Here is a 57,671-nt window from a genome sequence, read left to right on the forward strand (position 1 = left end):
ACCGAGCTGCGCTTCAATGAGGTGTGGCGCCTGCGTCTGGAAACTCACGCCCAAGCCGCGAACATGGCAAAATCCACGCCCCGCACTGAGAGCACCCCATGAAACGCATCCTGATCATCGGCATTGGCGCCGGCAACCCTGACTACATCACGATGCAGGCCGTGAAGGCGCTGAATCGCACCGACGTGTTTTTCCTGATGGACAAAGGCCAGAGCAAAGACAAGTTGATCGACCTGCGCCGCGAGATCTGCGAGACCTACATCACCGAACCCGGCTACCGCTTCGTCGAGGCCGACTGCCCCGAGCGCGTGCGCGGCGATATCGACTACACCACCGCCGTGCAAGACCTCAACCGCGACAAGCAAGCCACCTTCGAGCGCATGATCAACGAGGAAATGGCTGATGGTGAAGTCGGTGCGTTCCTGGCCTGGGGCGACCCGGCGCTGTATGACAGCACCATTCGCATCCTGCAGGCGATCTTGGCCAGTGGCCGATGCGTGTTCGAGTTCGAAGTAATCCCCGGTATCACCAGCGTGCAGGCCCTGGCGGCCCAGCATAAAGTGGCGTTGAACCGCATCGGCAAGTCCGTGGAGATCACCACCGGGCGACGCCTGGCGGCGGGGCAGGCCAGCGACGCCGATACCCTGGTGGTGATGCTCGACGCCGAAGACTCCTACCGCACCGTCGCCGATCAAGACCTGGACATCTACTGGGGTGCCTACCTGGGCACGCCGGATGAAATCCTCATCAGCGGCAAAGTGGCTGACGTGGCCGAAGATATCCAACGGGTGCGCAAGGCCGCGCGCCAAGCCAATGGCTGGATCATGGACACCTATTTGCTGCGCAAACCCTGAGGTAACGCCCGATGTTCAAACTCTTCGCCCTGGCGCTGGCCATGATGGCCGGCGCCGCCCATGCCGACACCGAGCTGCACACTGACTTGCCCCTGGCCTACCTGGAACAGACCCAGAGCGAGGCGCGCAACCAGCCGCTGGTGATTTTCCTGCACGGTTTCGGTAGCGACGAGCGAGATCTGTTCGGCATCAAGGACGCGCTGCCGTCGACCTGGACTTACCTGTCGGCACGCGCCCCAATGCCGGTGGCGCCCAGCGGTTATCGCTGGTTCACCAAGACCCCGGGTGAGGGCGAATACGACGGCGAGACCGCCGACCTGCAGCGCAGTGCCGCGCTGATCCAGGACTTCGTGGGCCAGGCCACCGCCAAATACCATACCCGCAGCGATCGGGTGTTCCTGATTGGGTTCAGCCAGGGCGCGATCATGGCGTATGAAGTGGCGTTGCGTGATCCGCAGCGGGTGCGTGGCATCGCAGCGTTGAGCGGCAGCGTTCTGCCCGTGCTCAAGGCTGAGCTCAAGCCCGATCCGCGCTTGAATGAACTGGCGATCTTTATCGGCCACGGCACCTTGGATCAGGCGCTGCCCTACGCATCGGCGACGCGGGCGGACGAGGTGTTGAGGGGGCTGGGCCTTAAACCGACGTTTCATGGGTATCCGGGGATGCCGCATACCATCAGCGAAGCGGAAGTGCAGGACGTGAAGCTGTGGTTGGAAGACAGCCTGAAGTAATGCCTGAGCTAACTTTTGGGGTGCACTTCACACCGCCATCGGGGGCAAGCCCCCTCCCACAGTAGATCGAGAATGTGGGAGGGGGCTTGCCCCCGATGGGTCGATACTCATCTTCTGCACAACTAGCAAGTCGGGTTATTTGCCGCCGGTAATCTGCTTGACCAGTGCCGCATGACCCTTCGCGTCGTCGGCCCGAGAAATCGCTTGGATCACCAGCAGATGGTTGCCCGAACCGCCAAGGAACGTGGAGTTGAGCGTCTTGCCGCCGCCCTGGGTGGCAGTGCTGTCCACCTGGCGCAGGCCGAGGCCCTTGAAGGTGAGTTTTTTCTCGCTCAGTTTCTTGAAGTCGGGCAGGGCGGCGCTCTGGTCCTTGACGAAGCCGGCCACGGCGCCATCGAGGAACTGCGGGTCGTTGTCCTGGATGTCGATAGCGTCGTTGCGTACGGTTTCGGCGACGATCACCACACTTTTCGTGGTCTGGTTGGCGTACATCGTGCCTTGGGTGACACCGCTGCCGTCCTGGGCCTTGTCCGGCGGCAGGGTGTCGGCGGCATAGGCCTTGGGCAGCGTGAAGCTGAACTTACCGCCCAGGGTGGTGATGGTTTGCGTGGTCGGTTTGGCGGCGGCGAATACGCTGCCGGCGGTAAGCGCAAGGGCCAGCAGGACGGCGGTCTTGGTGAAAGTGGCCATGAAGCGCTCCAGGGATAAACGAAATTGCGGCGTATTCTGTCAGAAAATTCGCAAGATCGTTTATCCCTCACCTCACACCTTGTCGGACTCTTCTTCAAGTCGGTCCATTTCAAACAGCCGCGCCAGCTCTGCCCGGGCTTCCTGGGCGGTCTGCATGACTTTGGCGGCGTCGTCGTACACCGCGTGTTGGGCGGCGAGCACTTGCTGGTCGTGGTTCTTGAAGCGCGCGATGCGCGCATCGGCCTGGGCCTGGCTGAGCCCCAGGCCGACCAGGGCGCGGCGGCTCATTTCCAGGCTGGAGTAGAAGGTCTCGCGCACCGGTGAGGCATCCAGGTCCACCAACCGATGGACGTGCTGGCGGTTACGGGCACGGGCGATGATTTTCATGTGCGGGTAGAGGTTGCGTACCAGCTCGGCGGTCTTGATGTTGATCTCCGGGTCGTCCATGGCGATCACGAAGAACTCCGCCTGGTCGACCTTGGCCGCGTGCAGGATCTCGGGGCGCTGCGGATCGCCGTAGAACACCGGCATGCCGCCAAAGCTGCGGGTCAATTCGATGGTTTCCACCGAGGTGTCGAGAGCTATAAAGGAGATGTTCTGCGCGCGCAGGATCCGCGCCACGATCTGGCCCATACGGCCCATGCCGGCAATGACCACGCGCGGTGCGTCGCTTTCGATGGCGCGGTATTCCTCGGGCACTTCCACCGGTTTGACCTTGGGCCTGAACAGCTTTGGGCACACCAGCAACAGCAGCGGCGTGACGGCCATGGACAGGGTGATGGTCAGCACCAGCACGTCGTAGAGGTGCGGCTCGAACAGGCCCTGGTCGCGGCCGATCTTGAACACCACGAAGGCGAACTCACCGCCGGCCGCCAGCACTACGCCCAGGCGCAGGGCGCTTTCGCGATTGAGGTCGCCCACCAGACGGCCGACCGCGTACAGCAACGGCAACTTCAGGCCGATCAGCAGCAGGGTCAGCCCGATCACAATCAACGGTGAGCTGAGCAGCAGACTGAGGTTGGCGCCCATGCCCACGCTGATAAAGAACAGCCCCAGCAGCAGGCCCTTGAACGGTTCGATCTGCGCTTCCAGCTCGTGGCGGTACTCCGAATCCGCCAGCAGCAGGCCAGCGAGGAAGGCGCCGAGGGCCATGGACACGCCCGCCAGTTCCATCAGCCACGCCGTGCCGATCACCACCAGCAGTGCGGTGGCGGTGGACACTTCGCGCAAGCCGGTCTTGGCGACGATACGAAACACAGGGCGCAACAGGTAGCGTCCGCCGACGATCACCACGGCGATGCTGCCGAGGATCTGCAACACATGCTGCAGGCCCTGGGCTTCAGTGGTGGGGTGATCGCTGCCGGCCAGCAGCGGCACCATGGCAATCAGCGGGATCGCGGCGATGTCCTGGAACAGCAGGATCGCGAAGGCCAGACGACCGTGGGGCTGGTTCAGCTCTTTGCGTTCGGCCAGGCTTTGCAGGCCAAACGCCGTGGACGATAGCGCCAGGCCAAGGCCCAGCACGATGGCGCTGTTCCATGTCTGGCCAAATAGCCACAGCGCCACCACGCCCATCACCAGACCGGTCAACAGCACTTGGGCCAGGCCGACGCCGAACACCGCCTTGCGCATCACCCATAAGCGCTTGGGCGACAGTTCCAGGCCAATGATAAACAGCAGCAGCACCACCCCCAGTTCCGAAAACTGCGCCACGCTTTGCGGGTTGCCGATCAGACCCAGCACCGACGGGCCGATGATCACCCCGGCGAACAGATAGCCCAGCACCGCGCCCAATTGCAGGCGTTTGGCCAGGGGCACAGTGAGCACAGCCGCGAGCAGAAACACCACGGCTGCTTGTAACAGGTTGCCTTCATGGGGCATTGCGAACTCCAAAATCTTCAAAACCAATCAACAGGCGGGTATTAGAGCGCTTTTTACAGGATGAGAATTGTGTTTTTGCTGCGTAGCAGGTCGCTACCTTCCCCGATGGGCAGGGGAAAATCGATAACTTCATCGGTTGAGTGTTTTGCAGTCGCCCGAGCCTGTCTCGGGCTTATGCATGGAGGCCGAGCATTAGAAACGGCCACGCCGGTCAGGATTCACCTTGCCGCCGCTCACAGTTTGTTACTATCGCCGTCCCTCGTTACCCGGAGTCTTTACCCCATGCAGCACCAGTGGGATGACATGCACCGCACCCGCAAGCCCACGTTTCTGCTGTGCGGCGAACCCCAGGGCGAGGTGCTCAATCTCTACGTGCACGGGTATTCGGCATTCTTCAACCGGCAGCAGTTGGGCAATTTCACGCAACAACTGGCCGGCATCGAAGGCTCGACCAACCTGATGCTGTTCTGGCCAGCGGGACATTTTCTGGAGAACCTGTTCGCGCCGTTCAAGGACGTGATCGCGGCCATGCTCGGCGGCGGCAGCCTGGGCGCGGCGACAGTGGGGGTAGGCAAGGCCATTGCCTATTTCCTCGATCACTACAAAAGCGTTGAGGCGCGGGTCGATGAAGTGGCCAAAAGTTTGCTGCCCGAATTGGCCAGCTACCTGCAGCAAGCGTCGTTGCCGGTGCAGCGTATCAACCTGATCGGGCATTCCCTGGGCGCGCGGATTCTGGTCAAGAGCCTGCTGGCCAACCCGGACACCGCTCGCGAGTTGCCGCTGGACAACCTGCTGCTGATGGGCGGGGCGATCTGCACGTCGAGCCCGTGGGATGAGGTGTCGGCGCTACTGAAAGGGCGGGTGATCAACTGCCATTCCAGCAAGGACTGGGCCCTGGCCATCAAGCCGGACACCGAGCGTTGTATCGGACGCTATCCGATCCCGGTCCCCCCTGCGCTTAAGGCCAAGGTCTGCAATGTGCATCTGGCCACCTTCGATCACGCGGCCTATTGGCCGCAATTACGAACAGTGGTGCAGTACACCGATCTGCTGCACGAGCGGCGCGGCGTGATCCGTTCAGACCAGCGCAGCAGCGAAGTGCGCTTTGCCGAGGAGGACGCGGATCTGTATACGGCCCTGGTGCAAGGGCGGCCGGAGGAGTTGAAGTTTCTGGCCGAGCTGCTGGCGCCAAAACGCAGTGCCTCGATCGACGCCACGGTGCGTGACCCGCTCAAGTTGACCATCGCCTTGCAACGCATGGGCGGTGACAGCTTTATGAACCTTGCCCGTGGCCATGGCGTGAGCTACCGGCAAATTGCCGACGATGTGGCGCGGCGCCTGGGCATCACATTCGACGTGCCACTCGACACCCTGGCGTTGGCTGACCTTGAGGCCCGGATCGCGGAAAAACTGATTGCGCAGTACAAAGACAAACTCAGCAACGCCGACCGGCTGGTGTTCGATGCGGAACTCAAGGTGGCCGCGCAGAAAGAGCAGGGCGTCTTCAGTCGTTTCGACAAGGGGCGTTCGGCCACCGCAGCGTTGAGCGGCACCGCCCTGGCCGGGTTGACCGGTTTTATCCTGCGGCGTGGGGCGGCCTCGGCTATTCCGGTGGTGGGCCAGGCGTTGGCCGCCGCGATGCTGCTGGTGACCGGTGTGCGGGCGTTTTCCGGCCCGGCGTATTCGGTCACCACCCTGGCGGTGCTGGTGATCGGCGCGATTCGCCAACGCATGGAGCGCGAAGCGCTGAATCAGGAGCTGGACCTGGTGGTGCAAGTGGTGGAAGCGTATGACCTGCCTCGGGAGACGGTGATGCGCACGGTCGCGTCCGACTGATAAGCTGCACGCTTGTCGAGTGTGTTTGCCTGGGATACCGCGTGAAATTCAGCCTGCCAAAAATCGCTACCGCCCCTTTCTGCCCGCCGGAAGTGGCCGGCTCCGTCATCGTTGATCCCAAGGCGTCGTTTTTCAAGCGCGCCCTGATGTTCGCCGGTCCTGGGCTATTGATCTCCATCGGGTATATGGACCCAGGCAACTGGGCCACGGCCATCGAGGCGGGTTCGCGTTACGGCTACAGCCTGTTGTTCGTGGTGTTGCTGGCCAGCCTGGCGGGCATGGCGGTGCAGTGCCTGTGCTCGCGGTTGGGCATCGCCACCGGCAAAGACCTTGCGCAACTGTGCCGCGAACGCTACAGCCGACGCTCGGCGCGCACCCAGTGGGTGCTGGCGGAAATCTCCATCATCGCCACCGACCTGGCCGAAGTGCTTGGCTGCGCCCTGGCGTTTCATTTGCTGCTGGGGGTGTCGCTGACCACCGGCATTGTCATTACCGCGTTCGACACCTTGTTGGTCCTGGCCCTGCAAAACCGTGGTTTCCGTCGCCTGGAAGCGATCATGCTGGCGTTGGTGGCGACCATTGGCGTGTGTTTCTTCGTCGAGCTGGTGCTGATCAAACCCCATTGGCCCGAGGTGTTCAGCGGCTTCGTGCCGTCATTGTCGGCGATCAGCGATGCGGCGCCGCTGTACTTGGCCATCGGCATCCTGGGCGCCACGGTGATGCCCCATAACCTTTATCTGCACAGTTCCGTGGTGCAAACCCGCTTGATCGGCAAGGACCTCGCCAGCAAACAGGACGCGGTGAAGCTGGCGCGCATCGACACCATCGGCTCCCTGGCCCTGGCCCTGCTGGTGAACGGCGCGATCCTGGTGTTGGCCGCCGCCGCGTTTCACCAGACCGGCCACACCGATGTGGTGGAAATCCAGGACGCCTATCACCTGCTCGACCCTCTGGTCGGCGGCGCCTTCGCCAGTATCCTGTTCGGCATCGCCTTGCTGGCGTCCGGACAAAGTTCGACCTTTACCGGCACCATCGCCGGGCAGGTGATCATGGAGGGCTACCTCAACCTGCGCATTCCCTGCTGGCAACGCCGCCTGATCACCCGTGGGCTGGCGCTGATCCCGGCGTTTGTCGGGGTGTGGCTGATGGGCGATGAGGCGATCGGCAAACTGCTGGTCCTCAGCCAGGTGGTGCTTAGCCTGCAATTGCCGTTTGCGCTGTACCCGTTGATTCGCATGACCGGTGACAAACAACTGATGGGGCCCTTTGTGAATCGGCTACCGACGCGTTTGCTGGCGTGGCTGCTGTTCGCACTGATCAGTGGCGCTAATGCGTGGTTGATTGGGCAGTGGTTGTTCTGAATCCAGGCATCGTCACACCAGGATCACCCATGCTGTGTATTGAGTCAGGCGCAGGTCGGCAGTCAACAGTTTGATAGGCTCATTCATAGCGGTTGCGACGATCAGGCGATCGAACGGGTCCTTGTGGTGATGGTCGAGATTTTTTACCGCGATGGCGTGCTCTGAGGTGATGGGCAGTTCCAGGAAGCCACTTTCCAGGCAGTATTCACGCATTTCTTCCAGGTCCACATCGAGTTTTCCCAGGCCGACCTTGATCGCCATTTCCCAGAATGTCGCAGCGCTGATGTAAATCTCTGTGGCACTTTCGATCAGTTTTCGGGCCTTGTGGGATAACTTCGGGTGGTCGCACAAGGCCCAGAGCAGGATATGAGTGTCCAACAACACTCTCATGGAAGGCTGCCCTCAATCGTAGATAGCAACTCATCTGGCAGTGGATCATCGAAGTCATCGGGGATCTCCAGCTTTCCCTTCATGGCGCCAATCCGCCGACGTTGCGCGTCCTTTGGCCAGCTATAGCCAAAACCCTGTGAACTATCGGAAACGGACCCAGCATTTACCGCAGCGGCCCGCTCAGTGCGTGAGTGTTTTTTATAGGTCAAGCCCATGGCGCCTCTCCTGAAAAGATGTCGTCAAAGTCTGCCGTAACCTGCACTTGCCCTTAAATAGTGGCCCGTTAAATCAGAACGAACCTACTTTTTTCCATCAGAAAAATCCTCAACAGTCGCACGCCTCGTCATAGGCCCCTGTCACCTGTCCCAATACGGTACGGTGCCAAAACACTCCACGAAGTAATCGATCACCGTACGCACCTTCAGTGACAGGCGCCGGCTGCCCGGCCACAACGCGGCGATCTGTTGCGGTTCGAGGGTGGTCGCCACGTCGTAGTCGGTCAGTACCGCCTGCAAGGTCCCGGCACGCAGGCTGTCGCCAATCAACCAGGAGGGGAACACCACGAGCCCCAGGCTTTGTTCGGCGGCGTGGGTGAGGGTGTCGGCGTGGTTGCCGGTGATGGGGCCTTTGACGCTGTACGGCGTCCAGTCGCCCTGGGCACGGCGGAAAAACCAGCGTTGCTGGCCGGTGACGCCTTTGTAGGCCAGGCACTGGTGCCGGGCCAGTTCGTCGGGATGGCTTGGCGTGCCGTGCCGGGCCAGATACGCGGGGCTGGCGGCGATGCGAAAGCGCTGCGGCGCGAAAATGCGCGCCTGCATGCTGGAGTCGTTGAGCACACCGATGCGAAACAACAGGTCGGTGCCGTCCTGCAAGGGGTCGACGTAGGTGTCGGTTTGCTGGATATCCAGTTGCAGCTTCGGATAGCGCCGGCATAACTCGCCCAGCCATGGCGAGAGGTGGCGCTGGCCGAACACCATCGGCGCGTTGATGCGCACCAGGCCGCTGGGTTCGCTGTCCTGCTCCTGCAGGGCTTGCCCGGCGGCTTCCAATTGCTCCAGCATCAGGCGCGCATGCCGCCCGAGCAGGCGCCCGGCCTCGGTGGGGCTGACCGCGCGGGTGTGGCGATACAGCAACTGTTGCCCGAGGGCCTGCTCCATCAATTGGATCTGACGCGATATCGAAGAGGGCGCCAGGCCCTCGCGACGCGCCACTTCGGAAAAACTGCCGTGGTCCAGTACCGCGACAAACAGGCGCAACGCCTTGAAACTCAGCTCATTCAAACCCTGCATGGTGGCTCCGTGCTGTGCGTGTTGCGCAAAGGTGTTGTCGGCATACTCCCATTTATCGCACAGCGCGGCCACCGGATAATCCCCGCCATCTTTTCAATCTTGAAACGCGGGTGATGTATGCAGGCAAGTTCCATCGAAGGCGCGGCCCAGGCCAGGCCGAAAAGAAATCTATTGCGCTTGCTGCTGTTGCCGCTGGTGATCCTGGCCGGCATGGGCTTATCGGTGGAAGCCGGTTTGCTGGGGCCGTTGGGCGAGCAGGTGGGGCATTTGTGGGCGACCTTGAGTATTTTCGGCGTGGGTGCGGCGATTCTGTTTCTGCTGCTGTTGTTCAGTGGCCCGCAAAAAGGCCCGGCGCTCACCGAACTGCCACGCTGGCAGTTGATCGGCGGCTTCCTCGGGCCGATGTACGTGGTGGTGTTGACCCTGGCCACGCCGCACATCGGCATTGCAATGACGATGATCGCGATCCTCTCGGGGCAAGTGGGCAAGAGCGTGCTGATTGACCATTTCGGCTGGTTCGGCACGGCGCGCAAGCGGGTTAATGGCGAGCGCTGGATCGCGCTGGCGTTGATCGTGGCGGCACTTGTTTTGATTGCACGAGGGTAAGGCGATGAATCTGATTTTTTTACTGATATTGGTGATTGCCGCCGGCGCGGTCCTCAGCGTGCAGGCGGCGATTAATGGCCGCCTGGGGCAGACAGTCGGCGTGCTGCGCAGCAGCCTGTTGACCTTCGCGGTCGGTGCATTGACCACTGCGCTGTTGATTTTCTTCTTTGAGCCGGCCCAGGCCGTCAGCCTGCTGGACGTGCCCAAGTGGCAATTGACCGGGGCGTTGTTCGGCGTGGTGTACATGATGGTCATGGTGGGCGCGGTGCCGGTGGTCGGCACGGCGGTGGCCACCGTGGCGGTGATCGTCGGGCAATTGGGCATGGGCATGCTGATCGACAATTTCGGCTGGCTGGGCAACCCGGCCATCGAACTGTCCGGCAGCCGTCTCGTCGCCATGGCCTGCCTGGCCTTGGCGCTGGTGTTCATGTACCGCAGCAATACGCGCACCGACTGATGGTTGGAACGATCCGCGCAGGCTGGCAGTCAGTGCTTATGGTGCCGGCGCTCGCCGCACCGTGACGACCATGAACGAGGAGTCTGACCATGCCAGATCAAACCTGTGCCTGCCCACACTGCAAATGTGTGCTGGGCGTCGATGCGGTAATGAAGGACGGTAAGGGTTATTGCTGCCAGGGCTGTGCCGAGCACCATGCCCACGGTGAACCTTGTGCTTCGCCCACGGGGTGTGAGTGCGCCAAATCGGCGAAAACCTGAAGGTGCCGTAAGTTCGGTGATGGTGGCGAGCAGCCTTGCTCGCCACGCAGGCCTGCAGGCGTTACTGGGTCTCCAGCTCCAACCGCAGGCTATGGTCGGCCAGGCGCTGACGGTCTTTGACCACGGCGCTGGTGCGTCGACCCTCCAGTGCGAACACCACGGTTTGCGCGTCTTGAAGATCTTCAGGTAAAGGCTGGAACACATCGAGCACCAGCCAATCGGGTGTGTGCTGAAGGCTGACCTGACATTCGGCATGTTTGGCCAGCGGACCGAACAGGGTGTTTTGGGTGTAATCGATCCGCGCCTTGCCGTTGACTCTTTGCGGTAAAACCATGGGGTTATCTCCTTGTTCACGCCTGGGCGCGCGCGTCCGAGCGGCGCCATTGCACATTCTGGATGCCGTATTTCTCAGCCTGGGCCGGGCTGGTTTTTTTCACCTGTTCCCGCGCGAAGCGGCCAATACGGCCGACGCCCGCGTCACAACTGGCCCAATGCCAGGCTTCCAGAGTGTCGAGTTTTTCCAGGCGGATAATGAATGACTTGGCTTCGCCATGAAGGGTGTAGTCGATCACAAACAGTTTTGCGTTATTCATGGGGCCATCGTCCCTGGTGGTGTAAGCAAGTGATCCTGGGGCGCGCTAAAAATTCACTCGGACTGTCGAGCGGTGCTGTTTACCATGGCGGCTCATTCACCACCGACTGACCGACCATGGCCCTGGCCTCGCCCCCCGACCTCACCGATCACGCCGTTCCCGTGCAGCCGTTGGCGCGCACTTACCCGCGCGGCCTGTACATCGAACCGCACCGCCATGATTGGGGCCAGTTGCTCTACGCCATGAGCGGCGTGATGTGGGTGGAAACCCCGCGCGAAGCCCTGGTGGTGCCGCCCCAGCGTGCGGTCTGGCTGCCACCGGGGGTGGAACACGGGATTCGCGTGGTGTCGGATTTGCAGATGCGCAACATCTACCTGCGCCCGGCGTTGGCGGCGACGCTGGATGCCGAGGTACAGGTGATTGAGGTCGCACGGCTGCTGCGCGAGCTGATCGTCACGCTGGTGGAGCAGGGGGACAGCAGCGATGGCGCCTACTACGACGCGGTGGTGGGCTTGGCCCTGCTGGAACTGCACCGCGCGCGGCGTTCGTCGATCCGCATCGCCATGCCGGTAGACGCCGACCGCCGCCTGATCAACGCGTGCCAGGCGGTTATGGCGGCGCCGTCCCTGGCGATCGCGTTCGAGCAGCATGCCGAAGCGGCGGGTGCCAGTGTGCGTACCCTGGCGCGGTTGTTCCAGACTTACTTGGGTATGGGCTTCGCCGAGTGGCGACGTCAGGTGCAATTGGCCACGGCGGTGGCAGCGCTGATCCAGGGGCAGTCGGTGAGTGGCATCGCCCGCGCGCTGGGCTATTCGCCGAGCAGTTTCAGCGACATGTTCCGCCGCGAGCTGGGAGTGGCGCCGTCGCAGTACTGCAGTTGAAGAGTTGGCCGAAATCCTGAAGCAGTTGGCCGATGCCGGCGCGGCGCGCTGCTTAGACTGGCGCCTTCAACTGACACGGCGTAATCCCCATGGACTATCTGATTTCCCTTGCCATCGGCCTGCTGGTGGGCGTGCTCTACGGCGCCCTGGATTTCCGTTCGCCCGCACCGCCGGCCATCGCCCTGGTGGGCCTGCTGGGCATGCTGCTGGGCGAAAAGCTCTGGCCCATGGGCCGGCATCTGGTCAGCGGCTGGTTGTCCTGAAGCCTTTTCTTCTGCTGGAGAGTGAACATGAACGCATTGCAATTTTCCGCCACCGGCGACCTCGCCGCGCTGCGCCTGGTTGACATCCCCACGCCGGTTCCGGCCGCGGGTGACGTGCTGGTGCAGATCAAAGCCGCCGGCCTCAACCCCAGCGACGTCAAAAACGTGCTCGGGCGTTTCCCCTACACCACACTGCCACGCATCCCTGGCCGCGACTTTGCCGGCGTGGTGGTGCAGGGCCCCCAGGCGCTGCTCGGCCAGGAAGTGTGGGGCACCGGCCGGGACCTGGGGTTCTTTGCCGACGGCTCCCACGCCCAATATCTGACCGTGTCGGCCCAAGGTGTGGCGCGTAAACCGGCGCAGTTGAGCTTTGCCCAGGCCGCCAGCCTCGGCGTGCCGTACACCACCGCGTGGGATGCGTTGGAGCGCAGCGGTGTCGGCAGCGGCACGCGGTTGCTGGTGATCGGTGCCAATGGCGCCGTGGGCCGCGCGGCCCTGGCCTTGGGGAAGATTCGTGGGGCCCAGGTACTCGCGGCAGTGCGCCGTGCGGATCAAGTCGAGGCGTTGCAGGCCGAGGGGTACACCGCGATTGCCCTGGCCGAGCCTGATGCGCTGGGCGCCCAGGTGCATGGGGTGTTCGAGGGCGGCGCTGAGGTGATCTTCGACACTACCGGTTTCTGGCTGCCGGCGGCGGTAGCGGGTCTGGCCCCGTTCGGGCGCATCGCGATCATCGCCGCGCCGGCGGACGGTCATGTGCAACTGCCGGCCCTGGCCCTGTATCGCAAGGGCGGCTCGGTGGTGGGCATCAATTCATTGCTCTACAACTGCGAACAATGCGCGGTGATGCTCGCGCAATTCGGGCGCTTCTTCGATGAAGGTACGTTGCCGCTGCCGACCGGCCTGCGCGAGGTGGCGCTGGCCGATGGGGTGGCCTGTTATGACGCGGTGAACCGGGGCAGCGCGGATAAATTCATTCTGCTGCCGTGAGGGGGCGAGGGCGCTTGCCTGCTAGAGCAAGCGCCCCTCGCGCGGGGCCATCGGCTCAGGCGTCTGGCACCCCTTTTTCCCACGCCGACCAGTTGTTCAAAATCGCCTGCACCAGCGGGTTACCGGCGCGGTACAGGTTCTCCAGCGCCGGCACGAAGCCGCCCTGGTCGGCGTACTTGAGCAGGTTATCCACCTCGCTGTAGCCGGGGTAGGGGCGGTCGAAGTCCGAGCCGGCACGCACTACCGCCAGGCGCTGGATGTCTACCCGGCCCTCGCGACTGGCGCGCAGCAGGGCTTCGTAGGTGGAGTTGTCTTCCTGCTGGGTGGTGCAGTACTCGCCTTTGTTGTCGGTCAGCAGCTTGGTCCAGACCTCGGCGCGTTCGCTCAGCCGCGTGCCGGAGAACCAGGTATTGCCGGCCAGGGTGTCACAGCGAGTGACCTGCGGCGGCTGGTTGGCGGGGGCGGCGGGGTAGTGTTTGCGCCAGGCGGCCGACTCTTTGCTTTCAATCAGTTCGACCTTATGGGACAAGGCAAACGCCTTGGCCTGCAACGCCGGGTTTAGCTCGAATACTTCGGTCTTGTAGTCCAGCGGCGGCTTTTCGTTGGGGCCTTTGGTGTTGATACCCAGGTAACCGGTCGGCCAATCCTTGGGTGCATCCCGTGAATCCAACTCCCACTGGGTGCCGAATTCCACTAGGTAATGGGCCCACGCGGCGGTGCCGAGAGTGCCGTGCTTGGGGCTGATACCGGCGATGCCGGCGACCAGGAAGTAGCTCTGGCGCAGGTCGAACTGCGGCGACAACGCCAGGGCCAGGGTTGACGCGGCGGCGTTGGTCTGGCCCATGCCGGTGACCAGCAGGCACACGTCCTGGGTGTTGCAGCGGATCACTGGATATTCGGCCGACAGACCCGGCACGCGCACTTCCTGCTTGAGTGCCAGACGGTCGATCCAGGTTTGCGCCTCGGGCGCGAACATGGTGATCAGCATCACTTTGGGCTTGATCGGCGCCTGTGCCAGCGCCACAGGGGCCAGCAAGGCGAGGCCGATGGCGATTGAGAGGCGGTTGAATACATTCATCGAGTGCTCCTTAAATCAGAATTGGTAGCCTACGCCGGCGTAATAACCCCAGCCGTCGGAACGCGCGCGGAAGTTGCCTTCGCCGAAATTCAACTCGCTGCCGTCCTCCCAGTTGCCGCCGTTGTGAAAGTAGCGGCCGACCAGGGTGAAGCGCAGGTGCGTGAACGAATACAGCAGCACGTTGGTCGCCACCAAGGCGTTGGCGGTGCGCGCCGGGTTGTCCTTGTGCAGGTCCGAGCCGAAATCGTAGTTGGTGAAGCCGATGTAGGTCAGCGAGGCGCCGTTGTCGAACTTGCCGATGGGCACGATGTACTTCATCTGCGCGCGGTAGCCGTCCCACGAATACTCGTTGCTGGCCCCGTAGTTTTCCCACTGGTAGCGCCCGTAGAAGTTGGCCGACAGGTTGACCCGCGAGTGGGTCTCGATGTCGGTGCCCAGCCCGCTGTACAGCGTATTGGCGCGGTTTTCCTTGTTGCTGCCGTGGTCGTAGATCCAGTCGAACGCTACGTACCACTCTTTGAACGGGCCGACGGCCAGGCTGCGGCCGGCCAGGTAGTCGATGGAGATTCGCGGTTCGTGCTCCATGAACACCGGCGAGCCATGGTCCCACACGCCTTTGTCATTGCTGTTACCGATGGTGAGGATCTTGGGCACATCGATATAGCCATACAGCTCGAACGGGCCTTTGCGGCCGAAATACTCGTATTCCAGGTAGATGTCATCGGTGGGCTTGGGGCCGAAGCTGATGTCTTTACTGCCGATCAGCGTGAGGTCTTGGTTGAACCAGTCCGACAGGTACACGCCTTTTTTCGCCGGGCTGGCTTCGGGGGCCAGGGTTTCGCCCTGTGCTGAGTCATCGGTGGGCTTGGACTGCGCCAAAATGGGTGCGCTGAGTAGTCCCGTAACGGCGGCCAGTAGCACAGAAACAGCCAATGGAGCGGGGAGCCGAGAGGTGCGATGCATTGAAAATCCCTGTTCTTGCGCGGTTTGAACCCGATTCTTCGGGCAGCTCGGAACTTGTCTGGCAAGTTCTTAGCGCAAACGTTTGCACAGGCTGTACCAACTTTGTTTAGCGCACTGAAATAACGGGGAAATTCGGTTAATAGTCGACCTGTTGATCAACATTGGCTGGGTGTCATTTTTTGCTGCTGTCGAACAGGTGCACGGCGGTGTCGCGCCGATAGTCGCTCGGGGTTTGCTGCATCTCGATGCGAAAGTGCCGGTTGAAATTGGACAGGTTGGCGTAGCCCACTTCAAAGCAGATATCCGCCACCGACATCTCGCTTTGCAGCAGCAAGCGGCAGGCGCGCTGCACGCGAAATTTGCGCATCAGGTCGATAAAACCATGGCCGGTGTTGCGCTTGAAAAAACGCGAGAACCCCGGCTCGCTCATGTCCAGCTGACGGGCGATCTCCGACAGGCGCACGTCGCCGGTCAGTTCGCGCATCAGGTAGTCGAACGCCTTGTGGATGCGTTCGGCGCTGCGTGCGTCCAGGGTGGGGGCGTAGCAGGGGCTGGCCAGGGTTTGCATCTGGTGCGTCGGGGCGTTTTTCAGGGTGTCGAGCAATTGCAGGAACAAGATCAAGCGTTGCAGGCCCTGGGCGCGACCGATGTCTTCCATCAGGCACGCGGCCCGCACGGCGGTGTCGCCACTGAAGGCCAGGCCGCGCCTCGCCTGTTCGAACAAGCGTTGTAAGTCGCCGAGTTCCGGCAGGGTGTTGCGCAAGGCGAGCAGGGCAGCCCCGTCGAATTGCAACACCACGTCGCGGCCGGCCAGGTATTCGCCGGGGGCGAGGTCGCCGATCCAGTCGTGGGGCAGGTCGGGGCCGATCAGCGCAACGTGCCCGGCGCTGAACGCACCAATGTAATCGCCCGCCACCAACTTGCCGCTGCCGTGGCGGATCAGGTGGATTTCAAACTCGGGATGATGGTTCCAGCGCGCCAGTTCATAGGGATAGTCGTGTTCGAACCAGCGAAAGCAATGGTCCGGCTCGGGCAGGATCACTTCGCGCTCTGCCGGGCGATGTTCGAACAGGGTGGCGCGGCTGACGGGCATGGGGATGCCTCTTGTTGGAGGGGGATTGCCTAAAAATACGCCGCTGGTCACCCGTGCGCTACCCGCGCCTCGGCCCGCCACTGATACTTTTTTGCCTCGGCGCCAAGGGTTAAAAAAGTACCAGAAGGGCATCCGCCATGGGTTTGTGAGGGCGTGACCAAGCTGCTGTAATCGGCGCTCAACAACAAAAACAACAGGTGGAAACCGCCATGCTCCCAACCTGCAAAACCACACTTGCCCATGCGCTGTTCGCGCTCAGCGGCCTGGCCCTGGCACTGCCCAGCCAGGCTGCCGACACCGTGACGATCGCCACCGTCAACAACAGCGACATGATCCGTATGCAGCGCTTGTCCAAGGTGTTCGAGCAGCAGCACCCGGACATCAAACTCAATTGGGTGGTGCTCGAAGAGAACGTCTTGCGCCAGCGCCTTACCACCGACATCGCCACCCAGGGCGGGCAGTTCGACGTGCTGACCATCGGCACTTACGAGACGCCGTTATGGGGCGCCAAGCACTGGTTGGAGCCGCTCACTCAACTGCCGCCCGACTACGATGTCGACGATATCTTCCCCTCGGTGCGCCAGGGCTTGTCGGTCAATAACACCCTGTACGCCTTACCGTTCTACGGTGAAAGCACCGTGACCTACTACCGCACCGATCTGTTCCAGCAAGCCGGTCTGAGCATGCCCGCGCACCCGACCTGGAGCCAGCTCGGCGAATTCGCCGCCAAACTCACCGACAAAGCCCAGGGCCAATACGGGATGTGCCTGCGTGGCAAAGCCGGTTGGGGCGAGAACATCGCACTGCTGAGTACCATGGCCAATGCCTTCGGTGCGCGCTGGTTCGACGAGCAATGGACACCGCAACTGACCAGCCCCGAGTGGACGGCGGCGGCCAATTTCTACGTTGACACCCTCAAGCAGTACGGGCCGCCGGGCGTGTCCAGCAATGGTTTCAACGAAACCCTGGCGCTGTTCAACAGCGGTAAATGCGCGATCTGGGTTGATGCCAGCGTGGCTGGTTCTTTCACCACCGACAAAAGTCAGAGCAAGGTCGCCGACTTCGTAGGTTTCGCGGCGGCGCCCACCGAAGTCACCGACAAAGGCTCTTCCTGGTTATACGCCTGGTCATTGGCGATTCCGGCCACGTCCAAGCACAAGGATGCGGCCAAGGCCTTTATCACCTGGGCTACGTCCAAGGACTACATCCAATGGGTCGCCGATCAAGACGGCATCACCAACGTACCGCCGGGCACCCGCCAATCCACCTATAGCGCGGCCTATCTGAAAGCTGCACCGTTTGCCCAAGTGACCCTGGCGATGATGCAACACGCCGACCCCGCCCATCCGTCGCTTAAACCGGTGCCGTACGTGGGCATTCAGTACGTGACCATCCCCGAGTTCCAGGCCATCGGTACGTCGGTCGGCAAGCTGTTCTCGGCCGCGTTGACCGGCGGCATGTCGGTCGACCAAGCCTTGCAGCAGGCGCAAACCAGCACCGAACGCGAGATGAAACGCGCCGGCTATCCCAAATAATGATCAGGACATCACCATGAAACGACTCGACGGTAAGAGCGCGTTGATCACCGGCTCGGCGCGGGGCATTGGCCGCGCGTTTGCCCAGGCCTATATCGCAGAAGGCGCCACGGTCGCCATCGCCGACATCAACCTGCAACAGGCGCGGCAAACCGCAGCCGAACTGGGCCCCCAGGCGTATGCGGTGGCCATGGATGTGACCGAGCAAGCCTCCATTGATGCGGCCATTGGCGCCGTGGTGGCCCACGCCGGCAAGCTGGATATTCTGATCAACAACGCAGCGTTGTTCGACCTGGCGCCCATCGTCGACATCACCCGCGAAAGCTTCGAACGGCTGTTCTCGATCAACGTCGCCGGCACCCTGTTCACCCTGCAGGCGGCTGCGCGGCAGATGATCCGCCAGGGCCACGGCGGCAAAATCATCAACATGGCCAGCCAGGCTGGACGGCGTGGCGAACCGCTGGTGGCGGTGTACTGCGCGACCAAGGCGGCGGTGATCAGCCTGACGCAATCGGCGGGGCTGAACCTGATCCAACACGGCATCAACGTCAACGCCATCGCCCCCGGCGTGGTGGACGGCGAGCACTGGGAGGGTGTCGACGCGCTGTTCGCCCGGCATGAGGGCCTGGCGCCGGGCGAGAAGAAAAAACGCGTGGGAGCCGAAGTACCGTTCGGGCGCATGGGCACTGCCGAGGATCTGACCGGCATGGCGATCTTCCTGGCGACCAAGGACGCTGATTACGTGGTGGCCCAGACCTACAACGTCGACGGGGGTAACTGGATGAGTTGAGCCAGCCGGGCAGCCAGGCTACTCGGCAAAACTGCGATCAAAAAAGTACACCGCCCCAGGCTTCAGTTGTTGCAGCGTCGCCTGGGGCCTGCCGCCTTCGCCCGGCTTTTTACGGCCAGTCTCGCGCAGGTAGCCCGCCTCGGTCAGCTTCAACAAACGCTGACGAATACTGGTCTTGAGCACCGGTCTGCCCAGTACCACGGAAAAGATCGCCGTCGCTTGCGGCGCGCTGAATTCTTGGCCGAGGAACATCAACGGCAAGCTGCTGTATAGCGACTTGGACAACAACCGCTCCAGCACGGCTGCGACGATCAGGTTGTGATCGAATGGCAGCCGGATCCTGCCGTCCGCCACGGCATTGAGTGAAAACCAGCCCTGACGCTCACCCAGGCTGACCTCACCCGCCACGATTGCCAGGTAGTACGTCGACGACGACCAGCAGCGCGGGTCGCGAAACGCATCGCCCACCGTGCCGACCTGTTCGCACCAGGCCAGTTCCAGGCCGACCTTGTCACTGGCGCGCAATCGCTCCACTGCATCCTTGAGGCTCAGATCTTGCACGTCGCCATTGACCACCACCCCCGGAAGCGCCCAGTGCTCGGCGAACGGTTCGGCTTCGCGCTGATTCAGCAGCAGTTTGATCTCTCCCGATTCGCGGCAATAAAACAGCACGCACAGGTCGACGGTGTGGAGGTAGGGGCTGAGTGACATGGGGCATCCTTCTAAACAGCGGTGGGGCACAGTCTAACGGATCGAAAAAATATGTCATGTACTTGCGCCCATACATATTAATAAATGTTTCTTGCAATGAAAGTACATGACGTGTACTTTTGTTTCCAGGCCACAGGAGAACCGCCATGACCCTTTCCAAAACTGCCATTGCTTCATTCGACGTCGATGCCCAGAAGAGCTTTACGCCCCTGTGCCCCAACGAGTTGCCCGTGGTCGGCGGTGATCAGATTGGTGCCGAGCTGAACTACATGGCCAGCCTGGTCGGCCACCGTATCGGCAGCAAAGATGCGCACACCCCTAACGCTCCGTGGGTGGTCCAGCAGCAGAGCGACATGATGCAAGCCACCGGCCTGGAACACGCCGACCTCACCTGGGTCAGCCACTGCGTGCCGGGCACCGAAGGCTTCACCTTGCTCGACGAACTGCCCACCCCGTATGACTACGATTACTTCGTCTGGAAAGGCGTCGAACCTGACCTGCACCCCTACGGCGCCTGTTACCACGACCTGCACGACAAGCTGTCCACTGGCGTCATCGAATATTTGAAAGCCCACGGCGTGGTTCGGGTGATCGTCGGCGGCCTGGCCCTGGATTTCTGCGTCAAGACCACCGCCTTGCAACTGCTCAAGGCCGGCCTGGAAGTGGTCCTGCACCTGCCGGCGTGCCGTGGGATCAGCGAGGAGGGCGGTGTGCAGGCCGTCAATGAGTTGCTCAAGGCGGGGGCCGTTATCAGCCGCACCCGCGAAGAACTGGCCGCGATGGCCACGCGTTAAGGAGAGACACCATGGAAAGTGCATACGACTACGAATCCCCGGTGATTCAGGGCTTGCTCGACACCGACTACTACACCTTCACCATGATGCAAGCGGTGTTGCACCAGCACCCCAACGTGGATGTCGAATACAACTTCATCGTGCGTTCCAAGGAAAAGCTCGGCCACTTGATCCCCGAACTGCGCGCCGAGCTGGAAAAACTCGCTGGCCTGCAAATGCGCGAAGGCGAGCTGCGCTTTTTGTTCAACCCGCGTTTTCGCGAATACCTTACACCCGACTACGAGCGCTTCCTCGGTCTGTTCCGCTTCAACCTGCGCTATATCCATGTGAGTGAAGTGGACGGCCAGCTCAACATCCGCGTGATCGGCCCGATGCTGCACTGCATCATGTTCGAGCAACCGGTGCTGGCCCTGGTCAGCGAACTGCGCAACCGCGATAAATACCCCGACGTGACCCTGGAAGACGTCACCCGCAAGCTCTATCAGAAATTCGACTGGCTGGAAAAAAACCTCAGCCGCGACGAACTCGCCGACCTGCGGGTGTCCGATTTTTCCACCCGTCGGCGCCTGTCGTTCAAGGCCCAACGCGAAGTGGTCGACATCATGCGCCGCGATTTCCCCGGCCAGTTTGTCGGTACCAGCAACGCCCACCTGGCCTACGAGTTTGACCTGCCGCTGATCGGCACCATGGCCCACCAATGGCTGATGGTGCACCAGCAACTGGGGCGCCTGCGCGAAAGCCAGAACGCCGCGCTGGAAAACTGGGTACGTGAATACCGCGGCCGCCTCGGCATTGCCTTGACCGACTGCATCAGCACCGATTTTTTCCTCAAGGATTTCGACCTGTACTTCGCCAAGCTCTACGACGGCCTGCGCCAGGACTCCGGTGATCCCATCGTGTGGGCCGATAAAGTGCTGGCCAGATACAAGGAACTCGGCATCGACCCCATGACCAAAGACCTTATGTTTTCCGATGGGCTGAACTTCGAAAAATGCCTGCCGATCCTGCGCCACATTCGCGGCAAGGCCCGCTTTGGCTTCGGCATGGGCACCAGCCTGGCCTGCGATGTGGACGGCGTGGAGCCGCTGAGCATTGTGATGAAGCTGGTGCGGGTCCACGGCGAACCGGTGGTGAAGTTCTCCGACGACCCGGTGAAAAACGTCTGCGAAGACGCCTCGTTTTTGCAGTACGCCGCGCAAGTCTTCAACGTTGGCAAAGTGGAGGTGTGACATGCAAACCCAGGACCGCATCGCTCAGGAGCTGAACATCAACCGCGGGCTGGTCAAGGGCGGTGAGCCCCAGGAAATCCAGCGCCGCATCGATTTCATCAAACACACATTGCGCCAGTCCGGCTGCACAGCGCTGGTGCTGGGCATCAGCGGCGGTGTCGACTCGCTGGTGGCGGGCCGCTTGTGCCAGCTGGCCGCCGAACAACTGCGTGACGATGGCTATCCCGCGCGGTTTATCGCCATGCGCCTGCCTTACAAGAGCCAGGCCGATGAGCACGATGCTCAGGCCTCCCTGGACTTCATCAAGCCGGACCAGATCGACACCCTGAATATCGCCGCCAGTGTCGACGGCTTGATGGCCAGCCTGGCGGCCAGCGAAGCCAGCGCCGCGCAGGTGGATTTCATCAAAGGCAACGTCAAGGCCCGTGCCCGCATGATCGCGCAGTACGCCGTGGCCAACCTGCACAACGGCCTGGTGGTGGGCACCGACCATGCCGCCGAAGCGCTGATGGGCTTCTTCACCAAGTTCGGCGACGGCGCCTGTGACCTGGCGCCGCTGTCCGGCCTGACCAAGACCCAGGTACGCCTGCTTGGCACCGCACTGGGCGCGCCGGCCAACCTGGTCAAAAAAGCCCCCACCGCCGACCTCGAAGAACTGGCGCCGGGCAAACTGGACGAAGTCGCTTACGGCTGCACCTATGACGATATCGATGCCTACCTGATGGGCGAACCCGTCAGTGAGCAGGTACGCACGATAGTGGAAAGCGCCTACCGCAAGACCGCACACAAACGCGCGCTGCCTGTCGTTCCCCTCTAACCTCGTACCCTGTCCGGGACGAGTGGGCTTGCTTATGGTGAACAGGCTCGCAGATGGTGAGCGAGCGTGCTCCCACAGCTAAACTCCTCTGGGCCACCACCCGGCACTCGGTGCATTTGGCCCCATAGCCATAGATCTCTACACAAGTTTTAAGGCTGAAATAACTCTGTGGTGAGCCCGCTCACCACGAGAACCTCATTTTCTCAGGCTATGTCACCGAAAATATGCAGCCACCAACCCTAACCACGATGCGAAGCGAGCCGCTCTTGCTCTTGCTTTTGATCTCAGGCGCCCCGTTAACCACGCTGGCCGGAATTCGGCATTGATTTGGGGGGTGAACCGGCAGGGATGCCGGTTTAGCCGCCCCGCGCCATGGATGGCGCGTGGCGGCGGCCCCCCAAATCAATGTCGGATTACGGGCACACCGAGCCTAGGCGAGGTGCCGAGTGGTGGGGCAAAGCGTTATTGGTTACTTTTGGCGCTCTTCCAAAAGTGACCCGCCGTAAGGGCGGAACCCATAGCTGCCGTGACCGCGGCAACGGATATGTACTCGTTTTGATCCAACCTCCGGGTCGGCTGTCAGGCCGCCATCGGGGGCAAGCCCCCTCCCACAGCAAGCCCCCTCACAGTTAAACTCCTTTGGGCCACCACCCGGCAACTCGGTGCATTTGACCCCGATAGCCATAGATCTCTACACACGTTTCAAAGGCTGAAATAACTCTGTGGTGAGCGGGCTGGCCCCGCGCTCTACCGCTCAATCGACCGACTCCACCGCGCGTTCCACTCCGGTCGCGCCTGGTTCACCTGGTCCCAATCAATCGAAATCGCCGTTTGCAAATAACCCTGCATCGCCTCCACCCGCGCGCGGGTTTTGTCGGTGGTCGGCGTGGTCGGGTTCGAGGGGATCTGGTCACCTTCCTCCAGCGCCGGCGCCTGGGCTTCGGCGCTCAGCAGGTAGGCCGCGAGTTTCTGTGCCAGCTCCGGCTGGTCGTTGCGGGCGATTACGCATTCGGCGACGTTGAGCACCACCGCGCCTTCCTTCGGTTGCGCGTATTCCATCGGTACGCCTAGCAGTTTCTGGGTGGCGACCTGGGTTGGGGTGAGAGGGAAGATCGCGGCTTCGTCGGTCTGCACCATCTCGGAGATTTTCGCCGAGCTGGCGATGTATTCCAGTACGTTGGGGCCGACGGTTTTCGGCCAGGCCTTGAAGCCGGGGTCTACGTTGGTCTCATCGCCGCCCTGCAAACGGTTGAACATCAAGAAGCCGTGCAGGCCGAAGGTGGAGGAGGCCAGGGACTGGAACACCACTTTGTCCTTGAAGCGTGGGTCGGCCAGGTCCATCCACGACGTCGGGGCGGCCCAGCCTTTTTCCTTGAACAGCCTGGCGTTGTAGCCCAGGCCGGTGACGCCCAGGGTCACGGCCACCGCTTGGTCCTTGATTTTCGCCTTGGCCGGGATTTGCTCCAGGGTCGGGCTGGGCGTGAGTTTGTCGCACAGGCCCATGGAAATGGCGCGGTACATGATGCCGTCATCAAGGAACATCACGTGCATCTGCGGGTTGTTTTTATTGGCCTGGACCTTGGCGAGAATGTCCGACGAGGTGCCGGGTACGATCACCACTTTGACGTTGTTGGCCTTCTCGAACGCGGGCAGTACTTTATCGGCATACACCCGTTCCATGGTGCCGCCGTTCATGCCCAGATACAGCGTCGGCGCGGCATGGGCACCGGCGGCGAACAGGGCGAGGGTCAAGCAGGACAGCGCATTACGTGGGTTCATGGTTTTTCCTCTCAGGCTTGGAATCGACGGATGGAAAACGCTTCGATGGGCTGACGGCTGGCGCCCGAGCAGACGATCTCTGCCAAGGCTTCACCGACGGCAGGGCCGAGCTGGAACCCGGCGCCGGCAAAGCCGAAACCGTGGAGCAGACCCGGTGTGGTGCTGCTGGGACCGATCACCGGTTCATGATCGGGCAGGTAACCTTCGGTGCCACTCCAGGTGCGGATCGCCTGGGCGCCCTGAAGAAACGGGTACAGCTCGGCGGCATTGCGCAGAATCTCCAGCACTGCCGCTTGCCCGGGGCGTGCCTGACGCGGCCCGAGGGCAAAACCACGCCCGCCACCCAGGATGCAATTGCCTCGCGCCACCTGGCGCGCATAGATCCCGCCGCCTTCGACGCCGGTGCTCACGTCCATCACTACCGGCAGCGGCTCGGTCACCAGCATCGCCGGGTGCGCCGAGGTGATCGGCACCGGTTCACCGAACTGTGCGGCCACGCTGCCGGCCCAGGCACCGGCACAGTTCAACAGCCATGGCGCGTGCAAGTGCAGGCCATTGGCGCAGTGCACTTGGAACACGCGGCCATCGTGCTTGATGCGCACCACTTCGGCCTGTTCGTGCACGACCGCACCGTGACACTGCGCCGCGCGGGCAAAGGCCGGTGACACCAGGCGCGGGTTGGCATGCCCGTCTTCCGGGCACAGCGAGGCGCCGACCGCCACGTCGCCCACCCACGGGAAGCGCGCGCGCAGTTCGGCGCGATCCAGCAGTTGCAGGCCCAGATCAAACTCGCGGGTGCGCTCGGCGTAGGCGTGCAGCGCGGCGAAATCGGCGGCGCTGCGGGCCAATTTCAGATGCCCGCAGCGCACGTATTCGCCGTCGATGCCGATCAAACCCGGTAACTCGCCCCATAACTGATGGGCGCGCTGCGACAGTGGCAATTGATGCAGGGGCCGACCCTGGCGGCGCACGCCGCCGTAATTGACGCCGCTGGAATGGGAGCCGCAAAAGTCACGCTCCACCAGCGTCACGCGCTGGCCTTTTTGGGCGAGCATCAACGCCGCCGAAGCGCCAACAATACCGCCCCCCAGCACGATCACGTCGCTCATGGCTGCACCTGCACGCCAAACGGCAGCGGCTTGATCGGGGCTTGACCACGTAGGCGACCGACGTCCTCCACGCTGCGGCCGCTGCGCTCAGCGACAATCTCCGCTGCCGCCAACCCACACAACCGGCCCTGGCAGCGCCCCATGCCGACGCGGCAGTGGGCCTTGACCCGATTGATCTCCCAGTGACCGTCGTCCACCACCGCGCGGATATCGCCGGCGCTGACTTCTTCGCAGCGACACACGGTCAGATTGTCCGGCGCTTGTGCCGCCCACTTTTCTGGAAAGGGAAACGCGGTCTCCAGCCCCAGGCGAAAGCGCTGGATGCGCGCCAATTGCTGTTCCAGCACGGCGGGCCTGTGCCGATCGGTGGCGACGCCGGCGTCTTCCAGTAGCGCCAGCGCCGCGCGTTCGCCGGCCATTTGCGCAGCGTCCGCGCCCATGATTGCGGCGCCGTCACCTGCCAGGTATACGCCGTTTACGCTGCTGCGTCCGGCGCTGTCGCGGGTGGGCAGCCAGGCGCGGTTCAAGGGGTTCCAGGCGAATGCACAACCGAGCAGATCGGCCAGTTGGGTTTCGCTGCGCAGGGCATGGGCGAAGGCGACGGCGTCGCAGGCGAGGGTATGGGCGCCCCAACGAATGCCGCTGACCCGTTGCACACCGTCGATCTGCGCCAGCGTCGCGCCCTGATGCACAGGTACCCCGTGGGCCGTCAGCCAGGCGCGGTAGTACATGCCCTTGGCCAGCGTCGCCGGTTGCCCGAGCAGGGCCGGCAGCGCGCGGCACTGGGCGCTGAACGGGGCGCTGTCGAGCACCGCTACCACCGTCGCACCGGCCTTGGCATATTGGTATGCCACCAAATACAACAAAGGCCCGCTGCCACACAGCGCCACCCGCTCACCGATGGCGCAGCCCTGGTACTTCAAGGCGATCTGCGCCGCGCCCAGGCTGTAGACACCGGGCAAGGTCCAACCGGGCACCGGCAGGATACGGTCGGTGGCGCCGGTGGCGACGATCAGCCGCGAATACTCGACGCTGTCGGCGCGGTTATCCGTGAGTAGGTCCAGGCGCTGGTCCTCGGCATTCCACACCAGGGTGCGTGGCCGATAGTCGATCAAGGGGGCCAACTCATCCAGGGTGCGATGCACGGCCTGGGCCTTGCCCGCTTCGAAGCCATAGAGCTGCTGGGCGGTGCGCTGGAAGCCTTCGGGTTGGCGCCGATAAATCTGCCCGCCGCCGCGCAGCCCTTCGTCCACCAGGCAGGCGCGGATGCCGTAATCGAGCAGGGTGCGCGCCGCGCTGATGCCCGCCGGGCCTGCGCCTACAATCACCACCGGTTTCATGCTGTACGCCCCGGATCGCGGCGGATCGCCTGGCCTTCTTCCAGCAGGGTCGAACAGGCCCGCACGCGCCGGCCGTCCTCCAGCCGCACCCAGCAATCCTGGCAGGCGCCCATCAGGCAAAACCCGGCGCGGCGCTCGGCGCTAAAGTCGCTGCCGCGCAGGTGTTCGCTGCAGGTCAGCACGGCGGTCAGCAGGGTGTCGCCGAGCAAGGCGCTGGCCGGCTGACCGTCGAGGGTAAACGCGACCACAGGGCGCGCGGTTTCGGCCAAGCGTTTGAACAGGCCCATCAATGTTTCCCCACCAGTACGCGGTCCAGGCCATAGACCCGGTCCAGCAGAATCATGGTCGCCGCCGTCAGCGCGATCACCAGCGCCGACACCGCCGCCATCATCGGATCGATGGATTCGGTGGCGTACACGTACATGCGCACCGGCAGGGTTTGGGTCGCCGGCGAGCTGACGAAAATCGACAAAGTCACTTCATCGAAACTGTTGATAAACGCCAGCAGCCAGCCGCCGGCCACGCCGGGCAGGATCATCGGCAGGGTGATCTGGCGAAACAGCGTAAAGCGGCCGGCCCCCAAGGATTCGGCGGCCTGCTCGGCGCTGCGGTCGATGCCGATGGCCGCCGCCAGCACCAGGCGCAGCACGTACGGGGTGATGATCACGACGTGGGCGAGCATCAGCCAAGTGAAGCTGCCGTTCACTCCCATCAAGGCGAACAGGCGCAGCATCGCCACTCCCAGCACCAGGTGCGGAATGATGATCGGCGACAGGAACAAGGCGCTGAAAAAGTCGCGCCCCGGAAACGAGTAGCGACTGATCGCCAACGCCGCCGGCACTGCGATCAGCGTGGCCAGGGTCGCGGCGCTGAACGCCAGGATCAGGCTGTTGTAGAACGCCTGGATAAAGTCGGCACGCTCGAACACCGCGCGGAACCAGCGCAGGGAGAAACCCTGGGTCGGCAGACTCAAGGTGTTCTCCGGGGTAAACGCCACCAGGCATACCACCACCAGCGGCGCCATCATGAACAGCACCACCAAGCCATGGAAGCCGAGGGCCAAAGGACCGTTTCTGGACATGTGTCTAAACCCCCAGGGACTTTTTGTAACGGCTTTCGAGCAGGCGGTTCCAGCTCAGCATGATCAGCAGATTGACCAGCAACAGCACCACCGCGATGGTCGCGCCCATGGGCCAGTTGAGTTCCGAGAGGTACTGGTCGTACACCACGGTGGCGACCATTTTCAGGCGGCGTCCGCCGAGCAGGCCGGGGATCGCGAACGAACTGGCGGCCAGGCCGAACACAATCAGGGTGCCGGACAGCAACCCCGGCATCACCTGGGGTAACACGATCTTGCGCATCACCGTGGCCTGGCTGGCGCCAAGGGACAGCGCCGCCTGCTCGGCCGACGGGTCGAGCTTTTGCAGCGAGGTCCATACCGGAATGATCATGAACGGCAGCATCACATGCACCAGCGCGATGATCACCGCGAACGGCGTGTACAACAGCTTCACCGGGCGCCCGCCGAGTAGTTGAATCAATTGGTTGACCAGGCCATCGGCCCCCAACAGCAGGCTCCAGCCGAACGCGCGCACCACCACCGATATCAGCAGCGGGGTGAGGATCAGGATCAGAAAGATCGAGCGCCACGGTGTGCCCATGCGGCTGAGGATGTAGGCCTCCGGCACGCCGATCACCACGCACAGCAAGGTGACCAACGCGCTGATCCAGAACGTGCGCCAGAAGATCTCGTAGAAATACGCATCGCTGAACAGCGCCAGGTAATGGGCGAGGGTCCACTCATGGGCCTTCACCCCCACTTGGTAGTCGAACACGTTGAACGACAGCACCAGGGTCAGCCCCAACGGCAGGATCAGCAGCCCGGTAAACAGCAGCAGCGCCGGCAGTGACAGCAGATAGCCCCGACTCATGGGCGTACCTCGTCGGCAGCCAGCACCCGCAGCAACTCGGCCGGCCACTCAAGGCCCACCGCTGCGCCGTTGCCCAGCGGTGCGCTGCCATCGTTGGCGCGCACCACGGTGATTTCACCCAGCGAAGTGTGGATGCGGTACAGCCATTGGCTGCCGAAGAAGAAGCGGTCGAGCACCTGGCCTTGCAGGCGGCCGCTGCCGGCATTCACCAGTTGGATTTTCTCCGGGCGCAGGCTGAGGGTCAGTTCGCCGTCGCCGCTTTCCTGCCGCACTTGCGGCGTGCCGAGGGCGTCGTAATCGCCGGGCAACAGGTTGGCCTTGCCTACGAAGTCAGAAATAAAGCGTGTGCGCGGGTGTTCGTAGAGGGTGTAGGGCGCGTCGATCTGGGTCACGCGGCCGGCCTCCATCACCACCACGCGGTCGCTGATGGACAGCGCTTCGGCCTGGTCATGGGTGACCATCAGCGTGGTGATGCCTACCGCGCACTGGATGCGGCGGATCTCGAACTGCATCTCTTCGCGCAGGTTGGCATCGAGGTTGGACAGCGGCTCATCCAGCAGCAGCACTGGCGGTTCGATCACCAAGGCGCGCGCCAGGGCCACGCGTTGGCGCTGGCCGCCGGACAGCTCACGCGGGTAACGCTCGGCGTGGGGAGCCAGGCGCACCAAGTCGAGCACGGTCTTGACCTTGCTGGCGATCTCGGCGGCGGGCACTTTGCGCATCTTCAGGCCGAAGGCGACGTTGTCGCGCACGCTCATGTGCGGGAACAGCGCGTAGCTCTGGAACACCACGCCCAGGCCACGGCTGGCGGGCTTGGCGTGGGTGATGTCGCGCCCATCCAGCAGGATCTGGCCGCTGGTCACCTCGACGAAGCCGGCGATCATTTGCAGGGTGGTGGTCTTGCCACAGCCCGAAGGGCCGAGCAGGGAAACGAACTCGCCTTTTTCCACGGCCAGGTCGGTGGCGACCACGGCGTCGACGGCGCCGTAGCGTTTGCTCAAGGCGTTGAGTTGGAGAAATGCCATGTCTGCGTTCCACCTTTTTTCAGTCGCGTCGAAACGCGCTTTTTTTGTTTTGGGCAGATGCGAAAAGCGTATTGCGGGTGCGTTGGCGCTCGATCTTGAGTCGGCTGCCGCGTGTTGTTCGTTTTCGCCCCTGTGGACGCAGATTAGGACGAAGACTAGGATGCGCGAAAGATGGAATTTCACTGAATGAACTACTTTTTTCAGTTTTATTCATTCAACAGAATTAACAGCGAGAATATGCGGTATGGATTCCACTGAGCGGAATGAAAATCTAAAGGAAGTTGGCGCCGGTGCTGTGTCACGCGTGTTTGCGTTGTTGCGCGCATTGGGCGAAGTCTGCGAAGGCGGCGAACGGGTGACGCAGCTCGCGCAACAGGTCGGCCTTTCGCAACCCACCACCCACCGCCTGCTACGCAGCCTGATGGAAGAGGGCATGGTGGAGCAGGATGCGCGCAGCAAGCGCTATCGCCTGAGCCTGGAGTTCTTCGCCCTGGCGGCCAATGCGGGCAAGACCGGCAACCTGCGCGACCTGGTGCGACCGAGTCTGTTGCGCCTGAGCGCCTCCTTGGGCGATTCGCTGTTTTTGCTGGCGCGCAGCGGCTTCGATGCGATTTGCCTGGACCGCAGCGAAGGTCCGTACCCGATCCGCACCTTCACCGGCGACATCGGTGGGCGCGTCGCCCTGGGTGTGGGGCAGGGCAGCCTGGCCATCCTGGCCTACTTGCCGGAGGAGGAGCGCGAAACCGTGATCCGCTACAACCTGCCCCGGCTCAAGGACTTTCACCTCTACGACGAAGTGCTGCTGCGGTCGGAAGTGGAGAACGTGCGCACCCTGGGCTATGCGGCGCGCAATACCGGGGTGCTGGAAGGCATGGCGGGCCTGGCGGTACCGATCCTCAATCGCGAGGGGCACGCGGTGGCTGCGTTGAGTGTGGCGACCATCAGTGATCGCTTGGGGCCGAGCCGCTTGCCGATGGTGGTGGAGTTGCTCAAGCGCGAAGCCGCCGCCATCGGGCCGAGGCTCAATCCCTTTGATCCGACGTTGCGTAGGCCGTCGAAGACGTTTGGCGATTGAGCCTGGCGATGCTTGGACGGAAGGCTGTCCCTACTCTGTCGTAGAGGTATTTCTCACTGCGGTCTTGGCTTTGGTCTGAGTAGGAAAACCTACTGTTCGTGCAGTCGATAGTACTTTCACGACGGATCGCTGGAACTGTTGAGTTATAGGCCGCCACACATGCGGCGTTGACCCAGTGTAGGGTTTGCCTGGGTTAATAGTGAAAGACTCTATTAACGAGGAACGACTATGAACGTGTTTTGTCCGCCTGCGCGAAATTTCTTTAACAATGAATTTACCTACAACCCAATGCCCGTTAGCAATGGCCAATTGCTTGGTGCAGGTCAGTCTGCCTATAACAATGGAGGCATGACTCCGTCGCGTATTTTGGGAGAGTTTGCAAACAACTTCGGCTATTTCGCAGAGCCAGAATCTCGTTTCGCAGAGCCAGGATCGCGTTTCGTTTCGCGTGACGCACTTGCGCGCACTGGCGAGCGTCCAATGAGCGGCGATTTTTTTCACGATCGGATGACAATGCTCGCCCGGGAGATCACCCAAAATGTCCGGTTGGACAGCAAGCACGATGGCGCCATCAATCGCGGCTGGCAGAGTGATCGTATCTTTCCGACAGACGTGTTCGAGGCTATGGCTCTGTATGACGCGGAAGATGTTTTCTCCAGCATGCGCGGAATGCCCGACAGATTGGAGATGCCTAACGACTGCATGCAGCGTCAGCGTATCGAGAATGGGTATGGCGACAGCTGGGCCCGTAATTATTCTCCAATGGAGAACGGCATGAGCCGACAGAATGCTGAGGTCGCTTCTAATTTTAAAAATGCCGAAGACTCAGATCTGGCCTTGGAGTTGGGTAATAATTTTGATTATTTCAAGCCTAACGAAAACAACAAAATAACTCAGGAATCGATTCGCGACGTTGCAAGAAAGCCTCTGACGGGGGATCCGGTCAGTGATCGGCTGACTTTGTTGGCCCTTGAAATCATCAGTCGTCCTTCGTTCAATCGACAAATGGACTCTATGGACGAAAGTGATAAACCCGACACAATCATAGGGCGCGACACCGTTGAGCGTCTGTCCAAGTAACGAGATGCGTCTGAAGATGCAGAATGTCGACCAAGTGATTTAAAGCAGCCAGGGTCATCAATCGTTACTGGATCGAATATGACAATCAAGGTGCTGCCTACGATGTAGGCCGCACCAATAACGTATTTGGCCAATTGCAGGACGCTCAGCGATGACCCCACTCGACCCATCAGGACCTTCATGGGCCGTGACCGGATAAAGCACGGGAAGATAGGATCCAATTACGGTATAACCCTCGGACGCTCTAGCTCTCCGAGGCCCGGTTTTTTCATGCAAAGCCCTTTGCAACGTCCGCTGTGGCAGGTCTACCTGATCTTTCTCGCACCGATGGTGCTGTCCAACTTCCTGCAAAGTTTGTCCGGCACCCTCAATGGCATCTATGTCGGGCAAATGCTCGGCACCCAGGCCCTGGCAGCGGTGTCGGGGATGTTCCCGGTGGTGTTTTTTTTCATCGCCCTGGTGATCGGCCTGGGGGCGGGCGCGTCGGTGTTGATCGGCCAGGCGTGGGGTGCTCAGGAAACCGCGATGGTCAAGTCCATCACCGGCGCTACGCTGGCCCTGGGCGCGCTGGTGGGAGTGAGTGCGGCGGTGCTGGGCAGCCTGTTCGCGCGCTCGGCGTTACAGGCCCTTGGCACGCCGCTGGATGTGCTCGACGATGCGGTCGGCTATGCGCGGATGATGATGCTGATCATGCCGTTGCTGCTGGTGTTCATCCTCTACACCCAACTGTTGCGCGGCGTCAGTGACACCATTTCACCCTTGCTGGCGCTGATGGTCTCGACCCTGGTGGGCTTGCTGCTGACTCCCGCGTTGATTGGCGGCTGGGTCGGCCTGCCGCCCTTGGGCATCCAGAGCGCGGTGTACGCCGGTCTGGTGGGCAACGGGGCGGCGATGCTGTTTTTGATCCTGCGCCTGCGCCGCAAACAGCATGTGATGGCGCCGGATCGCGAGTTACTTGCGGCTTTACGCCTGGACCGCGCGATTCTCGGCAAAGTGCTGCGTATCGGCTTGCCCACCGGCCTGCAAATGGTGGTGTTGTCGCTGTCGGAATTGGTCATCCTGGCGCTGGTCAACGGCCACGGCTCCCAAGCCACTGCGGCTTATGGCGCGGTGACGCAGATCGTCAACTACGTGCAGTTCCCGGCCTTGTCGATAGCCATCACGGCCTCGATCCTCGGCGCCCAGGCAATCGGCGCCGGGCGCCTGGAGCGCATCGGCCCGATCCTGCGCACCGGCCTGCTGATCAATACCTGCCTGACCGGCGGCCTGATTGTGCTCGGCTATGCACTGTCGCACTGGTTGCTGGGGCTGTTCATCACTGAGGCGCAGGCGCGGGTCAACGCTGAACACCTGTTGCACATCATGTTGTGGAGCATCCTGGTGTTCGGCTTTCAGGCTGTGGTGGGGGGCATCATGCGCGCCAGTGGCGTGGTGCTGTTGCCGGTAGCGATTTCGATTTTCTGCGTGCTGTGCGTCGAGTTGCCGATGGCCTACCTGTTCAATGCGCATTTCGGTCTGGAAGGGGTGTGGATGGCGTTCCCGGTCACCTACCTGGCGATGCTCGGGCTGCAGACCGCGTATTACCGGTTGGTATGGCGGCATAAGCAGATCAAACGGTTGGTGTGATGGAAAGAATGCGCACATTCAGCACAGAAGGCGTCTGAGTCATGGCAAACCCTTACGCGGATTTATTCCAGGTTCCCGGCGCCCGCGCCTTTGTGCTGGCGGGCATGCTTGCGCGCATGCCGGTGTCCATGACCGGTATCGGCCTGATCACCATGCTCTCGCAAGTGCAGGGTGGCTATGGCCTGGCGGGCTCGGTGGCGGCGGTGTTTGCCCTGGCCACGGCGTTTTGTGCGCCCCAGGTCTCGCGCCTGGTGGATCGCTACGGGCAGGGCCGGGTGCTGCCGATCGCTGCGTTGATTGGCGGCGGCGCGTTATTACTGTTGTTGTTATGCACGCGCCTGCAGGCACCGACCTGGACCCTGTTTGTATTTGCCGCGCTGTGCGGCTGCATGCCGAATATGTCAGCCATGGTGCGAGCACGCTGGACCGAGGTGTATCGCGGCCAACCCCGATTGCGCACGGCGTTTGCCCTGGAGTCGGTGCTCGATGAGGTGTGCTTTATCATCGGCCCGCCGATTTCGGTCGGGCTGAGCGTCGTAGTGTTTCCCGAGGCCGGGCCGTTAGCGGCGGCGCTGCTGCTGGCCGTAGGTGTCACCACCTTCGTGTTGCAGCGCGAGACCGAACCGCCGGTGCATGCGCATCAGGATCATCAAGGCCGCTGGCTGATCGCGTCGCCCTCGGTGCTGATCCTGATGATCCTGCTGCTGGCCATGGGCGTGATCGTCGGCGTGGTGGATGTGGTCAGCGTGGCGTTCGCCCAGCAGCAGGGCCAACCGGCGGCGGCGAGCATTGTGCTGTCGGTGTACGCCATCGGCTCGTGCCTGGCCGGGCTGGCCTTCGGCGCGCTCAAGCTCAAGGCGTCCTTGCCTCGGCAGTTCCTCGCTTGCGGGGCGGCGACGGCGCTGACCACCGTGCCGTTGCTGTGGGTAAGCAATATCCCCGGCCTGGCCGTGGCGATTTTTATCTCCGGGCTGTTTTTCGCGCCAACGCTGATCGTCTCCATGGCCCTGGTGGAACGCCTCGTCCCGCCCAGCCGCCTGACCGAAGGCATGACCTGGCTGATCACCGGCCTGAGCATCGGGGTAGCCATTGGCGCCGCGAGTTCCGGCTGGATGATCGACCACTTCGGTGCCGCCAGCGGGTTCTGGGTGGCGCTGGCCGCGGGAGGCGTGGTGCTGGGGGCGGCATTACTGGGGTATCGGCGGTTGGGGTAGTTTGCTATGCGCTGGGGTGAAGTTCTGCGAAGTGATGTTGCAGGAACTCATTCAGCGCCTGACGCGTCAGGTCATTGAGCGTGACTTTCTTGCGGGTCGCCGCCAGCGCCGCAGCCAAATGCAGGTCATGCCCAACCCGCACATTGAAAGAGCCCTTGCAGGGCTTTTCCGGGGTTTGACCAAGGTTCTGGCACGTCACGAGATAGTCGTCCACGGCCGCCTGAAAAGCCGCATCCAAATCAGCGACGGTTTTTCCTTCGTAGCTGATCAGCGCCTTGATGAACAAGATCTTGCCGAACAGGCAGTTGTCTTCAAGGCTGGCCTCGATAGAGCCGATGTAGCCTTTGTGTTTGAGTTGGTTGTTCACTGAATTAGTTCTCCTGATTTCAATTGTTCGATGATCTGGCGTCGAATGTAGTGCTTCAGTTCGTTGCCAGGGTGAGGCTTGTGCAGCGTGATCATGGCAGTGGGGTCGCCACTGTCGAACTTGACGCGGCTTCCAGCCCCTTCGATCTGTGTGTAGCCCAGGCGACGCAGCAGCGTGACGGGTTCGGGCCATGTAAATGCCATTTGCTCATTGAGCAGTTTGGCCAGCAGCTTTTCATTTTTGGACACGGCGTTCCTTGCGTGTAACTAAATGTAGTTGCAGAGAGTGGTTTGCGTCAATGCTAGCTCGGTTACGTGCATCTTTCCCGTCACAGGTGTAACCCTTGATGACGCTCGGTTTCGCGCCTGCATCCCCTCGCTAATTTTTCCTTTCGCGATTCGTTTTATAGGGACGACGTGCCTTTGTGCTTCCTGCCTATTGCTCCGGATCCCAAGAAATGAATGCTGAAGACTCCTTGAAACTTGCTCGCCGGTTTATCGGGTTGCCCCTGGAAAAGCGCCAGCGGTTCCTGCAGGCCTTACAGACAGAAGGCGTGGAGTTTTCGCGGTTTCCGATTCCGGCCGGGGTGCAGGCGGAGGATCGCCAGGCGTTGTCCTATGCGCAGCAGCGCATGTGGTTTCTTTGGCAATTGGACCCGGCCAGTGGCGCCTATAACTTGCCGGGCGCGGTGCGGCTCAAAGGCACGCTGAGCTTGCGGGCTATGGAGCAGGCGTTCGTCAGTCTGGTCGAGCGCCACGAAACCCTGCGCACGGTGTTTCAGCGCCAGGCTGATGAACGCTTGTCACAGGTGGCCATCGAGCCATCGGTGGCGGTGGAGCCGCTCGACCTGAGCGACCTGCCGCTGGCCGAACGGGAGCAAGCGGTGAGCGACGCGGCGGTGCGCCAGTCGCTGTTGCCGTTCGATCTGGAACACGGTCCGCTGCTGCGCGTGCAACTGCTCAAACTCGCCGAACAGGAGCATGTGCTGCTGCTGACCCTGCACCATATCGTCTCCGACGGTTGGTCGATGAACGTGCTGATCGACGAATTCATCCGCAGCTACGACGCCTACGAACGCAACGAAACACCCCGACTGCCGCCGCTGCCGATCCAATACAGCGACTACGCCCTGTGGCAGCGCCGCTGGCTGGAAGCGGGGGAGCAGGCGCGGCAACTGGATTACTGGCAGGCGCGCCTGGGGGATGAGCACCCAGTGCTGGAACTGCCTACCGACCGCCCGCGCCCGGCCATGCCCAGCTATCAGGGCACTCGCCATCACTTCGCGATTGATGCGGACCTTGCCGCGCAATTGCGCAGTTGTGCGCAGCGCCACAATGTCACTCTGTTCATGCTGTTGCTGGGTGCATTCAACGTGCTGCTGCATCGCTATACCGGCCAGGGTGATATCCGCGTCGGCGTGCCGATCGCCAACCGCAACCGCACGGAAGTCGAGGGGCTGATTGGCTTCTTCGTCAACACTCAGGTGCTGCGCACCGAATTGACCGGGCAAACCCGCGTCGCCGAACTGCTGCAAGCCATCAAGGAACATGCCCTCGGCGCCCAGGCCCATCAGGAATTGCCCTTCGAGCGCCTGGTGGAAGCGCTGCACGTCGAACGTAGCCTGAGCCATACGCCGCTGTTCCAGGTGATGTACAACCACCAGCCGGTGGTGGCCGATATCGCCTCGGTCAGCACCGCCTCGGGCCTGGAGCTGGCCCTGGTGGAGTGGCAAGGCCGTACTACCCAGTTCGACCTGACCCTGGATACCTATGAAAAATCCGGCACCCTGCACGCCGCGCTGACCTACGCCAACGACCTGTTCGACGCGCCGTCCATCGAGCGTATGGCCCGCCACTGGATCAGCCTGCTGCACGCCATGGTGGGCGATGGCGAGCAGCGTATCGGCGAGTTGCCGATGCTGGACGCCGACGAACTTCAACGCGTAACCCACACCTGGAACCAGACCGCGCAAACCTATCCCACTGAGCGCGGCATCCACCACCTGATCGAAGACCAGGTACGCGCCACCCCGGATGCCCCGGCCTTGCAGTTCGGCGATACCACCCTGAGCTATGCCCAGCTCGATGCCCGCGCCAACCGTTTGGCCCATGCGTTGATCGAGCAGGGCGTTGGCCCGGATAGGTTGGTCGGGATCTGCGCCGAGCGTTCGATGGAGATGGTCATCGGCCTGCTGGCGATTCTCAAGGCGGGCGGCGCCTATGTGCCGCTTGACCCTGAATACCCCCGGGAGCGCCTGGCCTACATGCTTGAAGACAGCGGCGTCCAACTGCTGCTTACCCAGCAGAGCCTGCTGCCGTCGTTGCCCACTGCGGGTATCCGGGCGATTGCCCTCGATCAGCCTGCCGATTGGCTGGAGGGCTACAGCAGCGCATCGCCCGAAGTGACCGTGCACGCGCTGAACCTGGCCTACGTGATCTACACCTCCGGCTCCACCGGCAAACCCAAGGGGGCCGGTAACAGCCATCGCGCGTTGGTCAACCGGCTGTGCTGGATGCAGCAAGCCTATGGCTTGGGCGTGCGCGACGCGGTGTTGCAGAAGACGCCATTCAGCTTTGACGTGTCGGTCTGGGAATTCTTCTGGCCGCTGATGACCGGCGCGCGCCTGGTGGTTGCGGCCCCCGGCGAACACCGTGAACCGGCGCGCCTGGTCGAGAGCATCGGACGCCATGCCATCACCACCGTGCACTTCGTGCCGTCGATGCTGCAAGCGTTTATCCACGAGCCGGGCGTGCAGGGTTGCGCGAGCCTCAAACGCATCGTGTGCAGCGGCGAAGCCTTGCCGCTGGAGGCGCAGCAGCAGGTGTTCGCCAAGCTGCCGAATGCCGGCCTGTACAACCTTTACGGCCCGACCGAAGCCGCCATCGACGTGACCCACTGGACCTGCGTCGACGAAGGCGCCGACTGTGTACCCATCGGCCGTCCTATTGCCAACCTCGGCACCTACGTGCTCGACGCCCAGCTCAACCCGCTGCCCGCCGGGGTATCCGGCGAGCTGTACCTGGGCGGCGCCGGCCTGGCACGCAGTTACCATCGGCGTGGCGCGCTGACCGCCGAGCGCTTCGTGCCCAGCCCGTTCGCCGCGGGGGCGCGTCTGTACCGGACCGGCGACCGTGTGCGCCAGCGTGCCGATGGGGTGATCGAATACCTCGGACGCCTCGATCATCAGGTCAAGCTACGGGGTCTGCGTATCGAGCTGGGGGAAATCGAAACACGTCTGTTGCAGCACCCGTCAGTGCGCGAAGCCGTGGTGCTGGTGCAGGGCGGCAAGCAATTGGTGGCCTATCTGGTGCCGCAGGGTGACGCGCCGGACGACCTCAAGGGCTGGCTGCTCAACAGCCTGCCGGAATACATGGTGCCGACCCATTGGGTGCACCTGGCCAAACTGCCGGTGACCGCCAACGGCAAGCTCGACCGTAAAGCCTTGCCGCTGCCGGACGCCGCGCCCCAGCAGGCTTACAGCGCCCCGCAGAATCCCATGCAACAGGCGCTGGCGGCGATCTGGAGTGATGTGCTCGGCGTATCCCAGGTCGGCCTGGACGACAACTTTTTCGAACTGGGCGGCGATTCGATCATCTCCATCCAGGTGGTCAGCCGCGCGCGTCAGGCCGGTATCCGCCTCAGCCCGCGGGACCTGTTCCAGTACCAGAGCGTGCGCGGCCTGGCGCAGGTCGCGAGCTTTGAGCAACTGGCTGTGATCGACCAAGGCCCTGTCAGCGGCGACGTAATCCTGACCCCGGTGCAGGCCAGCTTCTTCGAGCAGGCGATCCCGGCGCGTCAGCACTGGAACCAATCGCTGCTGCTGACCCCGCGCGAAGCCTTGGTACCGGCACGCCTGGAAGCGGCCCTGACCCGGTTGATCAACCATCACGACGCCCTGCGCCTGCGCTTCGTCGAGCGGGACGGCCAATGGCAGCAACAGCACGCCGCGCCGATCACTGAGGCGGCATTGTGGCAAACCCAGGTCGCCGACGATAACGAGCTGGCCGCACTGTGCGATGAGGCCCAGCGCAGCCTGGACCTGGCACGCGGCCCGTTGCTGCGCGCCGTGCTGCTGACAATGACCGATGGCACGCAGCAGTTGCTGCTGGTAATCCATCACCTGGTGGTCGACGGCGTGTCCTGGCGCGTGCTGCTGGACGATCTGCAACAGGCTTATCGCCACGCCGCATTGCCAGACAAAACCAGCGCCTACCAACAATGGGCGCAGCAGTTGCAGGCCCATGCACTGACCCTTGATGCCCAACTGCCGTACTGGCAGGCGCAGTCCATGGCGACGGAGCTGCCCTGCGACAACCCTCACGGCGGCCTGCAAAACCGCCTGGGCCGCACCCTTGAAATCCGCCTCGACGCCGAGCACACCCGCCAGCTCTTGCAGGATGCTCCAGCGGCTTATCGCACCCAGGTCAACGACCTGCTGCTGACCGCCCTGGCGCGCGTCATCAGCCGTTGGAGCCAGCAACCTGCGGCGTTGATCCAACTGGAAGGCCATGGCCGGGAAGACCTGTTCGACAGCCTCGACCTGAGCCGCACCGTCGGTTGGTTCACCAGCCTGTTCCCGCTGCGCTTGCAGGCCGGCGGCGAGTTGTCGAGCGCGATCAAGGCCGTCAAGGAACAGCTGCGCGCCGTGCCGCACAAAGGCATCGGTTATGGCCTGCTGCGCTACCTCGGCACCCCGGACGCGCGTGCAAGCCTGGCGAGCCAGGCCGCGCCGCGCATTACCTTCAACTACCTGGGCCAATTCGACCGCCAGTTCGACGAGGCGGCGCTATTCGTTCCTTCGTCACAGGGCAGCGGCCAGGCCCAGGACCCCGAGGCGCCGTTGGCCAATTGGCTGACAGTGGAAGGGCAGGTGTACGGTGGCGAGCTGGCGTTGCGTTGGGGCTTTAGCAGCGAGATGTTCGACGAGGCGACCGTCCAGCGTCTGGCCGACGACTATGCCGCCGAACTCAAGGCCGTGATCGAGCTGTGCTGTGCCACACCGGCGGGGCAGGTCACGCCGTCGGATTTCCCCCTGGCGCGCCTGAGCCAGGCGCAATTGGACGGGTTGCCTGCGGCGGGGCCGCAGATTGCCGATCTCTACCCGCTGTCGCCGATGCAGCAGGGCATGCTGTTCCACAGCTTGTACGAACCCGAGGCCCAGGCCTATATCAACCAACTGCGCCTGGATATCGAGGGCCTGGACCTGCTGGCGTTCGGGTGTGCCTGGCAGGCCGCCCTGGACCGCCATGACATCCTGCGCAGCAGCTTTCATTGGTTGGGCCTGCACAGCGCCCATCAACTGATCCGGCGCCATGTCGATTTGCAGTTGCAGGTGATCGAAGACACGGGCGCCGATCTGGATGCACTGGCCGAAGCCGAGCGCGACAAGGGCTTTGCCCTCGACGCGGCGCCGCTGTTTCGCCTGATGCTGGTACGCGGCGCCGGCCACGGGTGGCACCTGATATTCACCAGTCACCACATCCTGATGGATGGCTGGAGTAACGCCCAGTTGCTTGCCGAAGTGATCGCTCACTACGCCGGCCATGCCGTCCCTGCGCCGGCGGGGCAGTTCCGCGATTACCTCGGCTGGTTGCAGCAACAACCCAGCGGCGAAGCGTTCTGGAAAGCGGCCTTGGCACCTCTTGAGGCGCCGACTCTGCTGGCCGATGCGCTGCGTGTGCCCGCCAACGGCACCGGCATGGCCGATTACCCCATGGTGCTGGACGCCGACTTCACCCGCGCCCTCGGTGAATTCGCCCGCGCACGTAAAGTCACCCTTAACACCGTGCTGCAAGGCGCCTGGGCCTTGCTGTTGCAGCGTTACACCGGCCAAGCCTGCGTGGCCTTCGGTGCTACGGTGGCCGGGCGTTCGGCACCGTTGCCGGGGATCGAGCAGCAGTTGGGCCTGTTTATCAATACCTTGCCCATCGTCAGCGCGGCGTCGCCTTCGCAGTCGGCCGCCGATTGGCTCAGCGCGTTGCAAACCCTCAACCTGAGCCTGCGCGATCACGAACACGTGCCGCTCTATGACATTCAAGGCTGGGCCGGCCAACAGGGTGCGCTGTTCGATACCTTGCTGGTATTCGAAAACTTCCCGGTGGCCGAAGCCCTAAAACAGGGCGCGCCCGCCGGGCTGACGTTCGGACCGTTGCACAACCACGAACGCACCCATTACCCGCTGACCCTGGGCATAGAGCTGGGCGCGAGCCTGCGCCTGGAATTCAGCTACGACCGTGCACGTTTGAGTGCCGAGCAGGTCGGCCGACTGGGCGCCAACCTGCGGCATCTGCTGGTGCAACTGCTCGCCGATGCCCAGGCGCCGTTGGGCAGCCTGCAGCTGCTGGCGCCCGACACCCGGCGCGAACTGCTCGCCCGCAGTCAATCAGCTGCCGCCGCCCAGAGCCGCGCGCGCGTGCATGAACGCATCGCCGCCCAGGCCGCCATCACCCCCGACGCACTGGCCGTGCAGGCGGCTAACGAACAGTTGAGCTACGCACAGCTCAACGCGCGAGCCAACCGTCTGGCTCATCGTCTGCTGGAGCTTGGCGTTGCTCCCGGCCAGCGCGTGGGCCTGGCGTGTCGCCGTGGTCCGCAGTTGATCGTCAGCCTGTTGGCCGTGCTCAAGAGCGGCGCGGCCTATGTGCCGCTGGACCCCAAATACCCCGCCGAGCGCTTGGCCTACATGCTGGCCGACAGTCGCTTGAACCTGCTGCTCAGCGAAACCGGGCTGCTTGCCGACCTGCCGTTGCCCGAGGGCCTGGCCCGCTTGGACTTTAGTGCCGAGGGGGCGGAGCTGGCGGGCTACTCGGCGCTCAATCCGCCCAACCATGCCGCCGCTGCCGACCTGGCCTACGTGATCTACACCTCAGGTTCCACCGGCCAGCCCAAAGGCGTGGCCATCGACCATGCCGCTCTCGGCCAGTTCTGCGACAGCGCCGCCCGCTATAGCCAGTTGCGTAGCGATGACCGTGTGCTGCAGTTCGCCACGTTCAGCTTCGACGGCTTTGTCGAGCAGTGTTACCCACCGCTGTGCATGGGCGCGGCGCTGATCATGCGCGGTGACGAGCTGTGGGACGCCGGGCAACTGGCACGGGAAATCGTCGAGCAGGGCGTGACCCTGGCCGACCTGCCTGCGGCCTACTGGTACCTGCTGGCCAAGGAGTGCGCCGTGGATGGCCGTACGCTGGGCAACCTGCGCCAGGTGCATGTGGGGGGCGAGGCAATGTCGGTGGAAGGGCTGCGCGCCTGGCACGCCGCTGGGCTGGGCGCTGTGCGCCTGGTCAACACCTACGGGCCGACCGAGGCCACTGTGGTGTCCAGCGTGCACACCTGCCAACTGGCGGATGCCAGCGAAGCGTTTGGCGTACCGATTGGCCGCGCCATCGAAGGCCGTGGGCTGTATGTGCTCGACAGTGCCTTCGACCTGCTGGACAGCGAAGGCGTCGGCGAACTGTGCATCGGCGCCGAAGTCGGCCTGGCCCAGGGGTACTTCGACCGCCCGGCGTTGACCGCTGAACGCTTCCTGCCCGACCCGTTTTCCAGCACGCCGGGTGCGCGGCTCTACCGCAGTGGCGACCTGGCCCGCTATAACGCGGCGGGCGCCCTGGAGTATGTGGGGCGTATCGACCATCAAGTCAAAGTGCGTGGTTTCCGTATCGAAATGGGCGAGATCGAAGCCCATCTGCAAGGCTTGCCGCAGGTACGTGAGGCGGCCGTGATCGCCCAGCCGAGCGCGACCGGTGCGCAACTGGTGGCCTACGTCGTGCCGGCCCTGGAGCAGCCGTTGAATACCCAGGCCCTGGCGGCGACCTTGCAACGCTCCCTGCCGGACTACATGGTGCCCGCGCACTGGGTGGTGCTCGATGCGCTGCCCTTGAACCCCAGCGGCAAACTCGACCGCCGCGCGCTGCCTGCCCCGGACCTGAGCCAATCGCCCCAGGCCTACCGTGCCGCGCAAACCCCGCTGCAACAGCAACTGGCGGCCATCTGGCAGGCGGTGTTGCAGGTCGAGTCGGTGGGGCTGGATGACCACTTTTTCGAACGCGGCGGCCACTCCTTGCTGGCCACCCAGGTGATCTCTCGGGTGCGCCACGACCTCAAGCGGGAAGTCCCGTTGCGCGTTTTGTTCGAACAGCCGACGCTGCAAGCGTTTGCTGTGGCGTGCGCGGACGTGCAGGCCGACACCGCGCCGCCGATGGTCAGCGTGTCGCGCGAGCAGCCGCTGGCACTGTCCTATGCCCAGGAGCGCCAATGGTTTCTGTGGCAACTGGACCCGGCCAGTGCGGCGTATCACATGCCCAGTGCATTGCGTCTGCGGGGGTCGTTGAATGTCGATGCGCTGCAACAGGCCCTGGATGCCCTGGTCGCTCGCCACGAGAGCTTGCGCACCCATCTGCTCCAGAAAGCCGAGCGCACTGTGCAGGTGATTAGCCCGCAGGTACACCTTGCCATGGCCGTGCTCGACACCGATGAAGCGCACCTTGAAGCCACGCTGCAAGCCTGTATCGCGCAACCTTTCGACCTGCGTGCGGGGCCGCTGATGCGGGTCAACCTGCTACGCCTGGCCGAAGATGAGCATGTGCTGGTGCTGGTACAGCACCACATCATTTCCGATGGCTGGTCGATGCAAGTGGTGGTCGACGAGCTGGTGCAGCTCTATGGCGCTTGCAGTCAGGGCCAGCGCCTGCAATTGCCGGCGCTGCCGATTCAATATGCCGATTACGCGGTGTGGCAACGCCAGTGGATGGAGGCGGGCGAGAAGGCGCGTCAACTGAGCTACTGGCGCGAGCTGCTGGGCGGTGAGCAACCGGTGCTGGAGCTGCCGTTCGATTATCAGCGCCCGGCGGTACCGAGCCATCGTGGCGCGCGTTTGTCCATTGACCTGTCGAGCCCGCTGCTCGACGACCTCAGGGCCCTGGCTCAGCGTGAAGGGGTGACCCTGTTTATGCTGTTGCTGGCGTCTTATCAGGCGCTGCTGCACCGCTACAGTGGCCAACAGGACATTCGCGTTGGCGTGCCGATTGCCAACCGCAACCGTGTGGAAACCGAGCGTCTGGTTGGCTTCTTCGTCAATACCCAGGTACTCAAGGCCGAGATCGATGGTCACGTCAGCGTGCGCCAATTGTTGGCCCAGGTGAAAGAGCGGGCCCTGGAAGCCCAGGCCCATCAGGACCTGCCCTTCGAGCAATTGGTCGAGGCCCTCCAGCCCGAGCGCAGCCTGAGCTTGAGCCCATTGTTCCAGGTGGCGTTCAACCACCATATCAGCCAGTCCGGCCAGCACCTGCAGCGTCTGGCGCATTTGGACATGACCCCGGTGACGTGGGACGACACCAATGCGCATTTCGATCTGGTGTTGGATATCGAGGAGTCCCAGGAGCGGCTCAACGCTTCGTTGAGCTACGCCACCGACCTGTTTACCGCCGCCACCATCGAACGTATGGGCCGCCACTGGCACAACCTGTTGCAGGCAATGGTGGCCGACCCGCAGCAGAGCATCGGCCAGTTGAAATTGCTGGATGACGCGGAACAACAGCACATTTTGCACCTGTGGGACCGCAGCGATGCCGGCTTCTCGGCCCTGCGCCTGGTGCATGAGCTGGTCGCCGACCGCGCCCGGGAAACCCCCGATGCCGTGGCGGTGAAATTCGACACCCAAACCCTGACCTACGGCGAGCTGGACCGCCAGGCCAACCGCCTGGCCCATGCGTTGATTGCCCGTGGGGTTGGCGCGGAAGTGCGGGTGGCTATCGCCATGCCGCGCAGTGCCGAGATCATGGTAGCGTTCCTGGCGGTCATGAAGGCTGGCGGCGTGTATGTGCCGCTGGATATCGAATATCCGCGTGATCGCTTGTTGTACATGTTGGAGGACAGTCGAGCGCAACTGTTGCTCACCCACAGCAGCGCGTTGCCGCGACTGCCTTTGAGCGAGGGCCTGCAAACACTGGCCATCGACCATACCGACAGCTGGGCCGAGCACCGCGATACCGCCCCCAACGTCGCACTCGATGGCGACAACCTCGCCTACGTGATCTACACCTCCGGCTCCACCGGCATGCCCAAAGGCGTGGCGGTGGCCCACGGCCCGTTGGTGGCGCATATCATCGCCACCGGCGAACGCTACGAAACCGGCCCGACCGACTGCGAACTGCACTTTATGTCGTTCGCCTTCGACGGTTCCCACGAAGGCTGGATGCACCCGCTGATCAACGGCGCCAGTGTGCTCATCCGCGACGACAGCCTGTGGCTGCCCGAGTACACCTACGAGCAGATGCACCGTCACCACGTGACCATGGCGGTGTTCCCGCCGGTGTACCTGCAACAACTGGCCGAGCATGCCGAACGCGACGGCAACCCGCCGAATGTGCGCGTGTACTGCTTTGGCGGCGATGCGGTGGCCCAGGCCAGTTACGACCTGGCCTGGCGCGCGCTGAAGCCGACCTACCTGTTCAATGGCTATGGCCCGACCGAAACCGTGGTCACGCCCTTGCTGTGGAAAGCGCGGCGCGGCGACCCATGCGGCGCGGTGTACGCGCCCATCGGCACCTTGCTGGGCAACCGCAGCGGCTACGTACTGGACGCGCAGCTCAACCTGCAACCCATCGGCGTGGCTGGCGAGTTGTACCTGGGCGGCGAGGGCGTGGCGCGGGGTTACCTGGAGCGCCCGGCACTGACCGCCGAACGCTTTGTGCCGGACCCGTTCGGCAAACCCGGCAGCCGTGTGTACCGCAGCGGCGACCTGACCCGCGGGCGTGGGGATGGAGTGGTGGATTATCTCGGGCGTGTGGACCACCAGGTGAAAATCCGTGGTTTCCGTATCGAACTGGGCGAGATCGAAGCGCGTCTGCGCGAGCAGGACAACGTCGGTGAAACCGTGGTGGTGGCCCACGACGGCCCGTCCGGCAAGCAACTGGTGGCCTACGTGGTGCCGGCCCGCGCCACCGACCACGGCGCGCTGCGCGACGACCTGCGCCGTGCCCTGAAAACCCGCCTGCCGGACTACATGGTGCCTACGCACTTTATGTTCCTGGCGCAGATGCCGCTGACCCCCAACGGCAAGCTCGACCGCAAGGGCCTGCCGGCGCCGGACGCGAGCCTGATGCAGCAGACTTACGTGGCGCCCGAAACCGAACTGGAACAACAGATCGCCGCGATCTGGGCCGAGGTGTTGCACCTGCCCCAGGTAGGCCTGAACGACAACTTCTTCGAGGTGGGTGGGCATTCGCTGCTGGCGATCCAGATCACCTCGCGGGTCCAGGCCGAACTGGGCCTGGACGTGCCGCTGGTGCAAGTGTTCCAGACCGAAACGCTGCGCGCCTATGTGCAGGCCGCAGCCACCTTCCGTGCCGGCAGCGCGGAAGACTTTGATGATCTTCGTGACTTTTTGAGCGAACTAGAGGCGATTTGAAGCATGCTTTCCAACCCTAATATCGATCTGGTTTCGCGCTTTCTTCGCCTGCCTCTGGAACAGCGCCAGCAGTTTTACCAGCGCCTGCAAAGCCGAGGCATGAGTTTCGCGCAATTGCCCATTGCCTCGGTTCGCGAGGCCGACCAACACCTGCCGCTGTCCTACGCCCAGGAGCGCCAGTGGTTTCTGTGGCAGTTGGACCCGGACAGTGCGGCCTATCACGTGCCCGGTGCCCTGCGTCTGTGCGGGATGCTGGACAAGGCCGCCCTGCGGCGCAGCTTTGCCAGCCTGGCAGCACGACATGAAAGCCTGCGCACCCGCCTGCACCTGGACGACGAGTCGCGCACCCAACAAGTGTTACCCCATGCAGACATCCAGATCCTCGAAGACCGTACCGACGAGGCGCAGCTCAAGGCCCGGGTCGAGGCCGAGATCGCCCGTCCGTTCGATTTGCGCCAAGGCCCGCTGTTGCGGGTAACCCTGTTGGAACTCGATGCACAGGAGCATGTGCTGGTGCTGGTGCAGCACCATATTGTGTCCGATGGTTGGTCTATGGGCGTGATGGTGCAGGAACTGATGCAGCTGTACGCTGCGTACAGCCAGGGTCAGGACTGCACCTTGACGCCGCTGCCGATCCAGTACGGCGACTATGCGCTGTGGCAACGCCGCTGGATGGAGGCGGGCGAGAAGACGCGCCAATTGGACTATTGGCGTCAACTGCTGGGCGGTACGCAGCCGGTGCTGGCGCTGCCCCTCGATCGTCCGCGTCCGGCGCAACAGCGCTTTCTCGGTGCCCGTCAGGACATCCAGCTGGACCCTGGGCTGGTGACCGGTTTGAAGGCCCTGGCCCAACGCGAAGGCGTGACCCTGTTCATGCTGTTGCTGGCATCGTTCCAGCTGTTTTTGTACCGCTACAGCGGGCAGCGCGATATCCGTGTCGGCGTGCCGATTGCCAACCGCAACCGTGTCGAAACCGAGGCGCTGATCGGTTTCTTCGTCAACACCCAAGTGCTCAAGGCCGACCTTGATGGTGCCATGACCTTCTCCGAACTGCTCCAGCACACCAAGCGTCGTGCGCTGGAAGCCCAGGCCCATCAGGATTTACCCTTCGAGCAGCTGGTGGAGGCTTTGCAGCCTGAGCGCAGTCTTAGCCATAACCCGTTGTTCCAGGTGATGTTCAACCATCAGGCGCAGGCGCGGACGGCCATACAACAACTGCCGGGCCTGCGGGTGGTCAGCCTGGAGCATGAGACCCGCACCGCGCAATTCGACTTGAGCCTGGACACCCAGGAGACCGAGGACGGCCTCTGGGCGTCGCTGACTTACGCCACGGACCTGTTCGATGCCAGCACCGCCGCGCGCATGCTCCGGCACTGGCTGGGCCTGCTGCGTGGGGCGGTGGCCGACACGACGCGGCCCTTGCAGGACCTGGCCATGCTGGACATGACCGAGCGCCAACAAATACTTGAACAGTGGAACGCCACCGCCCGCGACTACCCGCAAAACCAATGGGTGCATCACCTGATCGAAGCCCAAGCCGAGCGCCAGCCGCAGGCCACGGCTCTGGTGTTTGCCGAGCAACGTATCGACTACGCCGAGCTCAACCGCCGCGCCAACCGCCTGGCCCATCGCTTGATCAAGGCCGGTGTCGGCCCGGATGTGCGTGTGGGGCTGGCAGTGGAGCGCTCCTTCGACATGGTTATCGGCCTGCTTGCGGTGCTCAAAGCCGGCGGCGCCTATGTGCCGCTGGACCCCGACTACCCACGCGAACGCCTGGCCTACATGCTCGACGACAGCGGCGTGCAACTGCTGCTGACCCAAGCGCCGTTGCTCGGCCAGTTGCCGATTCCGCAAGGCTTGGAAACCCTGATGCTGGGCGAGTCGAGTTACGAGCAATACAGCGAGCAAAACCCGGCTGTCGCGCTGGACGGCGAAAACCTTGCGTACGTGATCTACACCTCGGGCTCCACTGGCCAACCCAAGGGCGCGGGCAACCGCCATTCGGCCTTGCTCAACCGCCTGCAATGGATGCAGGAAGCCTACGGGTTAGGCGCGGCCGACAGCGTATTGCAAAAGACCCCGTTCAGTTTCGACGTGTCGGTGTGGGAGTTTTTCTGGCCGCTGATGACCGGCTCGCGCCTGGTGATTGCCGCCCCTGGCGATCACCGCGATCCGGCCAGATTGATCCAGGTGATCAACGCCGAACAGGTCACCACGCTGCACTTTGTGCCGTCGATGTTGCAGGCGTTCTTGCAGGATGCGGCGGTGTCCAGCTGCCGGAGCCTGCAACGCATCGTGTGCAGCGGCGAGGCGTTGCCGGTGGATGCGCAGCAGCAGGTGTTCGCCAAGCTGCCGCACGCCGGGCTGTACAACCTGTATGGCCCGACCGAGGCTGCCATCGACGTGACCCACTGGACCTGCGTCGACGAAGGCCGAGACACCGTGCCGATTGGCCGTCCGATTGCCAATTTGGGCTGCTACCTGCTTGACGATAATTTCGAACCGGTGCCGGTCGGCGTGCTGGGCGAGCTGTACCTGGGCGGCGCGGGCCTGGCCCGTGGTTATCACCGCCGTCCTGCATTGACCGCCGAACGCTTTATCGCCCACCCGTTCGTGCACGGCGAGCGCCTGTACCGCACCGGCGACCTGGCGCGCTACCGCGAAGACGGAGTGATCGAATACGCCGGACGTATCGACCATCAGGTCAAGCTGCGCGGCCTGCGTATCGAGTTGGGCGAGATCGAAGCGCGGTTGCTGGAGCACGAGCAGGTCCGCGAAGCAGCGGTGCTGGCGGTGGACGGCAAGTACTTGGTGGGTTACCTGGTGCTGCACCATGCCGGAGGCGATTGGCGCGAGGTGCTCGGTGCGCACCTGGCTGAACACCTGCCGGATTACATGGTGCCGGCGCAGTGGGTACTGCTGGAGCAGATGCCGTTGAGTCCCAACGGCAAGTTGGATCGCAAGGCGTTGCCCAAACCTGAGGTGACGCATCACTACATCGCCCCGCAGAGCGCATTGGAGCAACAGATCGCCGCGATCTGGGCCGATGTGCTGGGCGTCGAGCAAGTGGGGGTCAACGACAACTTCTTCGAACGCGGCGGGGATTCGATCATCTCGATCCAGGTCGTCAGCCGCGCGCGTGCTGCCGGCATCCATTTCACCGCCAAGGCGCTGTTCCAGCACCAGACCGTGCGCAGCCTGGCGCGGGTGGCACAGCTGCACGCTGTGGCAGTGATCGACCAGGGGCCGGTGCAGGGTCAGACGCCGCTGCTGCCGTTCCAACAGTTGTTCTTCGAAAGAGACCTGCCGCAGCCGCACCACTGGAACCAGTCACTGCTCTTGACGCCGCGCCAGCCCCTGCAGGCCGCACGCCTGGAAGCGGCCTTGCAGGCGCTGATGCTGCACCACGATGTACTGCGCCTGCGCTTCAGTCAGCACGGCGCAGAGTGGAGGGCCGTGCATGCCGAGCCTGCCAGCGGACTGCTCTGGCACGCCACGGTGCCGGATACCCAGGCCCTGACGGCGCGCTGTGAAGAGGCCCAGCGCAGCCTTGCACTGAATGGGCCGCTGCTGCGTGTATTGCTTGCCGATCTGCCGGACGGCAGCCAACGGTTGCTGCTGGTCATGCACCACTTGGTGGTGGATGGCGTGTCCTGGCGGGTGGTGCTTGAAGACCTGCAAAGTCTGTATCGCCAGCATGCGCTACCAGCCAAGACGACGTCGTTCAAAGCGTGGGCCGAGCGCGTGCAGGGCTATGCCCACAGCGAAGCGATCCAGTCGCAAAAGCACTTCTGGTTGCAGCAACTCGATGGCATGCCCACGGACCTGCCGTGCCGTGACCCCCACGGCGCTCGGCCAGGTCGACTGGCGCGCACGCTGGTCAGCCGACTGGACGCCGAACGCACCCGGCAATTGCTGCAACAGGCACCGGCGGCCTATCGCACACGGATCAATGACCTGCTGCTGACCGCCCTGGCGCGGGTGATCTGCCAATGGACCGGGCATGCCAGCAGCCTGATCCAGCTGGAAGGCCATGGACGTGAGGACCTGTTCGATGACATCGACCTGAGTCGCACTCTGGGGTGGTTCACCAGTGTGTTCCCAGTGCGCCTGACGCCGGCTGACTCCCTGGCCGATTCCATCAAACAGATCAAGGAGCAACTGCGTGCCATTCCAGACAACGGTCTGGGGTTCGGTGCCCTGCGTTATCTGGGAGATGATGCGACGCGCCAAGCGTTCAGCCGCTTGCCGGTGCCGCGCATCACTTTCAACTACCTGGGCCAGGTTGACGCCAGCTTCGATCAGCCGGACGGCCTGTTTGCCACGGCGTCGGAAAGTGCCGGTGCCGAGCAGAGCCCGGACGCGCCACTGAGCAACTGGTTGACCGTCAACGGCCAAGTGTATGGCGGCGAGTTGCACATGGGCTGGACCTTCAGTCCGCTGATGTTCGACCCTGAGGTGATCGAAGCTCTGAGCGTGGCATTCAGCCGCGAACTAACGGCGTTGATCGCGCATTGCTGCACGCCCGGCAACAGCGGCGTCACCGCGTCGGACTTCCCATTGGCGCGATTGAACCAACAGCAACTTGAGTCGCTGCCGCTGGCCGCCGATGCCATCGAAGACCTCTACACCTTGTCGCCCATGCAGCAGGGCATGCTGTTCCACTCCCTCTATGAGCAAGCAGCGGGCGACTACATCAACCAGATCCGGGTCAGCGTCGATGGCCTGGACGTGTCACGATTCCAGCAAGCCTGGGACGCGACGGTGCAGGCGCATGACGTGCTGCGCAGCGGGTTTTTCTGGGAAGGGCAATTGGACTGGCCCTGCCAGGTGGTGTACCGCGCGGCCCGTTTGCCCGTTGAGGTGCTTGACTGGCGCGCCATGCCGGAGTGCGAACAGGCTCTACAGGATTTGCAGCAGGCCCAGCGTCGGCAGGGCTTCGAGCTGTCCCACGCGCCTTTGATGCGCCTGCTGCTGGTGCGCACCGACGAGCAGCGCCATGAACTGATTTACACCCATCACCATATCCTGATGGATGGCTGGAGCAATTCCCGCTTGTTCGGTGAAGTACTGCAACGCTATGCCGGGATCGCGGTGCCCGAAACCGCCGGGCGCTATCGCGATTACATCGGCTGGTTGCAACAGCGCGATAGCGCGGCGACCGAAGCCTTCTGGCGCGAACAGGTGGGCGCGTTGCAAGCGCCGACCCGCCTGGGCACCTATCCGCCAACGTCGCAGACGGGGCAGGGGCAGCATCAGTTGACGCTTGACCCCGGCTTGACTGAGCGCCTGGAATCCTTCGCGCGAAGCCACAAGGTTACCCTCAATACTTTGATCCAGGCGGCGTGGCTGATCCTGCTACACCGCCACAGCGGGCAACCGGTGGTGTCATTCGGCGCCACGGTATCCGGGCGTCCCGCTGAACTAGTGGGGGTGGAACAACAGGTTGGATTGTTTATCAACACCTTGCCGGTCATCTGCGCGGTGGATGAGCAGGCGTCGGTGGCCGATTGGCTGCAAGCAGTGCAGACGCAGAACTTGTCCCTGCGCGAGCATGAGCACTGTGGGCTGTACGATATCCAGCGCTGGGCCGGGCAAGGCGGGGAAGGGCTGTTCGACAGCATCTTGGTATTCGAAAACTACCCGGTGTCCAAAGCCCTTGAGCAGGGCGGCGGCAGTGGTCTGCGATTTGGTGCGCCACAGGCCCATGAACAAACCAGTTTTCCGTTGACGGTATTGGCGGACGTCGGTGAAACGCTGTCGGTGCAATTCAACTTTGCCCGTGCGCATTTCACCATGCCCATGGTGCAGGGCTACGCCCGGCATCTGGCCAACCTGCTGGGTGGCATGCTCCAAGGCGGTGAGCAAAGCCTTGGCGAACTGGCCATGCTGGACATGACCGAGCGCCAACAAATACTTGAACAGTGGAACGCCACCGCCCGCGCCTACCCGCAAAACCAGTGGGTGCATCACCTGATCGAAGCCCAGGCCAAACGCCAGCCGCAGGCCACGGCCCTGGTGTTTGCCGAGCAACGTATCGACTACGCCGAACTCAATCGCCGCGCCAACCGCCTGGCCCATTGCTTGATCGAGGCCGGTGTCGGCCCGGATGTGCGTGTGGGGCTGGCCGTGGAGCGCTCCTTCGACATGGTTATCGGCCTGCTTGCGGTGCTCAAAGCCGGCGGCGCCTATGTGCCGTTGGACCCCGACTACCCACGCGAACGCCTGGCCTACATGCTCGACGACAGCGGCGTGCAACTGCTGCTGACCCAAGCGCCGTTGCTCGGCCAGTTGCCGATTCCGCAAGGCTTGGAAACCCTGGTGCTGGGCGAATCGAGCTTTGAGACCTACAGCGAGCAAAACCCGGCTGTCGCGCTGGACGGCGAAAACCTCGCGTACGTGATCTACACCTCGGGCTCCACTGGCCAACCCAAGGGCGCGGGCAACCGCCATTCGGCCTTGCTCAACCGCCTGCAATGGATGCAGGAAGCCTACGGGTTAAGCGCGGCCGACAGCGTATTGCAAAAGACTCCGTTCAGTTTCGACGTGTCGGTGTGGGAGTTTTTCTGGCCGCTGATGACCGGCTCGCGCCTGGTGATTGCCGCCCCTGGCGATCACCGCGATCCAGCCAGATTGATCCAGGTGATCAACGCCGAACAGGTCACCACGCTGCACTTTGTGCCGTCGATGTTGCAGGCGTTCTTGCAGGATGCGGCGGTGTCCAGCTGCCGGAGCCTGCAACGCATCGTGTGCAGCGGCGAGGCGTTGCCGGTGGATGCGCAGCAGCAGGTGTTCGCCAAGCTGCCGCACGCCGGGCTGTACAACCTGTATGGCCCGACCGAAGCCGCCATCGACGTGACCCACTGGACCTGCGTCGACGAAGGCCGCGACACCGTGCCGATTGGCCGTCCGATTGCCAATCTGGGCTGCTACCTGCTTGACGATAATTTCGAACCGGTGCCGGTCGGCGTGCTGGGCGAGCTGTACCTGGGCGGCGCGGGCCTGGCCCGTGGTTATCACCGCCGTCCTGCATTGACCGCCGAACGCTTTATCGCTCACCCGTTCGTGCACGGCGAGCGCCTGTACCGCACCGGCGACCTGGCGCGCTACCGCGAAGACGGAGTGATCGAGTACGCCGGGCGTATCGACCATCAGGTCAAGCTGCGCGGCCTGCGTATCGAGCTGGGCGAGATCGAAGCGCGGTTGCTGGAGCACGAGCAGGTCCGCGAAGCGGCGGTGCTGGCGGTGGACGGCAAGTACTTGGTGGGTTACCTGGTGCTGCACCATGCCCACGACGACTGGCGCGAGGTGCTCGGTGCGCACCTGGCCGAACACCTGCCGGATTACATGGTGCCGGCACAGTGGGTACTGCTGGAGCAAATGCCGCTGAGTCCCAACGGCAAGTTGGATCGCAAGGCGTTGCCCAAGGCCGATGCCAGCCTGATGGCCCGCGAGTACGTTGCGCCCCAGAGCGAACTCGAACAACAGGTCGCCGCGATCTGGGCCGAGGTCTTGCACGTTCAGCGTGTCGGCCTGCACGACAACTTCTTCGAGCTGGGCGGGCATTCGTTGCTGGCTACGCAAGTGGTGGTGCGCCTGCGCGAGCGCTTGCACGCCGAGTTCGACGTCAAGTCGATCTTCACCGCACCCACCCTGGCTGATTTCAGTGCTTACGTGGCGGCCCAGCAAACAAATAATTCGCCGGTGCAGGACGCATTGGCTAAATCCTTGGAGGCCCTCAAACGTCTATCAGCAGAAGATTTGGATAAATTGATTTCCTGAGGGGCGTGGCGTGCAAGCATTAATCGAGTCGGTGGGTTCACTTTCTGCGCAGCAAAAGAAAGCGTTGGCGGTCATGCTCAAGCAACAAGGCATCAACCTGTTTGAGATCGCCCCGGTTTTCAAGCGTCAGGAAGGCGAGCCGCTTCGACTCTCTTATGCGCAGGAGCGGCAGTGGTTTTTGTGGCAGTTGGAGCCGCAGAGCACCGCATACCACGTGCCTCGGGCGCTGCGTCTGGTGGGAGAGCTGGACGTAGCAGCCTTGCAGCGCAGCTTCGACACTCTGGTTAGCCGGCATGAAAGCCTGCGCACGCACATTGAGCCCGATGGTGACAGCGCCTTGCAGGTCATTGTCGAAAACGCGCGGGTGGAAATCACCTTGGTCGAGGCCCAGGCATTCCAGGTCAAAGACTGGGTGCAGGCCGAAATTGACCGGCCGTTCGATTTGCAGCAAGGCCCGTTGCTGCGAGTGAAACTGCTGCGCCTGGCGCCGCAGGAGCATGTGCTGGTACTGGTGCAACATCACATCGTCTCCGATGGCTGGTCGATGCAGGTCATGGTCGACGAGCTTGTGCAATTGTATGCCGCCCATGTCCAGGGGCTCGAACCGCAGCTACCGGCCTTGCCAATCCAGTACGCCGACTATGCACTGTGGCAGCGCAGCTGGATGGAAGCCGGCGAGCGCGAGCGCCAACTCGCGTACTGGGAGAACCTGCTGGGCGGTGAGCAGCCCGTGCTGGAATTGCCGATGGATCGCCCACGGCCTGCGATACAAAGCTACCGCGGTGCACGTCTGGACCTGGCGCTGGATGCCGCGTTGGTCACCCGCCTCAAAACCATGGCGCAGCGCGAAGGTGTGACGCTGTTCATGCTGCTGCTGGCTTCATTCCAGGCGGTGTTGTATCGCTACAGCGGTCAGGGGGACATTCGCATCGGCGTGCCGGTGGCCAACCGCAATCGCGCGGAGACCGAGGGCCTCATCGGCTTTTTCGTCAACACACAGGTTCTCAAGGCTGACATCGACGGGCAGATGAGCTTTCGCGAGCTGTTGCACCACACTCGCGAACGCGTGGTGCAAGCCCAGGCCCATCAAGACTTGCCTTTCGAGCAATTGGTCGAAGCGCTGCAGCCGGAACGCAGCCTGAGTTATAACCCGCTGTTCCAGGTGATGTTCAACCACCAGACCGATACCCAGCGCGGCGGCGCCAGCGCAACGGGTCTGCAGGTCCAGGGGTTGGAGTGGGACAGCAAGAACGCGCAATTGGATCTCAACCTGGATACCCAGGAATCGGTCGAAGGCATTCAGGCGTCCCTGACCTATGCCACGGACCTTTTTGACGCCCCCGGCATGCAGCGCCTGCTTGCACACTGGCAGCGTTTGCTGCACAGCGTCAGCCAGGATTGCAACCGCCGTGTCGGTGAATTGCCGCTGCTGGAGGATGCCCAGTTGCAGCACATGGTGCATGACTGGAACGCTACCCAGCGGGCGTTCGCCCAGGATATGGGCGTGCATCGCCTGTTCGAAGACCAGGCTCGGCTGCGCCCGGATGCGACGGCACTGGCGTGCAACGGCCAAGTGCTGAGCTATGGCGAATTGAACCGACGTGCCAATCGACTGGCCCATCGTTTGCGCGGCGCTGGCGTCGGCCCCGACGTGCTGGTGGCGGTGGCTTTAGAGCGCTCGGTCGAGATGGCGGTGGCGCTGTTGGCAACCTTGAAGGCCGGCGGTGCCTACGTGCCGCTCGACCCTGGTTTCCCGCCTGATCGATTGGCCTTTATGCTCGAAGACAGCCGCGCGCACGTTGTGCTGACGGCCGGCAGCCTGCGTCAACAGTTGCCGTTGGCGGTCGGTCAGCAGGTGCTACTGATGGACGAAGACGCGGATGGGCGCTACAGCAGCGTCAACCCAGACGTCGAACTCAGTGGTGAGCACCTGGCATATGTGATCTACACGTCCGGCTCCACCGGCAAACCCAAGGGCGTGATGGTGCGCCATGCCGCGCTGAGCAGCTTCACCCAGGGCATGGCCGACACCTTGGGCATTGATGCACAAGCACGCCTGTTGTCGTTGACCACCTTCTCTTTCGATATTTTTGCCCTGGAGCTTTACGTTCCCCTGGCGGTGGGCGCGACGGTGGTCCTGGCCGACAAGGACACGTCCCTGGACCCGGAGGCCATCCTCGACCTGGTGCAGCACGCAACCATCGACGTGCTGCAAGCCACGCCATCGACCTGGCGCATGCTGCTGGACAGCGAACGTTGCACCGTACTGCGCGGAATCAAATGCCTGTGTGGTGGTGAGGCGCTGCCCGCCGACCTGGCTGAGCGCATGCTCGCCTGTCAAGGCACGGTGTGGAACCTGTACGGGCCGACCGAGACGACCATCTGGTCGGCCGCCTATCCGTTGCTTGAGCCTGTGCCGTTTGTAGGGCGACCGATTGCCAATACGTCGCTGTTTATCCTCAACGACACGCTTACGCCTTGCCCGCTGACGGTGCCCGGTGAACTGCTGATTGGTGGCGTCGGTTTGGCTCGCGGTTATTTCGGCCGGGCGGCCATGACGGCCGAGCGCTTTGTGCCCAACCCGTATGGCGGTCCCGGCGAACGCTTGTACCGCACCGGCGACCTGGCGCGCTATCGCGAGCAGGGGGTGGTGGAGTACATCGGCCGCGTCGACCATCAGGTTAAAGTGCGGGGTTTCCGTATCGAATTGGGCGAGATCGAGGCGTGCCTACGCGAGCAGCCAATGGTGCGCGAAGCGGTGGTGATAGCTGACCATGAGCAGTTGCTTGCCTATCTGGTCACCCGCCAACCGCTGGCCGAGCAGGAACAGGCCGCGCTGCGGGAACAGCTCAAGACAGCCTTGCGCGCGCGATTGCCGGAATACATGGTGCCGAGCTATCTGGTGCTGCTGGAGCGGATGCCGCTGACCCCCAATGGCAAGCTGGACCGCAAGGCCCTGCCAAGGCCCGACGCTGGTGCGTTGCAAAAACATTACGTGCCACCCGTGACCGCACGCGAGTGCCAGGTGGCCGCGATCTGGGCCGAAGTGCTGGGCGTGGCCCAGGTCGGTCTGTCGGATCACTTCTTTGAAATCGGCGGGCACTCGTTGCTGGCGACACGCGTTGTGTCTCGCGTGCGCCAGGCATTGGCAATCGATGTGCCACTCAAAGCGTTGTTCGAGCAGCCCGAGCTGGGGCGCTTTGTGCAGGCACTCTCCGACAGCGTGCTGGACGTGCAGCCGATTGCCCGCTGCGCGCGCGATCAACCGCTGGCATTGTCCTATGCCCAGGAGCGCCAGTGGTTCCTCTGGCAGTTGGAGCCTCACAGCGCGGTGTATCACATCCCCGCAGCCCTGCGCCTGCAAGGCGCACTGGACCGCCAGGCGCTGCAACGCAGTTTCGATGGCTTGCTTGCACGCCATGAAAGCCTGCGCACGGTGTTTGTCACGGAGGGTGAGCGCACCGTGCAGCGGATGGCTGCGCCAGCGGCGTTGCGGATCGAAGAGCAGACCCTCGCTACTGATGATCCGGCCGTGGTGAGGGCCCAGGTCGAGGCGGCAATCGCCGAACCGTTCGATTTGCGCACTGGGCCGTTGTTGCGCGTCCGGTTGTTGCAACTGGCAGCGGATCAGCATGTGCTCGTCCTGGTGCTGCATCACATCGTCAGCGATGCCTGGTCGATGCAGGTGATGGTCGAGGAGCTGGTGCAGTCCTATGCCGCGCTTAAGCAGGGCCTGGAACCGCAGTTGCCAGCGCTGCCGATTCAGTATGCCGACTATGCGGTGTGGCAGCGCGACTGGTTGCAGGCCGGTGAGCAGGCGCGCCAGTTGGCCTATTGGCGTGAGCGTTTG

43 protein-coding genes (2 of these 43 cut by a window edge) are annotated in these 57,671 nt (G+C 63.0%); 23 read left to right on the forward strand and 20 right to left on the reverse strand.

What is annotated here, in order from left to right:
- The 3 genes in view from FIV35_RS11110 to FIV35_RS11120 are tightly spaced (at most 11 nt apart) and all read left to right on the forward strand, a layout consistent with a single transcriptional unit that may run on beyond the window.
- On the forward strand, nucleotides 1–102 hold the end of the coding sequence (locus FIV35_RS11110; RefSeq protein WP_052198984.1) for a histidine phosphatase family protein. Its footprint begins 501 nt before the window's first position; only the last 102 of its 603 coding nucleotides appear in the window; the start codon falls outside the window, past its left edge; its stop codon occupies nucleotides 100–102.
- On the forward strand, nucleotides 99–854 hold the full coding sequence (cobF, locus tag FIV35_RS11115; RefSeq protein ID WP_034096931.1) for a precorrin-6A synthase (deacetylating): 756 nt from the start codon (nucleotides 99–101) through the stop codon (nucleotides 852–854). Before FIV35_RS11110 ends, cobF begins: the two co-directional genes overlap by 4 nt.
- An 11-nt stretch (nucleotides 855–865) precedes the next feature.
- Complete coding sequence (locus tag FIV35_RS11120) at nucleotides 866–1,585, forward strand: alpha/beta hydrolase (protein ID WP_034138686.1); 720 nt, start codon at nucleotides 866–868, stop codon at nucleotides 1,583–1,585.
- Nucleotides 1,586–1,720: 135 nt separating this feature from the next.
- Here the strand turns inward: FIV35_RS11120 and FIV35_RS11125 are convergent, their stop codons facing one another.
- Both FIV35_RS11125 and FIV35_RS11130 read right to left on the reverse strand, forming a co-directional pair.
- On the reverse strand, nucleotides 1,721–2,275 hold the full coding sequence (locus tag FIV35_RS11125) for a DcrB/PsbP domain-containing protein (RefSeq protein WP_034096933.1): 555 nt from the start codon (nucleotides 2,273–2,275) through the stop codon (nucleotides 1,721–1,723).
- A 72-nt stretch (nucleotides 2,276–2,347) separates the two neighbouring features.
- On the reverse strand, nucleotides 2,348–4,156 hold the full coding sequence (locus tag FIV35_RS11130; protein ID WP_034096934.1) for a monovalent cation:proton antiporter-2 (CPA2) family protein: 1,809 nt from the start codon (nucleotides 4,154–4,156) through the stop codon (nucleotides 2,348–2,350).
- A gap of 282 nt (nucleotides 4,157–4,438) precedes the next feature.
- Between FIV35_RS11130 and FIV35_RS11135 the strand changes: the two genes are divergently transcribed.
- On the forward strand, nucleotides 4,439–5,992 hold the full coding sequence (locus tag FIV35_RS11135) for a DUF726 domain-containing protein (protein ID WP_034138685.1): 1,554 nt from the start codon (nucleotides 4,439–4,441) through the stop codon (nucleotides 5,990–5,992).
- Between the two features lie 41 nt (nucleotides 5,993–6,033).
- A complete protein-coding gene (locus FIV35_RS11140; RefSeq protein WP_034096936.1) occupies nucleotides 6,034–7,353 on the forward strand; it encodes an Nramp family divalent metal transporter in 1,320 nt (439 codons plus the stop codon).
- 12 nt (nucleotides 7,354–7,365) lie between these two features.
- On the opposite strand, the gene FIV35_RS11145 is transcribed toward FIV35_RS11140, so the two are convergent.
- The 3 genes from FIV35_RS11145 to FIV35_RS11155 form a co-directional block, all read right to left on the reverse strand.
- A complete protein-coding gene (locus tag FIV35_RS11145) occupies nucleotides 7,366–7,743 on the reverse strand; it encodes a type II toxin-antitoxin system VapC family toxin (RefSeq protein ID WP_034138684.1) in 378 nt (125 codons plus the stop codon).
- Nucleotides 7,740–7,958, reverse strand: a complete 219-nt coding sequence (locus FIV35_RS11150; RefSeq protein WP_034096938.1) for a hypothetical protein — start codon at nucleotides 7,956–7,958, stop codon at nucleotides 7,740–7,742. The genes FIV35_RS11145 and FIV35_RS11150 overlap by 4 nt, the downstream gene beginning before the upstream one ends.
- 141 nt (nucleotides 7,959–8,099) lie before the next feature.
- On the reverse strand, nucleotides 8,100–9,032 hold the full coding sequence (locus FIV35_RS11155; protein WP_034138726.1) for a LysR family transcriptional regulator: 933 nt from the start codon (nucleotides 9,030–9,032) through the stop codon (nucleotides 8,100–8,102).
- A gap of 117 nt (nucleotides 9,033–9,149) precedes the next feature.
- Here FIV35_RS11155 and FIV35_RS11160 point away from each other — a divergent pair, with 117 nt between their 5' ends.
- The 3 genes from FIV35_RS11160 (at nucleotide 9,150) to FIV35_RS11170 (ending at nucleotide 10,355) form a co-directional block, all read left to right on the forward strand.
- Nucleotides 9,150–9,638, forward strand: a complete 489-nt coding sequence (locus FIV35_RS11160; RefSeq protein ID WP_034138683.1) for a DMT family transporter — start codon at nucleotides 9,150–9,152, stop codon at nucleotides 9,636–9,638.
- A 4-nt stretch (nucleotides 9,639–9,642) separates the two neighbouring features.
- Nucleotides 9,643–10,095, forward strand: coding sequence for a DMT family transporter (locus FIV35_RS11165; protein ID WP_034096940.1), 453 nt, complete (start codon nucleotides 9,643–9,645; stop codon nucleotides 10,093–10,095).
- Between the two features lie 89 nt (nucleotides 10,096–10,184).
- The gene (locus tag FIV35_RS11170) at nucleotides 10,185–10,355 is read left to right on the forward strand and encodes a metallothionein (protein WP_080761464.1); all 171 of its coding nucleotides are present in this window, start codon (nucleotides 10,185–10,187) and stop codon (nucleotides 10,353–10,355) included.
- A gap of 61 nt (nucleotides 10,356–10,416) precedes the next feature.
- Here the strand turns inward: FIV35_RS11170 and FIV35_RS11175 are convergent, their stop codons facing one another.
- Nucleotides 10,417–10,689 (reverse strand): hypothetical protein, encoded by a 273-nt coding sequence (locus FIV35_RS11175; protein ID WP_034096941.1) that lies wholly within the window; start codon nucleotides 10,687–10,689, stop codon nucleotides 10,417–10,419.
- Nucleotides 10,690–10,705: 16 nt separating this feature from the next.
- Nucleotides 10,706–10,948 (reverse strand): DUF6555 family protein, encoded by a 243-nt coding sequence (locus FIV35_RS11180; protein ID WP_034096942.1) that lies wholly within the window; start codon nucleotides 10,946–10,948, stop codon nucleotides 10,706–10,708.
- Nucleotides 10,949–11,064: 116 nt separating this feature from the next.
- Here FIV35_RS11180 and FIV35_RS11185 point away from each other — a divergent pair, with 116 nt between their 5' ends.
- The 3 genes from FIV35_RS11185 (at nucleotide 11,065) to FIV35_RS11195 (ending at nucleotide 13,079) form a co-directional block, all read left to right on the forward strand.
- Entirely contained in the window at nucleotides 11,065–11,829 is a 765-nt protein-coding gene (locus FIV35_RS11185) for an AraC family transcriptional regulator (RefSeq protein ID WP_034138682.1), read from the forward strand.
- 89 nt (nucleotides 11,830–11,918) lie between these two features.
- Complete coding sequence (locus tag FIV35_RS11190; RefSeq protein ID WP_080758717.1) at nucleotides 11,919–12,092, forward strand: DUF1427 family protein; 174 nt, start codon at nucleotides 11,919–11,921, stop codon at nucleotides 12,090–12,092.
- A gap of 27 nt (nucleotides 12,093–12,119) precedes the next feature.
- Nucleotides 12,120–13,079 carry a quinone oxidoreductase family protein gene (locus tag FIV35_RS11195; RefSeq protein WP_034138681.1) on the forward strand — a complete coding sequence of 320 codons (960 nt, stop codon included), beginning with the start codon at nucleotides 12,120–12,122 and terminating at the stop codon, nucleotides 13,077–13,079.
- Nucleotides 13,080–13,134: 55 nt separating this feature from the next.
- Here the strand turns inward: FIV35_RS11195 and FIV35_RS11200 are convergent, their stop codons facing one another.
- The 3 genes from FIV35_RS11200 to FIV35_RS11210 form a co-directional block, all read right to left on the reverse strand.
- Nucleotides 13,135–14,157, reverse strand: a complete 1,023-nt coding sequence (locus FIV35_RS11200) for a purine-nucleoside phosphorylase (protein ID WP_034138680.1) — start codon at nucleotides 14,155–14,157, stop codon at nucleotides 13,135–13,137.
- A gap of 15 nt (nucleotides 14,158–14,172) precedes the next feature.
- A complete protein-coding gene (locus tag FIV35_RS11205; protein ID WP_034138679.1) occupies nucleotides 14,173–15,120 on the reverse strand; it encodes a nucleoside-specific channel-forming protein Tsx in 948 nt (315 codons plus the stop codon).
- A gap of 172 nt (nucleotides 15,121–15,292) precedes the next feature.
- Nucleotides 15,293–16,213, reverse strand: coding sequence for a helix-turn-helix domain-containing protein (locus tag FIV35_RS11210; RefSeq protein ID WP_034138678.1), 921 nt, complete (start codon nucleotides 16,211–16,213; stop codon nucleotides 15,293–15,295).
- A 209-nt stretch (nucleotides 16,214–16,422) separates the two neighbouring features.
- Here FIV35_RS11210 and FIV35_RS11215 point away from each other — a divergent pair, with 209 nt between their 5' ends.
- Both FIV35_RS11215 and FIV35_RS11220 read left to right on the forward strand, forming a co-directional pair.
- Nucleotides 16,423–17,748, forward strand: coding sequence for an ABC transporter substrate-binding protein (locus tag FIV35_RS11215; RefSeq protein ID WP_034138677.1), 1,326 nt, complete (start codon nucleotides 16,423–16,425; stop codon nucleotides 17,746–17,748).
- Between the two features lie 16 nt (nucleotides 17,749–17,764).
- Nucleotides 17,765–18,538, forward strand: coding sequence for an L-iditol 2-dehydrogenase (locus tag FIV35_RS11220; protein WP_034138676.1), 774 nt, complete (start codon nucleotides 17,765–17,767; stop codon nucleotides 18,536–18,538).
- Between the two features lie 18 nt (nucleotides 18,539–18,556).
- On the opposite strand, the gene FIV35_RS11225 is transcribed toward FIV35_RS11220, so the two are convergent.
- The gene (locus tag FIV35_RS11225) at nucleotides 18,557–19,249 is read right to left on the reverse strand and encodes an NUDIX hydrolase (RefSeq protein ID WP_034138675.1); all 693 of its coding nucleotides are present in this window, start codon (nucleotides 19,247–19,249) and stop codon (nucleotides 18,557–18,559) included.
- A 146-nt stretch (nucleotides 19,250–19,395) separates the two neighbouring features.
- On the opposite strand from FIV35_RS11225, the gene FIV35_RS11230 reads away from it, so the two are divergent.
- The 3 genes from FIV35_RS11230 to nadE are packed head-to-tail and all read left to right on the forward strand — an operon-like array spanning nucleotide 19,396 to nucleotide 22,089.
- Nucleotides 19,396–20,043, forward strand: coding sequence for an isochorismatase family protein (locus FIV35_RS11230; RefSeq protein ID WP_034138674.1), 648 nt, complete (start codon nucleotides 19,396–19,398; stop codon nucleotides 20,041–20,043).
- Between the two features lie 11 nt (nucleotides 20,044–20,054).
- Entirely contained in the window at nucleotides 20,055–21,272 is a 1,218-nt protein-coding gene (pncB, locus tag FIV35_RS11235; RefSeq protein ID WP_034138673.1) for a nicotinate phosphoribosyltransferase, read from the forward strand.
- Nucleotide 21,273: 1 nt separating this feature from the next.
- Nucleotides 21,274–22,089 carry an NAD(+) synthase gene (nadE, locus tag FIV35_RS11240; protein WP_034138672.1) on the forward strand — a complete coding sequence of 272 codons (816 nt, stop codon included), beginning with the start codon at nucleotides 21,274–21,276 and terminating at the stop codon, nucleotides 22,087–22,089.
- 747 nt (nucleotides 22,090–22,836) lie between these two features.
- On the opposite strand, the gene FIV35_RS11250 is transcribed toward nadE, so the two are convergent.
- From FIV35_RS11250 to FIV35_RS11280, 7 genes are read right to left on the reverse strand one after another with little or no spacing between them, the layout of a single operon-like run.
- Nucleotides 22,837–23,868 (reverse strand): ABC transporter substrate-binding protein, encoded by a 1,032-nt coding sequence (locus FIV35_RS11250; RefSeq protein ID WP_034096954.1) that lies wholly within the window; start codon nucleotides 23,866–23,868, stop codon nucleotides 22,837–22,839.
- An 11-nt stretch (nucleotides 23,869–23,879) separates the two neighbouring features.
- A complete protein-coding gene (locus FIV35_RS11255) occupies nucleotides 23,880–24,977 on the reverse strand; it encodes an NAD(P)/FAD-dependent oxidoreductase (RefSeq protein ID WP_034137842.1) in 1,098 nt (365 codons plus the stop codon).
- Nucleotides 24,974–26,317: an FAD/NAD(P)-dependent oxidoreductase gene (locus FIV35_RS11260; RefSeq protein WP_034137843.1), complete on the reverse strand. Its 1,344-nt coding sequence runs from the start codon at nucleotides 26,315–26,317 to the stop codon at nucleotides 24,974–24,976. The genes FIV35_RS11255 and FIV35_RS11260 overlap by 4 nt, the downstream gene beginning before the upstream one ends.
- Entirely contained in the window at nucleotides 26,314–26,604 is a 291-nt protein-coding gene (locus tag FIV35_RS11265; protein ID WP_034096957.1) for a (2Fe-2S)-binding protein, read from the reverse strand. Before FIV35_RS11265 ends, FIV35_RS11260 begins: the two co-directional genes overlap by 4 nt.
- Nucleotides 26,604–27,398, reverse strand: coding sequence for an ABC transporter permease (locus FIV35_RS11270; RefSeq protein ID WP_034137844.1), 795 nt, complete (start codon nucleotides 27,396–27,398; stop codon nucleotides 26,604–26,606). Before FIV35_RS11270 ends, FIV35_RS11265 begins: the two co-directional genes overlap by 1 nt.
- 4 nt (nucleotides 27,399–27,402) lie before the next feature.
- A complete protein-coding gene (locus FIV35_RS11275) occupies nucleotides 27,403–28,248 on the reverse strand; it encodes an ABC transporter permease (RefSeq protein ID WP_034137845.1) in 846 nt (281 codons plus the stop codon).
- The gene (locus tag FIV35_RS11280) at nucleotides 28,245–29,273 is read right to left on the reverse strand and encodes an ABC transporter ATP-binding protein (protein WP_034137846.1); all 1,029 of its coding nucleotides are present in this window, start codon (nucleotides 29,271–29,273) and stop codon (nucleotides 28,245–28,247) included. The genes FIV35_RS11275 and FIV35_RS11280 overlap by 4 nt, the downstream gene beginning before the upstream one ends.
- Before the next feature lie 244 nt (nucleotides 29,274–29,517).
- Between FIV35_RS11280 and FIV35_RS11285 the strand changes: the two genes are divergently transcribed.
- From FIV35_RS11285 to FIV35_RS11300, 4 genes are all read left to right on the forward strand, one after another.
- On the forward strand, nucleotides 29,518–30,348 hold the full coding sequence (locus FIV35_RS11285) for an IclR family transcriptional regulator (RefSeq protein ID WP_034137847.1): 831 nt from the start codon (nucleotides 29,518–29,520) through the stop codon (nucleotides 30,346–30,348).
- 228 nt (nucleotides 30,349–30,576) lie between these two features.
- Nucleotides 30,577–31,428: a hypothetical protein gene (locus FIV35_RS11290; protein ID WP_146374979.1), complete on the forward strand. Its 852-nt coding sequence runs from the start codon at nucleotides 30,577–30,579 to the stop codon at nucleotides 31,426–31,428.
- A gap of 270 nt (nucleotides 31,429–31,698) precedes the next feature.
- Nucleotides 31,699–33,054 (forward strand): MATE family efflux transporter, encoded by a 1,356-nt coding sequence (locus FIV35_RS11295; RefSeq protein ID WP_034137849.1) that lies wholly within the window; start codon nucleotides 31,699–31,701, stop codon nucleotides 33,052–33,054.
- 41 nt (nucleotides 33,055–33,095) lie between these two features.
- Nucleotides 33,096–34,268 carry an MFS transporter gene (locus tag FIV35_RS11300; protein WP_034137850.1) on the forward strand — a complete coding sequence of 391 codons (1,173 nt, stop codon included), beginning with the start codon at nucleotides 33,096–33,098 and terminating at the stop codon, nucleotides 34,266–34,268.
- A gap of 4 nt (nucleotides 34,269–34,272) precedes the next feature.
- Here FIV35_RS11300 and FIV35_RS11305 read toward each other — a convergent pair whose 3' ends face one another.
- Together FIV35_RS11305 and FIV35_RS11310 are read right to left on the reverse strand one after the other, a co-directional pair.
- Nucleotides 34,273–34,635 (reverse strand): type II toxin-antitoxin system HicB family antitoxin, encoded by a 363-nt coding sequence (locus tag FIV35_RS11305; protein WP_034113094.1) that lies wholly within the window; start codon nucleotides 34,633–34,635, stop codon nucleotides 34,273–34,275.
- Nucleotides 34,632–34,883 carry a type II toxin-antitoxin system HicA family toxin gene (locus tag FIV35_RS11310; protein WP_034137851.1) on the reverse strand — a complete coding sequence of 84 codons (252 nt, stop codon included), beginning with the start codon at nucleotides 34,881–34,883 and terminating at the stop codon, nucleotides 34,632–34,634. The genes FIV35_RS11305 and FIV35_RS11310 overlap by 4 nt, the downstream gene beginning before the upstream one ends.
- Nucleotides 34,884–35,092: 209 nt before the next feature.
- On the opposite strand from FIV35_RS11310, the gene FIV35_RS11315 reads away from it, so the two are divergent.
- The 3 genes in view from FIV35_RS11315 to FIV35_RS11325 are tightly spaced (at most 10 nt apart) and all read left to right on the forward strand, a layout consistent with a single transcriptional unit that may run on beyond the window.
- On the forward strand, nucleotides 35,093–46,039 hold the full coding sequence (locus FIV35_RS11315) for a non-ribosomal peptide synthetase (RefSeq protein ID WP_083377882.1): 10,947 nt from the start codon (nucleotides 35,093–35,095) through the stop codon (nucleotides 46,037–46,039).
- A gap of 3 nt (nucleotides 46,040–46,042) precedes the next feature.
- Nucleotides 46,043–53,821 carry a non-ribosomal peptide synthetase gene (locus tag FIV35_RS11320; protein WP_083377881.1) on the forward strand — a complete coding sequence of 2,593 codons (7,779 nt, stop codon included), beginning with the start codon at nucleotides 46,043–46,045 and terminating at the stop codon, nucleotides 53,819–53,821.
- A 10-nt stretch (nucleotides 53,822–53,831) separates the two neighbouring features.
- Nucleotides 53,832–57,671 carry the 5' portion of a non-ribosomal peptide synthase/polyketide synthase gene (locus tag FIV35_RS11325; protein WP_231980919.1) on the forward strand. It continues 10,296 nt past the right edge of the window, so the window shows 3,840 of its 14,136 coding nt (coding positions 1–3,840); it begins with the start codon at nucleotides 53,832–53,834; its stop codon lies beyond the right edge, outside the window.

This window comes from Pseudomonas rhodesiae, assembly GCF_007858255.1.
In the GTDB taxonomy this organism is placed as follows: Bacteria; Pseudomonadota; Gammaproteobacteria; order Pseudomonadales; family Pseudomonadaceae; genus Aquipseudomonas; species Aquipseudomonas rhodesiae.

Coding starts and splice junctions, on each gene's coding strand:
- cobF (WP_034096931.1), top strand. CDS start 99: ATGAAACGCATCCTGATCATCGGCATTGGCGCCGGCAACCCTGACTAC.
- FIV35_RS11120 (WP_034138686.1), top strand. CDS start 866: ATGTTCAAACTCTTCGCCCTGGCGCTGGCCATGATGGCCGGCGCCGCC.
- FIV35_RS11125 (WP_034096933.1), bottom strand. CDS start 2,275: ATGGCCACTTTCACCAAGACCGCCGTCCTGCTGGCCCTTGCGCTTACC.
- FIV35_RS11130 (WP_034096934.1), bottom strand. CDS start 4,156: ATGCCCCATGAAGGCAACCTGTTACAAGCAGCCGTGGTGTTTCTGCTC.
- FIV35_RS11135 (WP_034138685.1), top strand. CDS start 4,439: ATGCAGCACCAGTGGGATGACATGCACCGCACCCGCAAGCCCACGTTT.
- FIV35_RS11145 (WP_034138684.1), bottom strand. CDS start 7,743: ATGAGAGTGTTGTTGGACACTCATATCCTGCTCTGGGCCTTGTGCGAC.
- FIV35_RS11150 (WP_034096938.1), bottom strand. CDS start 7,958: ATGGGCTTGACCTATAAAAAACACTCACGCACTGAGCGGGCCGCTGCG.
- FIV35_RS11155 (WP_034138726.1), bottom strand. CDS start 9,032: ATGCAGGGTTTGAATGAGCTGAGTTTCAAGGCGTTGCGCCTGTTTGTC.
- FIV35_RS11160 (WP_034138683.1), top strand. CDS start 9,150: ATGCAGGCAAGTTCCATCGAAGGCGCGGCCCAGGCCAGGCCGAAAAGA.
- FIV35_RS11165 (WP_034096940.1), top strand. CDS start 9,643: ATGAATCTGATTTTTTTACTGATATTGGTGATTGCCGCCGGCGCGGTC.
- FIV35_RS11170 (WP_080761464.1), top strand. CDS start 10,185: ATGCCAGATCAAACCTGTGCCTGCCCACACTGCAAATGTGTGCTGGGC.
- FIV35_RS11175 (WP_034096941.1), bottom strand. CDS start 10,689: ATGGTTTTACCGCAAAGAGTCAACGGCAAGGCGCGGATCGATTACACC.
- FIV35_RS11180 (WP_034096942.1), bottom strand. CDS start 10,948: ATGAATAACGCAAAACTGTTTGTGATCGACTACACCCTTCATGGCGAA.
- FIV35_RS11185 (WP_034138682.1), top strand. CDS start 11,065: ATGGCCCTGGCCTCGCCCCCCGACCTCACCGATCACGCCGTTCCCGTG.
- FIV35_RS11190 (WP_080758717.1), top strand. CDS start 11,919: ATGGACTATCTGATTTCCCTTGCCATCGGCCTGCTGGTGGGCGTGCTC.
- FIV35_RS11195 (WP_034138681.1), top strand. CDS start 12,120: ATGAACGCATTGCAATTTTCCGCCACCGGCGACCTCGCCGCGCTGCGC.
- FIV35_RS11200 (WP_034138680.1), bottom strand. CDS start 14,157: ATGAATGTATTCAACCGCCTCTCAATCGCCATCGGCCTCGCCTTGCTG.
- FIV35_RS11205 (WP_034138679.1), bottom strand. CDS start 15,120: ATGCATCGCACCTCTCGGCTCCCCGCTCCATTGGCTGTTTCTGTGCTA.
- FIV35_RS11210 (WP_034138678.1), bottom strand. CDS start 16,213: ATGCCCGTCAGCCGCGCCACCCTGTTCGAACATCGCCCGGCAGAGCGC.
- FIV35_RS11215 (WP_034138677.1), top strand. CDS start 16,423: ATGCTCCCAACCTGCAAAACCACACTTGCCCATGCGCTGTTCGCGCTC.
- FIV35_RS11220 (WP_034138676.1), top strand. CDS start 17,765: ATGAAACGACTCGACGGTAAGAGCGCGTTGATCACCGGCTCGGCGCGG.
- FIV35_RS11225 (WP_034138675.1), bottom strand. CDS start 19,249: ATGTCACTCAGCCCCTACCTCCACACCGTCGACCTGTGCGTGCTGTTT.
- FIV35_RS11230 (WP_034138674.1), top strand. CDS start 19,396: ATGACCCTTTCCAAAACTGCCATTGCTTCATTCGACGTCGATGCCCAG.
- pncB (WP_034138673.1), top strand. CDS start 20,055: ATGGAAAGTGCATACGACTACGAATCCCCGGTGATTCAGGGCTTGCTC.
- nadE (WP_034138672.1), top strand. CDS start 21,274: ATGCAAACCCAGGACCGCATCGCTCAGGAGCTGAACATCAACCGCGGG.
- FIV35_RS11250 (WP_034096954.1), bottom strand. CDS start 23,868: ATGAACCCACGTAATGCGCTGTCCTGCTTGACCCTCGCCCTGTTCGCC.
- FIV35_RS11255 (WP_034137842.1), bottom strand. CDS start 24,977: ATGAGCGACGTGATCGTGCTGGGGGGCGGTATTGTTGGCGCTTCGGCG.
- FIV35_RS11260 (WP_034137843.1), bottom strand. CDS start 26,317: ATGAAACCGGTGGTGATTGTAGGCGCAGGCCCGGCGGGCATCAGCGCG.
- FIV35_RS11265 (WP_034096957.1), bottom strand. CDS start 26,604: ATGGGCCTGTTCAAACGCTTGGCCGAAACCGCGCGCCCTGTGGTCGCG.
- FIV35_RS11270 (WP_034137844.1), bottom strand. CDS start 27,398: ATGTCCAGAAACGGTCCTTTGGCCCTCGGCTTCCATGGCTTGGTGGTG.
- FIV35_RS11275 (WP_034137845.1), bottom strand. CDS start 28,248: ATGAGTCGGGGCTATCTGCTGTCACTGCCGGCGCTGCTGCTGTTTACC.
- FIV35_RS11280 (WP_034137846.1), bottom strand. CDS start 29,273: ATGGCATTTCTCCAACTCAACGCCTTGAGCAAACGCTACGGCGCCGTC.
- FIV35_RS11285 (WP_034137847.1), top strand. CDS start 29,518: ATGGATTCCACTGAGCGGAATGAAAATCTAAAGGAAGTTGGCGCCGGT.
- FIV35_RS11290 (WP_146374979.1), top strand. CDS start 30,577: ATGAACGTGTTTTGTCCGCCTGCGCGAAATTTCTTTAACAATGAATTT.
- FIV35_RS11295 (WP_034137849.1), top strand. CDS start 31,699: ATGCAAAGCCCTTTGCAACGTCCGCTGTGGCAGGTCTACCTGATCTTT.
- FIV35_RS11300 (WP_034137850.1), top strand. CDS start 33,096: ATGGCAAACCCTTACGCGGATTTATTCCAGGTTCCCGGCGCCCGCGCC.
- FIV35_RS11315 (WP_083377882.1), top strand. CDS start 35,093: ATGAATGCTGAAGACTCCTTGAAACTTGCTCGCCGGTTTATCGGGTTG.
- FIV35_RS11320 (WP_083377881.1), top strand. CDS start 46,043: ATGCTTTCCAACCCTAATATCGATCTGGTTTCGCGCTTTCTTCGCCTG.